The sequence below is a fragment of the Luteimonas sp. A534 genome (genome assembly GCF_054072805.1).
This window is the reverse complement of record NZ_JBSVRR010000003.1, coordinates 223,176-277,616: the sequence shown is the minus strand read 5'-3', so window position 1 is coordinate 277,616 and position 54,441 is coordinate 223,176. Positions and strand designations below refer to the sequence as shown.

The following is a 54,441-nucleotide window of genomic DNA, read 5'->3' as shown; positions in this document are numbered from 1 at the left end:
TGCCGCCAACGTCGAGACCGCGCGCGCCGCCGCGCCCGGCCCGCGCCCGGCACCCGCCGAGGCCATGCGCAGCATCGACACGCCCACTCAGAAGACCTGCGAGGCCGTGGCGGAGCTGATGGGGATCCCGCTGGCGCGCACGGTGAAGTCCGTGGCGGTGGTCGGCCACGACGCCGAAGGCCGCGAGCAGTTCGTGCTCGTGCTGGTGCGCGGCGACCACGAGGCCAACGAGGTGAAGCTGGCGAAGGTCGCCGGCCTTGGCGACTACCGCATGGCCACCGAAGCCGAGATCCTCGCCCACCTGGGCAGCGAGCCCGGCTTCCTCGGGCCGGTCGCGCCGGCGAAACCGATCCGCGTGGTCGCCGACGCCGAAGTGGCGGCGATGGCCGACTTCGTGGTCGGCGCCAACCGCCCGGACGAGCACATCGCCGGCGTCAACTGGGGCCGCGACCTGCCTGAACCCGACACCGTCGCCGATGTCCGCAGCGTGGTCGAGGGCGACCGCGCCGAGGATGGCGGCACGCTGCGCATCATGCGCGGCATCGAGGTCGGCCACATCTTCCAGCTCGGCGACACCTACGCACGCGCCATGGACTGCAAGGTGCTCGACGCGGGCGGCAAGGCCGCGATCCCGCTGATGGGCTGCTACGGCATCGGCGTCTCGCGCATCGTCGCGGCCGCCATCGAGCAGAACCACGACCAGGCCGGGATCATCTGGCCCGAAGCGATGGCCCCATGGACGGTGGCCGTGTGCGTGATCAACCCGAAGAGCGATCCCGCGGTGGTCGCGGCGGCCACCGCGCTGCACGACGAACTGGCGGCCCGCGGCGTCGACGTGGTGCTCGACGACCGCGGCCTGCGCCCGGGCCCGATGTTCGCCGACATGGAGCTGATCGGCGTTCCGCACCGCGTCGTGGTCTCCGCACGCGGCTTGGAAGCCGGCAGCTTCGAATACCGCGCGCGCAGCGCCGCGGAATCTGAAAACCTGGATCGGGACGCGCTGCTGGCACGCCTGTCGGGCTGACGGATTACCATCACGACGTCGCCGGGACTCCCGGCACCCTTCTGCAAATACCCGGAGACACCATGGCAATCGACCTCAACGCCCTTTCGGCCAAGGAACTCGACTCGCTGATCAACAAGGCGAAGAAGCGCAAGACCACGCTCAAGAAGCGCAAGCCGATCACCACCGTGCGCGCGCGCCTGAAGTCCGCGGCCGCCGCCGAGGGCTACACGATCGAAGAACTGTTCGGCACCGCCGCCGGCACCGCGACCCGCGCCGCCAAGCCGGCCAAGGCGCCGCGCAAGACCGGCATCAAGGTGGCACCGAAGTACCGCAATCCCGCCAAGCCTGAAGAAACCTGGACCGGCCGTGGCCGCCAGCCGCGCTGGATGGCCGAGCAGGTGGCGCAGGGCAAGACCCCGCAGGACTTCCTGATCGTCTGAGCGCCCACCGAAGGCCCGACAATCCTGTGGGAGCGGCTATAGCCGCTCCTATAGGCTCCGCCGCGCGGGCAGCAGCAGGTTGCCGAAGATCAGCCCGGCGACGATGGCGATCAGGATGTTGATCACCGCCATCGCGGCCGACTGGCCCACGTCCAGGTCCTGCTGCTGCACCGAGGTGATCAGGGTTCGGACGCTGGCGCTACCCGGCACCATCAGGATGATGCCCGGCACCCTGATGATCGCGCCCGGACGCCAGGCCCAGCGCGCATAGCCGTTGCCCGCGGCGGTGATCACCAGCGCCGACAGGAAGATCCCGAACTCGCTTCCCCAGGCCTGCCCGGCCAGACGCGACACCAGGTAACCGGTGGCAGCGGCCGCGGCCACCAGCCAGTAGTCGCGAAGCTTCGCGCGGAACAGCACCGCGAACGCGAACGAGGTCAGTGCCAACGCGCTCCATTCCACCCACTCGGGCTGCGGACGCAGGGCGCGGACCTGCGGTTCGATGCCGGCCATCTCGGCGGCCACCATCGCCACCATGGTGCCCACGGTGAGCATGATCATCGTCGCCACGGCGCCGGCGAAGCGCGCGGTGCCCGACATCAGGTGCTGGCTTGTGAGCTCGTTGATGGCGTTGGTGAGCATCAGTCCCGGCATCAGCACGATCAGCGCGGAAATGATCACGGTATTGAGGTTGATCGGCGCGACGTAGGCCGCGACCAGGATCGCGATGGCCGCGGCGATCATCGCGCTCACGGCATCGCCGGCCTCGCGCAGCCGCGGCCGGCTGCGCGCCGCCACGTACAGGAAGCCGATCACCAGCCCGATCGCGCTCGCAGTGGCGATGTCCAGCCAGGGCAGCCGCAGGAGCCCGCCGACGCCGGCAGCCACGAGGCCGAATGCAAGGGCCTGCATCAGGTTCTGGCGCCGGGTCGGCGGCCGGTCCAGGGCGCGCAGCGCGGCATGGCCTTCGGCCAAGCCGATGCGTCCGGCCAAAACATCCTCGGCGATGCGGTCGACGTCGGAGAGGCGGCCGAGGTCGTTGTCGCCCGGCGACATCCGGATCACGCGGGTGGTGTCGCTGTCGCCGGGAGGTCGCATCGGATCGCTGAAGGACAGGACCATCCCGGTGGGATTGGTCCAGGCCTCGCACTCCAGGGCAAGCTTCTGCGCCACCATCTCCAGCGCGGCTTCCAGGCGCGGGCAGGTAGTGCCATAGGCGTGCAGATGCTCCGCCAGCTCGACCATGAAGGCGATGCGGGCGGCGTAGGCTTCCTGGGGAAACGGGCGTGACATGCGTAAAGCATGGCACGCGCAGCACACCCGGTGTTCGGTATCCTCGCCCGATGCCCGCAGACCCCGCCAGTCCACCCGCGCTCTCACTCGACGGTGCCACGCTGCGCCTGTCGGGCAGCTGGACGCTGGACCATGCCGGTGCGGTCGCGGCGGCATTGGCCGACGCACCGGATGGCGCCGCGCACGTGGATGCGAACGACGTCAGCCGCCTCGACACGATGGGTGTGCTGCAGCTGCTGCGCTTCGCCCACCGCCGCGGCCTGGATGACGGCGCGCTGGATTTCCGCGAGGACCACCTCGCACTGGTGTCCGCGATCGAAGACGTGGCCGACGACCGCCCGAAGAAGCGGCGCGAATACGGCGTCGCAGCCGCCCTCGCCCGGCTCGGCCGCGCAATGCACGAGAACAGCCGCGAGATCGTGGCGCTGGTGAGCTTCCTCGGCGAGAGCCTGGCCAAGACCACACGGATCGCGCGCCAGCCGCGGCGCCTGCGCCTCACCTCCACCGTGCACCACATGGAACAGGTGGGCCTGGACGCGATGCCGCTGGTGGCGCTGCTGTCCTTCATGGTCGGCGCGGTGATCGCGTTCCTCGGCTCCACCATCCTCGCCGAGTTCGGCGCGACGCTGTTCGTGGTGGAACTGGTCAGCTTCGCCTTCCTGCGCGAGTTCGGCGTGCTGCTCACCGCGATCCTGCTCGCCGGACGCACCGCGAGCGCGTTCACCGCGCAGATCGGAATCATGGTCACGCGCGAAGAGGTCGATGCGATCCGCACCCTGGGCCTGGACCCGATCGAACTGCTGGTGATCCCGCGGCTGCTGGCGCTGCTGGTGATGCTGCCGCTGCTGACCTTCATCGCCATGATCTCCGGCCTGCTGGGCGGCATGGCCGTGGGCGCGTTCGAACTCGGGATCCCGCCGCAGGCCTTCCTCGCCCGCCTGAACGACACCGTCGAACTGCGGCACTTCTTCGTCGGCATGTCCAAGGCACCGGTGTTCGCGCTGGTGATCGGCCTGATCGGCTGCCTCGAGGGCCTGCAGGTTCAGGGCACGGCGCAGTCGCTGGGCGAGCGCACCACCTCGAGCGTGGTGCAGACGATCTCGCTGGTGATCATCCTCGACGCGTTCGCGGCGATCTGGTTCATGCAGGTGGGCTGGTGAGCGGCAGGCAGGCGGGTGACACGCCGCCCATCGTCCACGTGCGCGGGCTGGCCAATCGCTTCGGCAGCCAAGTGGTGCACGAGGGGCTGGACCTCGACGTGCGCACGGGCGAGATCCTGGGCGTGGTCGGCGGGTCGGGCAGCGGCAAGTCGGTGCTGATGCGCTCGATCATCGGCCTGCGCACGCCCAACGAGGGCAGCATCGAAGTCCTGGGCGTCGACGCCCGTTCCTCCGAGCCGGCGAACCGGCAGCACATCGAACGCAATACCGGCGTGCTGTTCCAGGACGGCGCGCTGTTCTCGTCGCTCACCGTTGGCGAGAACGTCGAGCTGCCCCTGAAGGAACACCACCCCGGCCTGTCCGACGGCCTGCGCCGTGAACTGGCCCTGCTGAAGGTGAAGCTCGCGGGCCTGCCGGCCGATGCGATCAACAAGCTGCCGTCGCAGCTCTCGGGCGGCATGCGCAAGCGCGCCGGGCTCGCGCGTGCGCTGGCCCTGGACCCGCCACTGCTGTTCCTCGACGAGCCGACGGCAGGCCTGGATCCGATCGGCGCCGCGGCATTCGACAACCTCATCCTGACCCTGCGCCAGGCCTTGGGACTGACGGTCTTCATCATCACCCACGACCTGGACACCCTGTACGCTATCTGCGACCGCATCGCGGTGATCGCCGACCGCAAGGTGGTGGCGACCGGCCCGGTGGACGAGATCGAACGTCTCGACCACCCCTGGGTGCAGGAATACTTCAATGGCCCGCGTGGCCGTGCGGCACGAGAGGCGGGCGAACGCGCCGCCGTGGAGCCCTGAGCAATGGAAACCAAGGCCAATTACGTCCTCATCGGTGCCTTCACCCTGCTCGTGGCGGTGGCCATGCTGCTGTTCGGCCTGTGGGCGGCGAAGTATTCCAGCGACCGCAACTGGCAGATCTACCACGTGGTCTTCGACGAGCCGGTGACCGGCCTGACCGAAGGCGGCACGGTGCAGTACAACGGCATCGCGGTCGGCACCATCGATTCGCTTGCGCTCGCGCCGCAGGATCCACGGCGCGTGGTGGCCCGGATCCGCGTGCTGGCCGATGTGCCGGTGAAGGTGGACACCCGCGCCAAGCTGTCGATGGCCGGCCTCACCGGCTCGCCCTTCATCCAGCTCACCGGCGGCAGCCCCGACGCGCCGCGGTTGGCCGCGCGCGACAGCGATGCGATCCCGGTGATCCTCACCGAAGCCTCCGCGCTGCAGAACATCGCCGACACCGCCAATCGCCTGGTGGCGCGGCTGGACGAGGTGCTCAGCGACGAGAACGTCCAGCGCATCGCCAACACGCTCGAGCACATCGAAGGCATGACCGGCGCCGTGGCCGGGCAGCGCGAAGACCTCGCCGTGTTCATCACCAATGCGCGCGTGGCCAGCGAGAAGCTGATCGAGACGGTGGAGACATCCAACCGCGCCATGGAAGGCATCGACCGCGAACTGGTGCAGAAGCTGCCCGGCATGGTGGAGCGCCTGGAGTCCACGCTGGCGCGGATCGACTCCGCCGCCGGCAGCGCCGACGCGATCCTTGGCGAGAACCGCAACGCCATCAACAGCTTCGCCAACGACGGCCTGGCGCAGCTGGGCCCGACGCTTGCCGAACTGCGTTCGCTGGTGCGCGACCTGCGCCGCATCAGCGACCGTTTCGATTCCAACCCCGCGCGTTACCTGCTCGGCCGCGACGCACCCAAGGAGTTCGAACCCGAATGAAGCCGATCAACCTCTTCGGGCGCGGTGCGCTGGCCGCCGCCGTGCTGGCCCTGGGCGCCTGCTCGCTGCTTGGCGGTGCAGGCGAACGCGAGCGCGGCACGATCTATTCGCCCAGCCCGCAGGTGCAGGCCGATCCCGCCTGGCCGCGCGTGGACTGGCAGCTCTCGGTGAATCCGCCAACCGCGGGGCGCACCGTGGACACGTTCCGCATCGCCGTGCGTCCGGTCCCGGGCGAGCTCCAGGTCTACGGCGGCGCAACCTGGGCGCGCTCGCCCTCGGACATGGTCGAAGAGGTGGTGCTGCGCACGCTCGAGGACTCCGGCCACGTCCCCGGCGTGGCCCGCCGCGGCAGCGGCATCGCGCCCGACTACCGGCTGCTGCTGGACCTGCGCCGCTTCGAGGCCGATTACGCCGGGAGCGCCGTTCCCTCCGCGACCATCGAACTGCACGCCAAGCTGCTGCACGCGCGCGAGCAGGGCATCGTCGCGGCGCGCACCTTCCTGATCGCCGAACCGGCGGCCGCCACCGACGTGGGCAGCGTCGCCGTGGCCTACGAGCGCGCGCTGGAATCGCTGGGACGGGACGTGGCCGCCTGGACCCTCACCGCGGGCGACGCGCACGCGCGCAGCACGATCGACTGACGCGGTGCCGCCGCATCGCGGCGCGCGGTACGGCCGCGGTTTGCCGCGCGCGTGCACAGCCGCGACAATCGCCGCATCGCCACACGGGCCGCCAGCATGAACCAGCAAGCCGATCCCAGCACCACCGTCGAGGTTCCCCAGCCCGCGCGCGACGTCATGGAGTACGACGTCGTCACCGTCGGCGCCGGCCCCGCGGGCCTGGCGTTCGCGATCCGGCTCAAGCAGATCAATCCGGACATCTCGGTCTGCGTGATCGAGAAGTCGAGCACCATCGGCGCGCACATCCTGTCGGGTGCGGTGATCGAACCGGGTCCGCTGGATGCGCTGCTCCCCGGCTGGCGCGACAACCCGCCACCGGTCTGCGTGGCCGCGACCGAAGACGAACTCTGGTACCTGACGAAGGATGGCGGCCGCAAATTCCCGATCGTGCCGCCGGGCATGCGCAACCACGGCAACTTCATCGTCAGCCTCGGCGCGATGTGCGCCTGGCTGGCGCCGCAGGCGGAAGCCCTGGGCGTGGAGATCTATCCGGGCTTCGCCGCCGCGCAGACCCTGCACGCCGAAGACGGCCGCGTCACCGGCGTGCGCATCGGCGACATGGGCATCGCCCGCGACGGCTCCGAGAAGCCGGGCTACACCGCCGGCATCGACATCCACGCCAAGGTCACCGTGCTTGCCGAGGGCGCGCGCGGGCACCTCACCAAGCGGCTGGTGAAGCGCTTCAAGCTGGACGCCGACAGCGACCCGCAGGCCTATTCGATCGGCATCAAGGAGCTGTGGCAGCTGCCCGCCGGACGCGCCACGCCCGGAAAGATCGTGCACTCACTTGGCTGGCCGGCCGACAACAACACCTACGGTGGCAGCTTCCTGTACCACCTGGAAAACGACCAGGTGGCGCTGGGCTACGTCAGCGGCCTCGATTACAGCGACCCGGACTTCAAGCCCTGGGAGGCCTTCCAGCAGTGGAAGAACCATCCGACGGTGAAGCCGCTGCTCGAGGGCGGGAACATCCTCTCCGCCGGTGCGCGTGCCATCGTGACCGGCGGCTGGCAGTCGCTGCCGAAGGTGGAGATGCCGGGTGCGCTCCTGATCGGCGACACCGCCGGACTGCTCAACGTGCCCAAGATCAAGGGCACGCACCAGGCGATCCGCTCCGGCATGCTCGCCGCCGAACACCTGGCCGCGGGCGACCTCGTGCCCGAAGGGTTCGATGCGAAGCTGCGCGACTCCGACGCCATGCGCGAGCTGCGCGCGGTGCGCAACATCAAGCCGGGCTTCAAGAAGGGGCTGTGGTTCGGGCTGCTCAATGGCGCCTGGGAAACCGCGGTCGGCGGGCACTCGCCGTGGACGCTCAAGGTCACCCCGGACTGGTCGTCACTCGACAAGCTGGGCACGCGCACGCAGCCCGAGCGCGACTGGGGACAGCGCGAGCTGGCACCGCGCGACCGTCTGGCCGGCGTCTACTTTGCCGCCACCGAGCACGACGAAGACCAGCCCGTGCACCTGCTGGTGCACGACACCGAGGTCTGCGTCACCCGCTGCGCCGAGGAATACGGCAATCCCTGCACCCGCTTCTGCCCCGCCGGCGTGTATGAAATCGTCGACGATCCCGATGGCCCCGCGGGCACCGGCAAGCGGCTGCAGATCAACGCCGCCAACTGCGTGCACTGCAAGACCTGCGACATCAAGGATCCTTACGAGATCATCACCTGGGTCACGCCGGAGGGTGGTTCGGGTCCGAACTACCAGAACCTCTGAACACTGCCGCGGAGGACACATGCGCGTCGGCATGATCCAGTCGAACTACATCCCGTGGCGCGGATATTTCGACTTCATCGACGACTGCGACCTGTTCGTTTTCTATGACGACGTGCAGTACACGCACAAGGGCTGGCGCAACCGCAACCGGATCAAGACCGCCAACGGTCCGGCGTGGCTGTCAGTGCCGGTGCTGCACGACCGCGATACCACCATCGAAGCGGCACGCATCGCCTACGACAGCCGCTGGATCGACAAGCACGTGCGCAGCCTCGAACTGGCCTATGCGAAAGCGCCCCACTTCGAGCAGCTTTCCGGCGGCTTCTTCGACATCCTGCGCAGCCGCCCGGGAACGATTTCCGAGCTCAATGTCCGCGCCTGCCAGTGGGCGATGGCGGCGCTGGGCATCACGACCCGCACGATGATGTCGCGCGAGGTCGGCGTCACCGGCGACAGGTCGACGCGGCCGCTGGACATGCTGCGCGAGCTCGGCGCCACCGACTACCTGACCGGCCCGACGGCGCTGGACTACACGCCCGCCGACGCCTTCCGCGATGCCGGCATCGGGCTCGAGGCCAAGTCCTACGAATATGTAGACTATCCGCAGCTGCACGGCGCCTTCCTGGGCGAAGTGACCATCCTCGACCTGCTGTTCAACCTCGGCGGCGACGCGCGCCCGGCGCTGAAGAGCACCGCGCCCAACCGGCGCATCGCCTGATCGTGGACACACCGGGGATATCGCCGTGAACGCCCAACCGACAACCTTTCCGGACCAGGCCCGCGCCGCCGCTTCGTCGCCGCGGCTGTCGGTCGTGGCCACCCTGTACCAGTCGGCCGCCTATATCGACGAGTTCCTGGCCCGCGCCGCCGCCGCCGCGCGTGCGGTCGCGGGTGACGATTACGAGATCGTGCTCGTCAACGATGGCTCGCCGGATGACAGCCTGGCGCGCGCGGTGGCCTGGTGCGAACGCGAGCCGCGGCTGACCGTGGTCGACCTGTCGCGCAACTTCGGCCACCACAAGGCGATGATGACCGGCATGGCGCATGCGCGCGGCGAGCGGGTGTTCCTGATCGACAGCGACCTCGAGGAAGATCCCGAATGGCTCCAGGCCTTCGCGAAGCAGTACGACCGCGACGGCTGCGACGTGGTCTACGGCGTGCAGCGTTCGCGCAAGGGCGGTTTCCTCGAGCGCGCCAGCGGGCGGCTGTTCTACCGCTACTTCCACGCCCTTACCGGCATCGACCTGCCCGAAAACGTGGTGACCGCGCGACTGATGTCGCGCGCCTACGTGCAGGCGCTGGTCAGCCACGACGAACGCGAGCTCGACATCGGCGGCCTGCAGGTGATCACCGGCTTCGACCAGCGCCCGCAGGTCGTCGACAAGCACGCCACCAGCGCCACCACCTACACCCTCGCGCGCAAGGTCTCGCTGCTGGTGAACTCGGTGACGTCGTTCAGCAGCAAGCCGCTGGTGGCGATCTTCTACACCGGGCTTGCGATCTCGCTGGGCGCCGCGGCCAACATCGCCTATCTGCTGCTGCTGAAGCTGTTCGTCGCCGCGCCGCTCAGCGGCTGGACCTCGGTGATGGCTTCGATCTGGCTTCTTGGCGGACTCATGATCCTGTTCCTCGGCATCATCGGCATCTACCTGTCGAAGATGTTCTTGGAGATCAAACGGCGGCCCTATACCATCGTACGTCGCATCCACGGAGCGCAGGGCGATGGCCGCTGACCTTGACACCATCCATGCCGACCTGGCGAGCTTCCACAGCGAGAAGCTCGCCGAACACGGCGTCAACCCCAGGGGTGCCGGCTGGAACGGCGAGCCGGCCCAGGCGACCCGCTTCGAACAGTTGGCGAAGATCATCCGCCACGACACCGGGTTTTCGCTCAACGACCTCGGTTGCGGCTATGGCGCGCTGCTCGACTACCTGCGTCCGCGCCACGGCGCGTTCGACTACGCCGGCTACGACGTCTCCGACGCCATGATCGAGGCGGCAGGCGCGCGCCACGCCAGCGACGACCGCGCGCGCTTCGTGCTGTCCAGTGAACTGCAGCCGGCGGACTACAGCATCGCCAGCGGCATCTTCAGCCTGCGCGTCGGCCGCAGCGACGAGGAATGGCTGGCCTATGTCGAATCGGTCCTCGACGGCCTGGATCGCAACAGCCGCCACGGCTTCGCGTTCAACTCGCTGACGATCTATTCCGACGCCGACAAGATGCGCGACGAGCTCTTCTACGCCGACCCCTGCGTGCTGTTCGATCTCTGCAAGCGCCGCTACTCGCGCAACGTGGCGCTGCTGCACGACTACGAGCTGTACGACTTCACCATCCTGGTGAGGAAGTCGCCGTGACCCGTGCACCGCGGCCGGACTGAGGCCAGCGATGACCAGGGGCATGGCCTGGGTCTGCGTGCTGTTGACGATCGCGATGACCGTCTACGGCCAGTTCGTGATCAAGTGGCAGGTCAATCTGGCCGGCCCGCTGCCGGACGGCACCGCCGCCCGCGCCTGCTTCGTGTTCCGGCTGCTGCTCAACCCCTGGGTGATCAGCGCGTTCGTCGCGGCCTTTGGCGCTTCGCTGACCTGGATCCTGGCGATGACGCGGCTGCCGCTCAGCGAAGCCTATCCGCTGACCGCACTGGTGTTCGCGTGCGTGGTGTTCGGTGGCGCGCTGGTATTTTCCGAGCCGCTCAGCACCGGTCGCGTGGTCGGGGTGGGATTGATCATGGCCGGACTGGTGGTCGGGAGCCGCTGGTGATCCTGTGTCCGGCCTGCGGCGCCGGACACGCGGACGCCGACTTCAACTGCCCCCACTGCGCTTACCGGCCGACGGTGCAGGACGGCGTACCGCTGCTCGCCCCCGCGCTGGCCGCCGAGGTCGAAGGCTTCGATGACCGTGCGATCGCGAGCCTTGCCGCGAGCGAAGCGGGGCACTTCTGGTTCGAGGCCCGCAACCGGCTCATCGTCGATCGCTTCCGCGCCGTGTTTGCCGGGGCCCGGGACTATCTCGAGGTGGGCGCCGGCACCGGGTTCGTACTGTCCGCGATCGCCAAGGCGTTCCCGGCGATGGCACTCACGGCAAGCGAGGTGCTGGCCTCGGGCCTCGCCCACGCGGTGCCCCGGGTGCCACGCGCGCGCATGCTGCAGCTCGACGCGCGCGCGCTGCCGTTCGAGGCCGCGTTCGACGTCATCGGAGCCTTCGACGTGCTCGAACACATCGAAGAGGACGAAGCGGTGCTGGCGCGGTTCCATCGCGCCCTGCGCCCCGGTGGCGGCGTGATCCTCACCGTGCCGCAGCACCGGTGGCTGTGGAGCGCCGAGGACGACGTCGGCGGGCACGTCCGCCGCTACCGCCGCGGCGAGCTGGAAGCCAAGCTGCGTGCCGGCGGCTTCCGGATCATCGACAGCACCTCGTTCACCAGTCTCCTGCTGCCGGCGATGTGGCTCTCGCGTCGCCTCGCCGGCGCGGATGCCGCCGGCGACAACCAGGCCGAGCTGGCGCCGCCGCGCCTCCTCGGCCGCGCCCTGGGCGCGGTGATGGCGCTGGAGCGCCGCGCCATCGCACTGGGCCTGCGGTTCCCCGTCGGTGGCAGCCGGCTCGTGCTCGCGCGCAGGCAGGAGGCGCGATGATCCCGTTCAACCAGCCCTGGATGACCGGCGCCGAGATCGACAACATCCGCCAGGCGCATCTCAACATGCACCTGTCCGGCGACGGCCCCTTCACCCGGCGCTGCCACGACGTGCTGCGTGCGATGACCGGCAGTCCCTGTGCCCTCCTCACCCACTCGTGCACCGCGGCGCTGGAGATGGCGGCGATACTGTCGGACTTCGGCGAGGGTGACGAGGTCATCCTGCCCTCCTACACCTTCGTGTCCACCGCCAATGCCTTCGTGCTCCGCGGCGGCATACCGGTGTTCGTCGACGTCCGCCCGGACACGCTCAACATCGACGAACGGCTGATCGAAGCGGCGATCACCCCGCGCACCCGCGCGATCTGCGTGGTGCACTACGCCGGCGTGCCCTGCGAGATGGACGTCATCCAGGACATCGCACGGCGCCATGGCCTGGTGGTGATCGAGGACGCGGCGCAGGCCATCATGTCGCGCTACCGCGGCCGGCCGGCCGGCAATCTCGGCGATCTCGGCGCGCTCAGCTTCCACGAGACCAAGAACGTGATCTGCGGCGAAGGCGGTGCGCTGCTGGTCAATGATCCCGCGCTGATCGAGCGTGCCGAGATCGTGCGCGAGAAAGGCACCGATCGCAGCCGCTTCTTCCGCGGCCAGGTCGACAAGTACACCTGGGTGTCGCGGGGGTCGTCCTACCTGCCGGGCGAGCTCACCGCCGCGTTCCTTGCGGCCCAGCTCGACGAGGCCGAAACGCTCACCCGGCGCCGACTCGCGATCTGGAACACCTACCACGCCTGGGCGGAGCCGCACGCGCGCGCCGGGCGCATCCGCCGACCGCACGTGCCCGAGGGTTGCGAGCACAACGGACACATGTATTGGCTGCTGCTGCCCTCGCTCGCGGCGCGCACGGCGATGATCGATGCGCTGCGCGAGGACGGGGTCAACGCGGTGTTCCACTACGTGCCGCTGCATTCCTCGCCCGCGGGCCGCCGCTTCGGCCGCAGCCACGGGGAACTGCCGGTGACCGATACCGCCGGTGATGGATTGTTGCGCCTGCCCCTGTGGATCGGGCTGGAAGGACACCTGCCGCGCGTGCTCGAGGCCGCGGACCGCGCGCTGCTCGCCCTGGACTAGTCCCCGGGCGGCGGTGGTGGTGGCAGCGGACCGGCCGCGGCCGCGAGTTCCGGGTGGCGTATGGCGAAGCGCGGCGAGAACACGCCCAGCTGGTGTCGCCAGAGCATGTCCAGGGCCCGCAGGCGCAGGTCCGGTCCAAGCCCGCAGACCGTGAGCTGGTCGACGCAGTCCCTGTCCGGTGCGGGATTGCGCGCGACTTCCCCGTACTGCGTGGCCATCACCAGGAAATAGTTGTGGATGCCGGTCAGCTGCGACCACGAGTGCAGCGACAGCGGCACCTGCACCAGCAGCAGCGCGGTCGCGGCCAGGATCGCGACGGGCTGCAACCGCGGTGCGCGCGGACGGTCGGTCAGGCGCGCCGCCACCATCATCAGCAGCGCCAGCACGCCCATCTGGTACAGGCTGACGTAGCGTCCCTGGTCGAAGTACGCCGCGCCCCGGACGAACACGCGCCCGTACAGCACGCCGGCGATGTAGCCGTAGAACAGCAGCATCAGGCAGATCGCGACGAAGCTCGCGGCACGCGGGCGGTCGCGCAGCGCGCGCCACCAGAACCAGCCGTGCGCGACCAGCAACAGCAGGCCGAGCACCACCTGCGCTGCCTGCCACTGGTCGCCGAAGGCCCACCTCAAGGCATTGCGCCAGGCGACGCCGGATGCGATCGGGCTGATCGCCCAGCGCCAGGCTTCGAGTCCCTGTCCCGCCAGGCCCGCAACGCGTTCGCCGAACGACGCGTCGAACACCGCCAGCGTCTCGCCGCGGATTTCGCCGAAGGCCGCATAGACGATCCGCGACGCGACCAGCGCCGCGACCACCACCGCGACCAGCGCGAAGGCGCGGCGCAGCTGTCCGAGTTTCCAGCCCGCGAACACCAGGGCCATCGACAGCGCCAGCCCGGTGATCGTGGCCGACGTGTCCGCACAGAACGCATAGAGCGCGATCCAGGCGACGAACGGCCAGCGGCGCCCGCCCTGCAGCGCCGTCCATGCGCCCGCGAACGCGAGGAAGGCCAGCAGGTAGTCGAGGAAGCCCAGGGCCACCATCGAGTAGAGCCAGGTGTAGAAGGCATTGAGCGACAGCTGCACCGCGGCCATCGCCGCGAGCACCAGGTACAGGGCGGGCGGCCGCGCAGAGGCCGGCGCATCCGACAGCGCCGCGCGGCACAGCACCCCCCAGCCGAGGAAGGCGAACACCGCACCGGCGATCGACTCGTACACGAAGTCGAGATCGAACCACCAGGCATTGAGCAGCATCATCAACTTGTAGTGCGGCAGCCCATGGTCGAACCCGGTGCGCTTGACCAGGAAATCGCCGATATCGCCGCCGCCATCGATCACGTGGCGCAGGAACGTGTCCACGAAGATCCAGTTGTCGGCCATGATCATCGGGTTGGCCACCGTGCGCGCGAACGCGAGCACGTTGGCGGTCGCCAGCGCGACCAGCGCCCACATCAGCCAGCGGGGCCAGGCCGGGGAACGCACGGGAACATCCGGGGATGGGGTCATGGAGGACGGTGACAGGGGCCATGGGCAGCGGCCCCGGCCCCGCGAGGGGCCTGGGCCGCGCGCCAACCTTAACAGCGTTCCCTCGCCGCGGGCGCGGCGTTCCCGCGGCCCGGCTCGCATGGGGAGCCCGCGCCAGCTAAAATCGGGGGTTTCCGCCCTACCCCCAAGGACGCACCGCAACGATGAAGATCCTCGTCGGCTACAAGCGAGTGGTGGACTACAACGTCCGCATCCAGGTCAAGCCGGACGGCTCCGGCGTGGTCACCGATGGCGTCAAGCTCTCGGCCAATCCCTTCGATGAGATCGCGCTGGAAGAGGCCCTTCGCCTGCGCGACAAGGGCATCGCCACCGAAGTCATCGTCGCCACCATCGCCCCCGCCGACGCCCAGGCGCACCTGCGCAACGGCCTGGCCATGGGCGCGAACCGCGCCATCCACGTGGTCACGGAGGCAGGCCAGGAGGTGCAGCCGCTGGCCGCGGCGCGCGCGCTGCTGAAGCTGGTGGAGAAGGAGTCGCCCGACCTGGTCATCCTGGGCAAGCAGGCGATCGACGACGACGCCAACCAGACCGGCCAGATGCTGGCCACGATCTGGGGCCGCCCGCAGGCGACCTTCGCCAGCAGGCTCGAGGTCGCCGACGGCAAGGCCACCGTCACCCGCGAAGTCGACGCCGGCCTGGAAACGCTCGAAGTCGACCTGCCGGCCGTGGTCACCACCGACCTGCGCCTCAACGAGCCGCGCTTCATCAAGCTGCCCGACATCATGAAGGCCAAATCCAAGCCGATGGAATCCATTGCCTGGGCCGACCTCGGCGTCGAAGCCGGTGCCGGCCTCAAGACCACGCACCATGCCGCGCCGGCAAAGCGCAGCAAGGGCGTGATGGTGAAGGACGCGGCCGAGCTCGTTGCCGCACTCAAGGACAAGGGGCTGCTCTGATGGCCAAGGTACTGATCGTCGCCGAACACCTGGACGGCAAGCTCAACGGCTCCACCGCCAAGTGCGTCACCGCCGCGCAGGCGCTGTCGCCGGAAGCCATCGATGTGGTGGTGCTCGCGGCCGACCCCGCCGCCGTGGCCGCCGAAGCCGCGCAGATCGCCGGCGTCTCCCGCGTGCTCACCGTGGCCAATGACGCCAACGCCAACCCGATCGCGCAGGTGCTGGCGCCGCAGGTGGCGAAGCTCGCGGAAGGCTACAGCCACGTGTTCGGCCCCAGCTCCACCTTCGGCAAGGACCTGATGCCGTGCGTGGCCGCGCTGCTCGACGCGCCGCAGGTCTCGGACCTGATGTCGGTCGAGGGCGAGCACACGTTCAAGCGCCCGATCTACGCCGGCAACGCCATCGTCACCGTCGAGGCACCGGCGGGCCAGACCGTGGTCGCCACCGTGCGCACCGCGTCGTGGAAGGAAGCCGGCAAGGGCGGCAGCGCCGCGGTTGAAGCCGCCAGCGTCGAAGCCGACGTGCCGGCCCACACCCGCTACATCGGCCTGGCCGCAGGCAGCTCCGACCGCCCCGACCTGCAGGGCGCGAAGCGCGTGGTCTCCGGCGGACGCGGCGTGGGGTCGAAGGAGAACTTCGACGTCATCTACAAGTTTGCCGACAAGCTCGGCGCCGCCGTGGGCGCCTCGCGTGCCGCGGTCGACGCCGGCTACTGCCCCAACGAGATGCAGGTCGGCCAGACCGGCAAGATCATCGCGCCGGAGCTCTACGTCGCGATCGGCATCAGCGGCGCGATCCAGCACCTGACCGGCATCAAGGATGCGGGCACCATCGTTGCCATCAACAAGGACGCGGATGCCGCGATCTTCGAGATCGCCGACATCGGCCTGGTGGGCGACCTGTTCCAGGTGCTGCAGGAGCTGGAAACCGCGCTTTGAGCGAATCCCCGCACGCGGCGCCCGGCATCCGCCGGGTGGTGCTCTGGGGGACGTGCGATACGGGCAAGCCGCGCGTGCGCATCCTGATCGAAGGGCTGCGCGCGCAGGGTGTCGAAGTGATCGAGGTCCGCGCCAATCCGTGGCGCGGGATCGAGGACAAGAGCCAGGTCAAGGGCATCGGCCGCTGGCTCGGATTGCTGGCGAGCGTGCTGCTTGCCTATCCGAAGCTCGCCTGGGGCTATATGCGAGCGCCAGCCCACGACTGGGTCCTGCTCGGGTACCCGGCAATGCCGGACATCTTCGTCATCCGCCTGCTGGCCTGGCTGCGCGGTACGCCCATCGCCATGGACTGGTTCCTGTCGGCCTACGACACCATCGTGTTGGACCGACGGCTGGTGACGCCCAGGCATCCGCTGGCATGGCTGGTCCATGCCATCGAATGGCTGGCGGTAAGACTCGCGGATGCGCCGTTCATGGACACCGCGACGCACGCACGACGCATGGAGCGGCTGTTCGGGCTGGCGCAGGGGCGTTGCGGCCATGTCTGGGTGGGCGTGGAACAGGGATTCCTGGGCAAGGCGGATACCACCCCCGCGCCGGCCCCACAAGCCGACGCGCCCACCCGCGTCCTCTTCTACGGGCAGTTCATCCCGCTCCACGGCATTCCCACGATCATCGAGGCCGCGCGGATCCTGCGCGACGAGCCCGTGCAGTGGCGAATCGTCGGCCGCGGGCAGGAATCCGGCCACATCCGCGCCATGCTTGAAGAGCAGCCGCTGGAACGGTTGGAGTGGGACGACTGGATTCCCTATGCAGAACTGGTGACTGCGATCGACGCCGCGGATATTTGCCTGGGCATCTTCGGCTCGTCGGACAAGGCGGCCAGCGTGATCCCCAACAAGGTCTTCCAGATCCTTGCCGCCGGCAGGCCGCTCATCAGCCGCGACTCACTGGCGATCCGGGAACTTCCCGTGGCGCATCTCGACGACGTCCGGCTGATCCCGCCCCACGACGCAGCAGCGCTCGCGGCCGCGGTCGCGGACTGGCATGCGATGCCTCCAGCGGCCGACCCGGCCCGTGCCGCCATCGCGGGTGCGACGCACCCGCCGGCGATCGGCGCGCAACTCCTCGCGCTGCTACGGGCCGGGCCTGCCAGCAAGTAGACTGGCGTCGCCCCCCTCCACGGCGCACAGCGATTTGGAAATGCAATGAAGACATACGGAAACCTTGGCCCGGCGGCTCCCGAAGCGGGTTGGGTCCCCGCCCCGCGCTACCTGCTCCGCCGTGCACGTATCCTGCGGCAGCTGGCGGGAATCGCGCCCTGCGAAACGCTGGAGATCGGCTGCGGTGCCGCGGTGCTTCTGCACGAGCTGACCGCGCGCGGATTCCGCTGCACCGCGCTCGAGAGCTCGCCCGAGGCGCGCGCGCTGGCACAACGCCTGGCCGCCGATGCCGGCATCGACATCCCGATCGTGGACGCTCCCGAATCGGACTGGGAAGGGCGGTTCCCGCTGCTGATGGCCTTCGAGGTGCTGGAACACATCGAGCACGACCGGCAGGCATTGGACGTCTGGCGTTCCTGGATGCCGGCCGGCGGCACGCTGCTGCTGTCGGTCCCCGCGCACATGGCCAAGTGGAATCCGTCGGACGTCTGGGCGGGCCATTTCCGGAGATACGAGCGCGACGCGCTTGCGGCACTCCTGCGCGATGCCGGCTTCGAACCGGAGGTCATCGAATGCTACGGGTTCCCATTGGCCACCGTGTCCGAAAAGCTCACCGCCGGGCGCTATGCGCGCGCCGTGAATCCGGGCGACGACGACACGGTCGAGGGCAAGCAGGCCAACTCGCACCGGAGCGGCATCGAGCGCGGGCACGTGATGAAGTGGTTCCCGCTGATCAACAACCCGCTGGGGAAGACCGCCATCGCCATGGCTGAGCTCGCGCAGCGACCGTTCCTCTCCACCGAACTCGGCAACGGCTACCTGGTGCTGGCCAAGGCGCGATGAAGCGGGCAGTACGCTGGTTGGGGTTCGCCGTGGCGATCCTGGCCGGGGCCTACTTCCTCCGCCACGCCGTGGCGGCGTTCGGTTCGGTGCGCGCTTCCGAGCTGTCGCCGGCGCGCATGGCGGCCGCGTTCGCGGTGATGCTGCCCGCCTACCTGCTGGCGGTGCCGCTCGCCGCCCTGATGTGGCGGCGCCTGCTGCGCGCGGTCGATGTCGCGTTCACGCCGGCGTGGGCCTACGGCATCGTCGCCTTCACGCAGTTCGGAAAATATCTTCCGGGAAACGTGGCCCACCACGTCGGGCGAGTGGTCGTTGCACGCCCCGTGGGCGGCGACCTTCCCCGCCTGTCGCTTTCGGTGGTGTACGAAAACCTGCTCAATGCCCTGGCGGCGGCGCATCTCACCGTGGTCCTGCTGGTCCTGCGGCCGGTCCCCGCGCTCGAGCAGTGGCTGCCCACCGCGTGGCGCCCGTGGCTGTTTCTTGCCGCAACCGTGGGCGCAGCCGCCGGCCTGGTGTTGTTGCGGCATCTGGTCTCCTGGGTACAGCGGCTTCGCGGCGCTCCCGCGGTGCCAGGCAGGGGCATCACGCCGGATGCCGGCACCCTGCTCGCCTGCTACTGCATTGCCCTGTGCAGCTTCCTCGTCGTCGGCCTCGGCTTCACGACGATGGCGCCGGTGATCGCGCCTGGCGTCGGCTTCCCGTACCTCGCGCTGTGCGGTGCATTCGCGGCCGCGTGGGTGATCGGCCTGCTGGTCCCCGGTGCCCCCGCGGGGCTCGGCGTCCGCGAGGGCGTGCTGTTCGCGCTGGTGGGTGACGTCATGCCGGCCGCCGATGCGGTCGTGATGATCGCGCTGCTGCGGGCGGTCACCACGTTGGGCGACCTCATCCATTTCGCCGCAGGCGGCGCATTGCTGCGCCGCCTGCGTGCCCGTTCCACTTCCCCCGAAGCCGCGTCACCCGGCGGCGCCGGATAACGCGCTGGCATCAGGGCACGATGTCCCAGGCCCGGTCCGCGACCGTGGCCAGGGACAGCGTGTTGTTCGGGTTCGCCGACAGCCAGATGGTGTTCTCGCCGGTGATCTTGCGCCACACCAGGTCGGCCCTGCCATCACCATTGAAGTCACCGCTGCCTTCGACCTTCCAGGCGCCGGCGACGTTGGGCATGGCCTGCTGCGTGGCCGAGTTCGCGTTCAGCCACAGCGCGTTGCGGCCGGCGGTCATATGCCTGAAGAACACGTCGGCCCGACCGTCGCCATTGAAGTCGTCGACCGCGACGACCTGCCAGTTGCCATCCGCGACCGTGGACATCGGGATCGTCGAGTTGCCGTTGCCGCTGCGCCAGACCACGTTGCGGCCACCCAGCGCATGGCGCCAGACAATGTCGTCCACACCGTCGCCGTCGACGTCACCCACGCCGGCGACCCGCCAACGGAGATCGGGAAGATCGATGATGGCCTGCTGCGTGGCGGAATTGCCCGCAAGCCAGATGGCATTGCGGCCATTCGCTGCGTCGCGCCACAGCAGGTCGGCCCGGCCGTCGCCGTTGAAGTCACCAACGCCCACCACTTGCCAGGAGCGGCTGGTCACCGTGGTCACGCTGATGGTGGAGTTGCCGTTGCCTCCACGCCAGATGGTGTTGCGGCCGCTGGCGTCGTGGCGCCAGACGATGTCGGTCAGGCCATCGGCGTCGAAGTCCCCGGCGCCAACCACGCGCCAGCTCCTGTCCGTCACCGCCAGGATCGATTGCTGCGTCGCCGAGTTGCCACCCAGCCAGATCGAGTTGCTGCCGTTGCTGGACTTGCGCCAGAGGAGGTCGGAGACGCCGTCGCCGTTGAAGTCCGAACGCGCGTTTCCATCGGACGTACCGGCCCGGAAGGCTGCGATCAGCGGTGCCGTCTGGCGCAGGCTGCGCGCGTTGTCGGCCTCGTTGGCGATGCCGCAGGCGCGACCGCCGCAGTAGGTCGACTGCGGGTTGGAAAAGATGCGATAGGCGGTCTGCCCGGTGTCGCCATAAGCCATCACCGTGTAGAAGTTGCCGTTCGCCGCGCTGGTCTTGTAGCCGAAGGAGTACGGATAGCGCCCGTAGCCGAGCTGGCCGTTGTCGTCCGTCGCCGATTCCCTGTCGTGCTGTGAACCCATGTTGTGCCCGAGCTCGTGCACCAGGGTCTCGTCCCGGCAGTAATGGCTGTTGTCCGGGGACTGCATGCCATTGGAGTCGCTGATCACCGAGTAGCCGAACTTCTCGTAGGGCTGCGTGATCGGGGCCTGGTCGCCACCGACCAGCCACGCGATGCCGCAACCTTCGTGGTCGGCGTCGCGGAAGCGTCGCACCAGCGCCACCAGGTCTGCGCCGTAGGTCTCGCGCGCATTGCGCAGCGGCTGCAGCGAGGCCGGGACCGTCACGTTCGACTGGCCGTTGCTGCCGGTGAGCTGCTCCAGCGCGGTCTTGTTGCTGCCGGTATCGGGATGGCTGACCTGCAGCGTGCCCACCAGGCGCAGGTTCACCGCGACATTGCTGTTGACGAAGGTCTGGTTGCCCACGGTAATGATGTGGTTGAGGCGGGTCTGCGCCTGCGACGCCCCGCCCATCATGGAGACGAAGCCCGCGGTGTAGCCCAGCAGCACGTCGATCGTGGTGCCTCCGGTGGCCGCCCGTGCCGGCGCACCCTCCGCGCGCACCCCGTGCGTTGCCGCGGAGGCCGTGGCCGCTGACACCAGCGCCGCCGCCGAAATGCCGTCGTCGTCGTCATCGGTGAGCTGCGGAATACGGAAGTCCGGCCCGGTGAGTCCGGCATCGATGCGCTGCTGCAGCGGCGACCGCACGCTGCGGTCCGTCGTTGCCATCCAGGTCTGGCCGGCCTGCGTGGTCAGGCGGAGGGTATCGCCCTCGCCATAGGGCACCACCCCGAACACGGCCTGCTCGCCGAACGTCAGGATGCCTTCCACGCCGTGCTCGTCGCGGCCGATCCAGCTCCAGTCGCCGCTGCGGTGCTCGACGTGGCGCTCGTACTTCAGTGCCACCCGGCGGTCGTCGGGACCGGTCAGCAACAGGGTGCCCGTGCCGATCGCTTCCAGCGCATGCGCCTCGCTCACCCGCACCGGGTAGAAGGTGTGCGCGCCGCGCTGCGTGGGCACGCGCACGCGGTCGTAGCCGACCAGGTCGCCGCGGTTGGGGTGGGCAGCGATCGCATCTGCGGTGCGGACCGCCGCCAGGTGCGACTGGAGACTGCCGGACTGCCGGCTGGCGGCGCCCCGCCGGGCATCGACGACGCCACCGGCTGCCGCAGCCGCGGCGGCATTGGCCGGGTGGGCCGCAGTGGTCGAGGATTCGGGAGCGCACGCGGCCAGCAAGGCGGTCGCCAGGGCCGTGGCTAACAAGGGGGTCGGACGTCGCGTCATGGGTCGGATCCGGGCTACAGGGCCCTCAAGAGTACCCGTGCCGGGGCTTCGATGCAGTGCTCCGTCCCGCCGGGCGGCGGCCGGGTTCGTCTGTCACGGGACGGGCGCCCGGGTCCCCGCCGCAGGCCGCAGCCGGCCCGTTCAGCCGATCGTGATGGGGACGCCCGTGCGTTCGCGCAGCAGCGCCTCGTCCACGCCCTCGGCGGTTTCCACGAGCACCAGCCCACCGGGCGTCACGTCGAACACCGCCAGGTCGGTGATGATCCTGCTGACCACGCCCACCCCCGTCAGCGGCAGCGTGCACTCGGGCAGGATCTTCGGCTCGCCGCCCTTGGTGCAATGCTCCATCAGCACGACCACGCGCTTCACGCCGGCGACCAGGTCCATCGCACCGCCCATGCCCTTGACCATCTTGCCCGGCACCATCCAGTTCGCGAGGTCGCCCTTGTCGGTGACTTCCATGGCGCCAAGGATGGCCAGGTCGATGTGGCCGCCGCGGATCATCGCGAAGGAATCGTGGCTGCCGAAGTAGCTGGCGCCAGCGCGCGCGGTCACGGTCTGCTTGCCAGCGTTGATCAGGTCGGCGTCGAGTTCGTCCTCGGTCGGGAAGGGGCCGATGCCCAGCAGGCCGTTCTCCGACTGCAGCCACACGTCCACGCCCTCGGGGATGTGGTTGGCCACCATCGTCGGCAGGCCGATGCCGAGGTTGACGTACATGCCATCGGCAAGCTCACGCGCGGCGCGCTGTGCCATCTGGTCGCGGGTCCAGGCCATTACTTGCCTCCTTCGCGCACGGTGCGCTGCTCGATGCGCTTCTCGGGCGAAGCGTTGACCACGATGCGGTCGACGTAGATGCCGGGCAGATGGACCTGGTCGGGTTCGAGGTCGCCCACCTCCACCAGTTCCTCGACCTCGACGACGCACACATTGCCGGCCATGGCGCAGGCCGGGTTGAAGTTGCGCGCGGTCTTGCGGAAGACCAGGTTGCCGGCCTTGTCCGCCTTCCACGCCTTGACCAGCGCCACGTCGGCGACCAGCGCGGTCTCCATGACGTAATGCTTGCCGTCGAATTCGCGGGTTTCCTTGCCTTCCGCCACCACCGTGCCGTAGCCGGTGGCGGTGAAGAAGGCCGGGATCCCGGCGCCGCCGGCGCGCAGGCGCTCGGCCAGGGTGCCCTGCGGATTGAACTCGAGCTCGAGCTCGCCGCCCAGGAACTGGCGCTCGAACTCCTTGTTCTCGCCCACGTAGGACGAAATCATCTTGCGGATCTGCCGGGTCTCCAGCAGCTGGCCGAGTCCGAAGCCGTCGACGCCGGCGTTGTTGGAAATCACGGTAAGCCCCGACACCCCCGAGTCGCGCAGGGCCGCGATCAGGGCCTCGGGGATGCCGCACAGGCCGAACCCGCCGACCGCGAGCGTCTGCCCGTCGGCGACGATGTCCGCCAGGGCGGCGACCGCGTCGGGCCGGACCTTTCCGGCGGAATGCTGGGAACTGGCTGCAACCATGGTGGATCCTCGGGGTGACCGGACACCACATTCTAGCCACGCCCGGGACGGTGCCCCATCGCCCCTTCGGACAATGCCGCGGTTCGACTTGATCCTGGCTTCCCGGCATCCTTGCCGCTCCGTTTCCGAGTCACCACCCTGATGAACCCGATCCGCGACACGTCCGGCGGACGCTGGCCCGCCTGGTGGGTGGCCCTGCCCGCGCTGTTCATCCTGATGCAGGCCTGGGTCCTGCTGCAGGCCACGCCGCCGGGGATCCCACCCGATGAGCTGGCGCACCTCTCTTACGTGCGGGACGCCGCCCAGGCGGGCCTGCCCGATTACGCGGAGGGCCGCATCCGCGATTCGTCGCAGGCCAACTACCTGACGCACCCGCCGCTGTACTACACCGCCCTTGGCGCAGTGGCGGCGATGGCCGGCCTCGACCCCTTTACCGACCTTGTGCCCCTGCGCGCGGTCAGCGCCGTGTTCGCGGCGTGCGCGTTCGCGCTGTGGCTGCTGCTCGGCCGCGAACTGGGCCTGGGCCGCGGCGCGCCCTGGCTGCTGGCGCTGGCCACGGCGGCGGTACCGATGTACGGGTTCCTGGCCGGCAGCGTGAACAACGACACCCTGGCGGCCGTGGGTCCGCCGCTGTTCCTGCTCGGGGCTGCGCGCGAGTTCGTGTCGGGGCGCCCCGGCCGGGGTGCGCACGTGGCAATGGCCGCGGGACTGGTAGTCACCATGCTCACGAAGGCGACGGTGGCCGCGTTCCTCGTGATGTTCGTCGCCGCCAGCCTGGCGCCGTTCTGGCGGCAGTTGCCCGCGCTGCTCCGCCGCCACGCCGCTTGCGTGGCGTGGCTGGGCCTGGCGGGCGCGGTGTGCGTGGCCTGGTACGCCTACGCCTGGTTCGTGCACGGCACGTTCCTGCCGGCCCCGGGCACCCTGTACACGGATGCCGTGCCCCCGGCGGACCCGATGGTTCCGGCGCGCTTCGCGCAGCGCTACGCGCAGATCATGTTCGACCGCCTGCCCCTGGTGATGTCGCACGCGCCGTTCAAGCCGTTCACGCCCGCCGGCGAGCACGTGCTCCAGCTGATGTTCGTGCTGCCCCTCCTGGCCTGGCTTGTGGCCCGTCCACGCGCGGCGCGGCGTGGCGTGGCACCGGCGGTGGCGCGCGCCACCGATGCATTCGGCCTCGCAATCATCGGGATGGCCGCCGTGCACTGGTACACGACCTACATCGGGTACCGGGCCACCGGTCTCCTGGCCGGTCTGCAGCCGCGCTACTTCCTGTTCCTGCTGCCGGGGCTGTGGATGCCCGCCTTCCTGCTGGAGACCCGGCGCCGGCCGCGACGGCTGCTCGCTGTTGCATTCACCGTGTCGGCCATCGTCGCCTTCTGGGCGTCGGTGCCGCGCCTCCTGGTGGACCAGGTCGGGGCAGTCGCCGAGGCCGCGGCGGCGGCAGCCGCGGCACCGGCACCGCCTCCTGCGGACAGGCTGCGGGGCAGTCTCGACGAGGCCGGGATCACCGGCGACCGCGCGCGCCTGCGCGGCTGGGCCTTCGACACGCGCTGCATGTGCGACGTCGACGCGCTGGTGGTGATGGCCGGGGGCGAAGCGCTGGGACGCTTCGCGACCGGAATGGCGCGACCCGACGTGGCTGCCGCCCTGGGCAGCGACAACGCCGGTACCTCGGGCTTCGAGATCGAAGTGCCGGATGTGCCCGCCGGCACCTCCACCTGCCAGCTCTCGCTGGTGGTGGAAGCCGCCGGCGGCGGCGATCTCATCCTGTCGCCGGCCGGTTGCGAGTGATCAGCTACCATATCGGCCCCTTTGGAACCGGGTCTCCCGCACGATGAAGCTCATCATCCAGATGCCGTGCCTCAACGAAGCAGGCACGCTGGCGATCGCCATCGGCGCCCTGCCCCGCGAAGTGCCTGGATTCGACAGCGTGGAGTGGCTGCTGATCGACGACGGTTCGGTCGACGGCACCGCCGAGCTCGCCGTGGAACTCGGCGTGGACCACGTGGTGCGCCATCCCGTGAACCGGGGCTTGGCGGCGGCGTTCATGACCGGCCTCGAGGCCGGCCTGGCACTGGGTGCCGATGTCATCGTCAATACCGATGCCGACAACCAGTACGAAGCGCGCGATATCCCCAAGCTCACCGCGCCGATCCTGGCCGGTAGCGCGGACATGGTGGTGGGTGCGCGCCCGATCGCGGATACCGAGCACTTCTCCTGGATCAAGAAGAAGCTCCAGCACCTCGGCAGCTGGGCGGTGCGCCAGGCCAGCATGACCGACGTCCGCGACGCGCCCAGCGGATTCCGCGCCATCTCGCGCGAGACCGCCATGCGCCTCAACGTCTTCAACCCCTACACCTACACCCTGGAGACGATCATCCAGGCGGGGCAGAGCAACATGCGGGTGGTCTCGGTGCCGATCCGCACCAACGAGGACCTGCGCCCGTCGCGGCTGGTCAAGAGCATCTCCAGCTACGTGCGCCGCTCGCTGGTGACCATCCTCAGGATCTTCGTGATCTACCGGCCGGTGACGTTCTTCATGCTGCCCGGCTTCGCGCTGATGCTGGGCGGCCTGCTGCTGGCCTGCCGCTTCCTGTACTACTACGCCACCGGCTCGGGTGGCGGCCACGTGCAGTCGCTGATCTTCGGCGCGGTGATGCTGATCCTGGGCGCGCTGATGGTCATGATCGCGCTGATCGCCGACATGATCACGGTGAACCGCAAGCTGCTCGAGCGCATCGACCTGAGGATGCAGCGCCTCGAGTACTCCGCAGGCGGTGCCGCCGCGGCGCCGGCACCGCGGCGCGACGGGGGTCCGACCCCGGCCTGAGCCGGGGCGTCGCGCTCAGCCCGCCGGATCCACGGCCAGGCGCGCGCCGGTGGCGCAGAGCGAATGGCGGCCGTCGCCATGCGCGACCAGAAGCTCGATGGTGTATTCGCCCGCGGGCACCTGCGCCAGCGAGCCGCTGACTCCGAAGCCTGACATGGCGAGGTCGGGGGATCCCAGCACCGAAGCGACGTCCTCGCGTGCAACCTTGGCCTCGCTCCGGACGGCATAGGTGCCGGTGCCGGTGAGCACCACGGAGAACTCGGCCGGAACCTTCAGCGCGGCGTCGGCGACCCAGCCTTCGACCAGCACCGTGGTGCCGGTGGCCGCATGCGGTCCCTGCTGCTTCGGCTGCCCGCCCACCTTGTCGATGGAACAGCGCGCGACCGCGGTGGGGTCGAGCGCCGGCAGCGTCGTTGCGACGAAGGCCGTGTCCGCCACTCCTGCAATGGACGGCGACGGGTTCGGGGTGGCCGTTCCTTCATCCTGGCGCCCGCAGCCTGCAAGCAGGACGAGTGCGAGCGGGGCCAGCCAGGCTGCGGTGGTGTAGGTGCTCATGCGGCGATCCTGTCGTGGGGGTCCAGGCCGTAAACGCGGGCCCGGGGCGCCGATTCTAACCGACCGGCCCATCGTGCCGTCGGCGCCCCGCGGCCTCCACCGCGGCCAGGCGAGCGGCGACGTCGGCATGCCCGGCACCATCGACCACCGGCGACAGCGCACGCCATACCGCGTCGACCGAAAAGTTCCGGGCGAGGAAATCGAGCCCGCCACGCGCAGCATCCATCCACGCGGCATCGTCATCGATGAGGTCACCGACCAGCGTGGCAAACGTCGCCGGATCGTCGGCCACCCGCAGGCAATCGGCAGCGCCCAGTCCCTGCGCGCCGACGCCGGTGGTGACGCAGGGAACGCCGTGGCGCATCGCTTCGAGCACCTTGCCCTTGACGCCCGCGCCGAAGCGCAGCGGTGCCACCACGAGCCTGGCGCTGCGGTAATAGTTCACCAGTTCGTGTTCGGGAACATGTCCCGTCACCAGCACGTCCGAGCGGGAAAGAGCAGCGACGGTGTCCGGCGGATCGGACCCGACCAGGCAGAGCCGGTAGCCGGGATGTCCTCGCTGGATCAACGGCCAGACATACCGCACGAACCAGATCGCACCGTCTTCGTTGGGTGCGTGCCCGAAGCCGCCGACGAACAGGATGTTCCGCCGCGCGGCGAGATCCTCGCCCACCTCGTCGGGCAAGCCCTCGTAGGCGAACAGGGGCACCGTCACCGTCTGGCCCGGCGCGTCGTGCTGGCGCATCCACTGGCCGGCGTGCCTGCTTTCCTCGTCCGACGGATAGGCCACCAGGTCGGCGCTGCGCCACAGGGCTTCCTCGACCTCGCGTGCATGGTGGGCGTGGCCGGCGAGGTCGGGGTCCGGATCCACGCGCATCTGGCTGATGTAGCGCAGATGGTGGATATCGTGGCCATAGAACAGGATCTTCGCGGCGCTGTGACTGCGCACCGCATCAAGGTGGCGATGCGCGACCAGCGGACGGCTGAGCACCACGAGGTCGAGGTAGGCGCCGTTGGCCGCCATCCATTCCCCGAAGCCGGCGCCGGTGCCCGATGCCAGTTCGATGCCGTGCGCGGCGAGGCTCGCGGCGTAGACACCGTCGGCATCGGCTTCCTCGGCCCAGAACTTGACCAGCATGCCGTGCAGGCCGAGCACCCGCATCAGCTGCCAGATCGCGCGCGATCCCGCGTCCCGGTCGGGGCGCGGGGGCGTCCGGTCCACCACCAGCACGACCGGCTTGCGTTGGGCGCGCTCGCGGGCCAGGAACAGGTGCGCGCCGGGCGGCAACTGGTCCCGCGCAAGCACGTCCTTCCAGCGCGCGGCGAAGGTGGCGCGGTTGGCTTCCTGTCCCGCCTTGCCGCCCGCATCGACGTCGGTGCCGTGGGACGCGCCCTCGACGTGGCGCACCACCGAAGCCGGCTGGTAGTAGACCCGGAAGCCGCCGTCCTCGCGGATGCGGAAGGCCAGGTCGGTATCTTCGTAGTACGCGGGTGCGTAGCGCTCGTCGAAGCCACCCAGGTGCCTGAACAGACCGCTGCGCACCAGCATCGCGGCACCGGAGACATAGTCGACCTCGCGCACGAAGGCATGGTCCGGGCCTGCGGGATCGCCGTCGCGGCCGTAGTTGAGCGCGCGACCGTCGTTCCAGACCACGCCGCCCGCCTCCTGCAGGCGGCCATCGGGATAGACGAGCCGCGATCCGGCGAGGCCGCAATCGTGGAAGCGCGCGAACGTCTGCAGCAATGCGTCAAGCCAGCCGGCGCCGACGATCGTGTCGTTGTTGAGGAAGTGGATGTACTCGCCGCGCGCGAGCACCAGGGCCTGGTTGGCCGAGCGCAGGAACCCGAGGTTCGCGGGATTCTCGACGTAGCGCAGCCCGGGCACGCTGCGGAAGCGCTCCATCTCCGCTTCGCCCGAGGCGTCCTCGATCAGCAGCACTTCCACCACGATGTCGCCGGCATGGCGACGGATCGACCGCAGGCAGGCCAGGGTCATGGCGAAGCCGCCGTGGGCGGTCACGACGATGCTGACCAGCGGGGCATCGTGGGTGGCGAACTGGAGGCCGTGGATCGGAAGGCCGGCGCGCCGGGGCTCCGCGAGGTCGATCGGTGCGGGAAGCGCCACCGGGAGCGCCGGGTTTCCGTCGTCCTCCGCGGGACGGCCGAGCTTCGTGGCCAGCCAGCGCAGCGGCCGGGTGACCCGCCACGAGCGCGACCCACGAAGCGCCGACACCGTCTGCTGCCATGCCTGCAGCAGCCGTGACTGCTCGCGCACCGCGCCCTGCAGCGCATCGACCCCGCTGCGCAGGCGCACGGCTTCGGCTTCGAGCAACTTGACCCATTCGGCGTCCGACAGCGCGTCCGCCTCGAGGCACTGCAGGCGGAATTCCTTCTCTTCCTCGCGGTGCAGGACCTGGACGAGGTGGGCCTGGGCTGCGGCGTGGGCCTCGCTGGCCAGGGCCAACCGCCCTCCCATCGCGGACAGGCGCGCGTCGCGGTCGGCCACGACCGCATCGACCGCCCCGCGCTGCTGCTCCGTGGCCACGAGTTCGGCATTCACCTCCGCCAGCGCGGACCTGCGCAGCGCGTCGACATCACCGTCGACGATCACGATGTCGTAGACCTCGTCCGCCGGAAGCTCGACCGAACCCAGCACCTCGAGCGTCAGCCGGTCCAGGACCACGATGCGCGCGCGCGCCAGCGCAGGGTCCGGCGCGTTGCGGCTGCGGCTCAGGCCCACGTAGATCCGGTCACGGCCGAAGGCCAGTCCGCGCGCATACCCGTCGAGCCCCTGCGCCTGCAGCGGCTGGTCCGGACCCCGCCAGGCGACGATGCGTCGCGCCTCGGAATCGCACAGCCAGAGCACACCGTCCTGCGATGCCAGCGAATGCGGCTGCGACAGGCCCGCGACCAGCACCTCGCCGGTCTCGACGTCGAACACCTCGCCGGCGCCGGCGGTGGCGCCCTTGTAGCCGCGATGGGTGTCGAACTGCCCGAACCTCGACGCAAGCAGGCGGCCGTCGTGGAAGCAGATCGAATTCAGGTGCGCGCTGTCGCGTTCGCCGCGCAGCGCCCAGCGCCGCGTCTCGCGCATGTCGGCGTCAAGCTGGAGCACCGCGTTGCGCGCGGTGGCAACCACGCAGGCCTGCCCGCCATGCCAGGCAACGTCATGCAGGTCGAGGACATCCTCGGCCAGCATGGTGGTGGAGAACCCGCCGTCGACCGCGCGGCGCAGCACGTTGCTGTCGCCCGACTGGCGCGCCCACAGGAAGCCGCCGGGCACTGCGCAGATGCCGGTGGTCTGGATCGGGGACAGGCGCTCCACCTCCATGCCGTCCAGCAGCAGCAGGCCGCCATTGGCGTTGGGGCACGACACCAGCAGCCGGTCCTGGAATGATCCCGTCATCGCATGATCCCGATCGCGCCGGCGCCGGCCGCGGACATCGATATCCCGGCCTCGAGGTCGGTCACGCCCTCCGCATGCGTGTCCGGGCCGGTCACCGTGAGGACGATCGCATCCACGCGCCGGTCGAGCGCGACGTACTCGTTGCCCGACGGGTCGTAGCGCGACACGCCGACCGTCAGGAAATAGTGGCCGCGCAGCAGCGAACAGCGCATGTCGAACGCCGCCACCGCGACCGTGCCCGCCTCGGCGCGATACAGGCAGCCGCTGGAAACCATCGTGTTGCAGCTGTACAGCACGGTGCCGCTGATGGTGCACAGGCGGACGCCGAAGACCAGATTGTCGAGCGCGGTCGGCAACAGGTAGCGCACGCGCACGGTGAACGGCTCGCGCGCGGCGACCACCGGCCCGTGTCCATGGCTGCCGGTGACCAGGTAGTCGCAGGTGATCGCTTCCCCGTTGCCCACGCGGGTCTCGTCGCGGTTGTAGCCGGCACGCTTCGCGAAGTGGTCGCGTCCGCCGCCGCGGAGGAACACGGCCAGTTCGTCGTCGGCTTCATCCGCGCCGTCACTGTCGCCGCCACCGGCGAGGGCCTGTGCGGGCACCGGTTCGTCCCCGCCGCCGGTGCTGTTGTCGCCGAATACCAGGCGCAGGTATTCCTTGACCGCCTGGCCGACCTCGCCGTCGTACAGCACCCGTCCGGCATCGATCACGACGCCGCGATCGCACAGCCGCAGCAGCGAGTCGATCGCATGGGTCACGAACAGCAGCGTGCAGCCTTGCTGGCGCAGCTCCTCGATCCGGCGGTGGCACTTGCGCTGGAAGTAGATGTCGCCGACAGACAGCGCCTCGTCGACGATCAGCACGTCGGGATCGGTGTGCACCGCGACCGCGAAGGCCAGGCGGACGAACATGCCGCTGGAGTAGGTCTTGACCTGCTGGTCGACATGCTCGCCTATCTCGGCGAAGCCGATGATCGCGTCCATGCGCTCGTCGATCTGGCGCGCGTCCAGGCCAAGCAGGCTGGCGTTGAGGCGGATGTTCTCGCGGCCGGTGAACTCGGGATTGAAGCCGGCGCCCAGTTCCAGCAGCGCCGCGATCCGCGCAGACACCTTCAGTGTGCCGGTGCCCGGCTGCAGGATCCCGGCGATCACCTGCAGCAGCGTGGACTTGCCCGAGCCGTTGCGGCCGATGATGCCCACGGCCTCCCCGCGCCGCACCTCCAGGTCGACGTCGCGCAGCGCATGGAATTCGCCGCCTCGCGCCAGGCCGGGCAGCAGCACCTGCGCCAGGCGCTTGTAGGGCTTGTCGGCGACGGGGAACGACTTGCCGATCCCGCGCAGGCTGATCACCACCTCAGAGGACATCGGCGAACCCCTTGCTGGTGACACGGAACCACGCGTGGGCAACGTAGGCGGCCAGCACGCTGCCCAGCGCGTAGCGCGACAGCCCGGCCCAGTCGGGGTAGCGGCCCCAGAGCGCGACTTCGCGCACTTCGTCGATGAAGAAGGTCAGCGGATTGAGCGAGAACACGAACTGGTACTTCGGCGGCAGCGTGTCGACGGGCACGATCGCCGAGGAGAGGAACAGCAGCGCGGTGACCACCACCGGCACGGCCTGGCTGATGTCACGGATGTACACACCAAGCGAGGACACCAGCCAGCAGGTGGCCACGGTCAGCAGTACCAGCGGCGCCAGCACCACCGGCAGCAACCAGATGGTGGGCGAGAATCCGCCGAAGAACAGCCAGTTCAGCACCGCGAACACCATCAGGTTCATCACCATGTGGAACAGCGCCGAAAGCACCACCGACCAGGCCAGGATGTCGAGCGGGAACACCACGCGCTTGACGTAGTTGGCGTTGTCCATCATCAACCGCGGCGAACGCGCGAAGCACTCCGCGAAAAAGCCGTGCACGATGATGCCCAGGAACAGCACGATACCGAACGCGGCCGTGTCGCCCGAGGCCTGGTTCCAGCGGCTGCCCAGGACCTCGCCGAAGGCGATGGTGTAGATCGCCAACAGCATCAGCGGCCCGATCAGGGACCAGAGCATGCCGAAGTTGGCACCGCGGTAGCGCCCGAGCACGTCGCGCCGCACGAGCTCCTTCGTCAGGTCGCGATAGCGGCCAAAGGCGCCCCAGGGCGCCAGCGGCCAGGGCAGCGGACGTACCGCCCCCATCTCAGCCCCCCGCCTGGCGCAGGCTCGACATGTCGACGCCGCGGCGCAGCGCGGGATCGGGCCGGACGCAGGCGGCGACGCTGCCGCGCAACGCCTGTTTCAACGGCAGTCGCGGCGGGATCGCCAGCGGGAAATCGTGTCCTTCCAGCCCCAGGTTCGGGTTGTATGCCGGATCCCAGCGCAGTGCCTTGCCCCAGCGCGCGACCATGGCGTTCACCTCGCGCGAAAAGCGCGCCTTTTTCTCGGGACTGTCCTCGTAGCCGCGCGACGCCGATTCGTGGTGGTACAGCTCGGCCCAGGGCGTCCAGACGTTGTAGTAACCGCGTTCCGCAACCCGCAGGCAGAAGTCCACGTCGTTGAACGCGACTTCCAGGGATTCGTCCAGGCCATCGACCTCGTCGAAGACCTCGCGTCGCACCAGCAGGCACGCGGCAGTCACCGCCGTCATGTTCTGCGCGAGCAGGCCACGGTTCTGCTGGCCGGGGTAGCCGCGCGGCAGCCCGACGTAGGCGTGGCCGGCGACGCCGCCCAGCCCGATGACCACGCCCGCATGCTGGATGCGGTCGTCCGGGTAATAGAGCATCGCGCCGACCGTGCCGGTGCCCGGCCGGACGGCATGTCCGACCATCTCTTCGAGCCAGCCGGGATGGATCGCCTCGATGTCGTTGTTGACCAGGCCCACGATGGCACCGTCGCTCGCGCGCACCGCGGCGTTGTTGATGCGCGAGTAGTTGAACGGCTGGTCGTCGCGCAGCACGCGGACCAGCCCGTTGCCGTCGATCGCACGCAGGTACTCCAGCGTCTCGGGGTCGCTGGACTGGTTGTCGACGATGAGCAGGTTGTAGTCCGGGTACCGGGTCAGGCGGGTGATGCTTTCGACGCAGGTGCGCATCAGGTCCACCCGGTCGCGGGTCGGGATCACCAGGCTGACCCGTGGCGCCGGGGCCGGGACTGCATAGTGCACGCGGTACCCACCGGTGACGCATTCCACGCGCGCACCCCGGTCGCCGGTGGCTTCCAGATGCTCCTCGATCGCCTTGCGGCCTGCGGCCTCCGTGTACTCCTTGGCGCTGCCCGACAGTGCGGTCGATCCTTCGATGGCCCGCCAGTGGTACAGCACGTGCGGCACGTGCCCGATCTCGGCCGGAGACAGGCGCGCGGCGCAGCGCAGGGCGAGGTCGTGGTCCTGGCTGCCCTCGAAGCCGCGGCGGAAGCCGCCCACGGCGCGCACGAGCGCGGCGTCGTAGACCCCCAGGTGGCACAGGTAGTTCTGGCTGCGCAGCAGTTCCGGGTTCCAGTCCGGCTTGAAGTACGGGTCGAAGCGGATCCCGTTCGCGTCGAGCTTGTCTTCGTCGGAATACAGCAGCTTGAGCCCTGGCTGTTCGTTGATCGCCTTCACGATCAGGTACAGCGCGTGCGGGGCGATCTCGTCATCGTGGTCAAGCAGCGCCACGTATTCCCCGCGGGCGACTTCCAGGGCGGTGTTGGAGGCTTCGGAGATATGTCCGTTGCGCTCGCGGTGGACCACGCGGATGCGCGGATCCAGCGCCGCGTACTCGGCCAGCACTTCGGCCACGCGCGGATCGGGCGAGGCGTCGTCGGCCAGGCACAGCTCCCAGTGCGGATAGAACTGCGCGCGGACGCTTTCGATGCAGCGCCGAAGGTAGGCTTCGGATGTGTTGTAGACCGGCACCAGCACCGACACCAGGGGACGCCTGGCCAGGCGCTCGCACCGCTGCCGCACCAGGTTCACATCCGAGTCCGACAGCCGGTCGAAGCGCTCGATCCATGCGCCGTAGTCGAGCGATACCACGCCACCACGCGCGCGCTCCTCGTGCATCAGGTAAAGCCAGTCGCCGAAGCCGCCGAGGCCGCCTTCCCGGAAGCTGTCGAAGGCCTCGCGCGCGGCGAACGACCACAGTGACCGGTCGCGGTTGAGCCGTGTCCACAGCTTCGCGAGCATGCGTGCCGCCGCGGTGACCGTGCCCATCGGCACCAGCGCCGCGCGGCGGATGGTGAAGCTGCACGGTGCGGTCGAGGGATCGAAGCGCAGCGAGACGACGTCATGGTCCAGGCGGACCACCGCGCGCAGCGGCCTGCCGCCCTGCACCGTCGGCGCGAAATTGATGCGGCTGCCGTCGCCGGCACCCGCGCCATAGTCGGGGTAGAAACAGGGGTTGTCGAAGTAGCCGTCGGCGACTTCGATATCGAGCTCCAGCAGGTACCAGCCGGCGGCGAAGCGCTCACCGCCGCCGTGGCGGACGAGGAACTGCGGATCGACGCCCACTGCGGCCCATGCCTGCCCCCCGCCCTCGTCCTGAATCGCCTCGAGGTGGTGCGTCGGCTCCAGCAGGAGTTCGATCGCACCGCTGCCGACCGCTCGCTTCATGCGAGCGCTTCGTCGAGGTCGCGACACAGGTCCGCGACGTCCTCCACGCCCACGCTCAGGCGGACCAGGTCGTCGCCGATGCCCAGCGCCTCGCGACGCTCCGCGGGAACGGACGCGTGCGTCATCACCGCGGGATGGTTGACGAGGCTTTCCACGCCGCCGAGCGACTCGGCCAGGGTGAACAGCTTGAGCCGCTCGCAGAAACGCTTCGCGCCTTCGTAGCCGCCCTTCACGCGCACCGAAATGATGCCGCCACCGCCGTCCATCTGCCGCATCGCCAGCGCATGCTGCGGGTGCGATGGCAGGCCGGGATAGATGACGTCGGCGACCGCGGCATGGTCCTGGAGGAACTTCGCCAGCGCCAGCGCGTTGTCGCAGTGCGCACGCATGCGCAGGTGCAGCGTCTTCAGGCCACGCAGCGCGAGGAAGCTGTCGAACGGCCCCTGCACCGCGCCCACCGAGTTCTGCAGGTAGGCAAGCCGTTCGGCAAGTTCGGTGTTGTCGCCCACCACCGCCATGCCGCCGACCATGTCGGAATGGCCGTTGAGGTACTTGGTGGCCGAATGCAGCACGAGGTCGGCGCCGTGTTCGAGTGGACGCTGCAGGATCGGCGAGGCGAAGGTGTTGTCGACCACGACCAGCAGCCCGTGCTTGCGTGCAACGGCCGAGACCGCCTGGATGTCCACGATCTTGAGCGTCGGGTTGGTCGGCGTCTCGATCCACACCATGCGGGTCTTCGGCGTGATCGCGGCCTCGAAGGCCGCGGCGTCGGACAGGTCGACGAAGCTGAAGTCCAGCCCCGCGCTGCGGCGGCGCACGCCCTCGAACAGCCGGTAGCTGCCGCCGTAGAGGTCATCCATGGCGACCACGTGGTCGCCGCTGTCCAGGAGCTCGAGCACCGTCGAGGACGCCGCCAGGCCCGACGCGAAGGCGAAGCCGCGGCTGCCGCGCTCAAGCCCGGCCACGCAGCGCTCGTAGGCGAAGCGGGTCGGGTTGTGCGTGCGCGAATACTCGAAACCCTGGTGCACGCCGGGGCTGGACTGCGCGTACGTGGAGGTCGCGTAAATCGGCACCATCACCGCCCCGGTCGACGGATCCGGCGACTGCCCGGCATGGATCGCCCTGGTGCCGTGGCCCCACTCGGAGGAGTCCGCGCCATCCCGGCCGTGATCGTCATGCATGGCTGTATTTCCGCTGTAAAAGACCCTGAATTGTAGCACCGCCCCCTGCCGCCCCCGCCCCTCCGGCGCCCGCAAACTGACCCTCAGCTGACCCGTCGACGCAACCAGTTCAGCAGGTCGATCCGGGTGATCAGGCCCAGGAAATGGTCCCCGTCCATCACGATCGCGACCTTGCCGCCGTCGAACACGGGCAGCAGCGCCTCGACCGGGGATTTCACGTCCAGCACTTCGAGCTTGCTGACCATGGCCGTTGACACCGGGTCGCGGAACCGGGCCTCGTCACCGTAGACGTGAAGCAGCACGTCGGACTCGTCGAGGATGCCGGCCAGGCGCTCGCCATCCATCACCGGCAGCTGCGAGATCTCGTAGAGCTTCATGCGCTGGTAGGCGGTCACCAGCAGGTCGTTGGGGCCGACCACCACGGTGTCGCGCTGGGAAAACGGGCGCAGGATCAGGTCGCGCAGGTCGCCGTGCTGCTCGCGCTCGATGAAGCCGTTGTCGAGCATCCAGTAGTCGTTGTACATCTTCGACAGGTACTTGTTGCCGGTGTCGCAGACGAACACCAGCACCTTCTTCGGCTCCGTCTGTTCGCGGCAGTACTTCAGCGCCGCCGCCAGCAGGGTGCCGGTGGAGGAGCCGCCGAGGATGCCTTCCTTCGCCAGCAGCTCGCGCCCGGCCAGGAAGCTCTCCTTGTCGCTGATCGCGTAGGCCTTCTTGACGCGGGAAAAGTCGGAAATCGACGGCAGGAAGTCCTCGCCGATGCCCTCGACCATCCAGCTCCCCGACTTCTCGGACAGGGTGCCTTCGTTGATGTACTCGGCCAGGATCGAACCCACGGGGTCGGCCAGCACCATCTCGACATCCGGCGCGTGCTCGGCGAAGCAGCGCGAGAGGCCGCTCATCGTGCCCGAGCTGCCACAGCCGAAGACCACGGCATCAACGCCGCCGACCTCGGCCATCTGGCGCAGGATCTCCGGACCGGTGCCGAATTGGTGCGCGGCCGGGTTGTCGGGGTTGCCGAACTGGTTGATGAAGTAGGCGCCCGGGGTCTCGCGGGCGATGCGCTCGGCGAGGTCCTGGTAGTAATCGGGGTGGCCCTTGGCGACGTCGGACCGCGTCAGCACGACTTCCGCGCCCATCGCCTTGAGGTTGAAGATCTTCTCCCGGCTCATCTTGTCCGGGACCACCAGGATGAGCTTGTAGCCCTTCTGCTGGGCGACCAGCGCCAGGCCGATGCCGGTGTTGCCGGCGGTGCCCTCGACCAGGGTGTCGCCGGGCTTGATGTCGCCGCGCTTCTCGGCCGCCTGGATCATGCTCAGGCCGATGCGGTCCTTGATGGAACCGCCGGGATTCTGGCTCTCGAGCTTGAAATAGATCTCGCAGCGGCCGGCATCGAGGCCTCGGGCCTTGACGATGGGCGTGTCGGCGATGAGCCCGAGGACGGAATCGTGGATCGGCATGCGTGGCAGCCTGTCGTGCGGTGGGGCGCCGATTATCGCATCGCCTGCCGGCCGGGGCAGGCCCGGGGCCAGCACTCCGGCGCGGGCGGCGGCCTCCGACGAGGAAGGTCACCGCCGCCCGCGACAGTCCGGGCTTCTTACGTGGGGGACGCAGGAATCAGTGGGTGAGGGTCTGGTACATCACGGACAGCTTGTCCTTGGCGGCGAGCTTCTCGCGCTTCATCCGCGAGAGCGTGGTGTCGTCGATCGGCAGCACGCCGAGCTCGGCATCGAGCACTTTCTTGTCCAGCTCCTTGTGGTGGTGGTAGAGCTGCCGGAACTCGGGGTTGTCCTTGAACAGCGCGTCGAGTTCCGCCTGGGGTTGCCCTTCGAACATGGAGACCTCCTTCAGCCAGGGCCCGCGCCTGCATCGGGCACGGGCATGCAAAAACGCCCCGGGCCTTGCGGCACGGGGCGTATCGGGGGGAGGGGACGCTGCAGGCTCCAGACACCCTCCCTCGGGAGCATCCGCGGGGGCTTGCCCGCGGCGACATTCCCGTTGGAGTCGCTGGATTCCGTCACAGAGTCACCCTTCAGCGAGGCGGTTCCGCCGGAGGGTGGAATCCGCCTCTGGGACCGACCCTACTCCTCCCCGGGAAGGGCGGCAAGGGTCGCCCGGGGGATCCGTTCAAGGAGCGTCCAGCGGCGCCTGGGAAGCCGGAATCCGCTGCCGAAACGCCCCGCGACGCGCCTCAGCGCGGGGTGTCTTCCAGGGATTTCAGCAGCTCCGCTTCCTGGCGCTTGAGCTCGGCCTCGCGCTCGCGCGCGGCCCGCAGGCGCGCGGCCTGGGTGCTGGCGACGTCGTCGAGCACGCCTTCGGCACGCTGGCGGGCACCGGTCTCGATCTCCGCCTCCAGGCGCAGGCGTTCGGCCTCCTCGGCCTGGATCCGGGCCTGGATGCGCAGGCGCTCGGCTTCGGCGCGGGCGCGGGCGGCGTCCTGGCGGCTGGCCTCGACCAGGAGTTCGCTGCGCTCGCGGTCGAGACGGTCGATCTCGCGCCGGGCCAGCTCCGTGGCAGCGACGGCTTCGACGATGTCCACGCGCCACTCGGCGACGTTGCGGGCGTCGGCCTTGGCCTGGGCACCGCGCGCGGCCACCAGTGCGTCGATGGCCTGGCGCGCGCGCAGGCGTTCATAGGCCGCCAGCGAGGCACGCTCCGGATCGGAATCGAGCGTGCGCAGACGCGATTCAAGGGCGGCGCTGCCGTCGTCGGTGGCGGCGCGCGGCTGCTGGGCCATCGCGAAGCCGGGGAGCATCAGCAGGGCCGCGAGTGCGGCGGCGGTCAGGCGCTTCATCGCGGGTTCTCCATGCCAAGGCGCTGGCGGAGTGAAGCCACCTCGGCGCGGCGCTGCGCCACGGCGGCCTCGGCCTGGGCCCGAGCACTGCGGGCGCTGGCGAGATCGGCGGACGCCTCGGACAGCCCGGCCAGGGCGCGGGCATCGCGCTCCTTGCCTTCGGCCATCGCGGCCTGGGCGCGACTGAGCGCCGTTCGGGCGCGATCGAGGTCCTGTGGCGCGTACTGCTGGGCGTCGGCCGCATCGGCCCGGGCGACGGCCTGGCCCGCTGCGTAAAGCTCGGCGGTCGGCGGCGGCAGGCTGGCGCAGCCGGCCATGGCAAGGGCCAGAACGAGACACGCGCCATGCAGGGGTCTCGGGAATTGTGCGAAGCTTGTGCGCATAGGGGGCCGCCGCGGATTGGGGAAAACGCCCGGCCATTGTCAACAGCATCCGCCCGGATCGCAATCGTCCGGCGGCGCGACACGGGGAATCCCACAAAATGGACATCGGCTACTTCCTGAAGCTGATGACGGAGAAGAACGCCTCCGACATGTTCCTGACCACCGGCGCGCCGGTATATATCAAGGTCGAGGGCAAGCTTTACCCGCTCGGCAACACGGGCCTGCCTCCGGGCATGGTCAAGAAGATCGCGTATTCGCTGATGGACGAAGGCCAGGTGCCGCAGTTCGAACGCGACCTGGAGCTGAACATGGCGCTGTCGCTGGCCGAGTCCGGCCGCTTCCGCGTGAACGTGTTCAAGCAGCGCGGCGAAGTCGGCATGGTGATCCGTGCGATCCGCAGCACCATTCCCTCGATCGAGGAGCTGCAGCTGCCGCAGGTGCTGAAGGAGATCATCATGGCCCCGCGCGGGCTGGTGCTGATCGTCGGCTCCACGGGCTCGGGCAAGTCCACCACGCTGGCGTCGATGATCGACCACCGCAACAGCACCACGTCCGGGCACATCCTCACCATCGAGGACCCGATCGAATACCTGCACCGGCACAAGAAGTCGATCGTGAACCAGCGCGAGGTCGGCCTGGACACCCACGCCTTCCACAACGCGCTGAAGAACGCGATGCGCGAGGCGCCGGACGTCATCCTGATCGGCGAGATCCTGGATGCGACCACGATGGAGGCCGCGATCGCCTTCGCCGAAACCGGGCACCTGTGCCTGGCGACGCTGCACTCCAACAACGCCGACCAGACCATCGAGCGCATCCTCAACTTCTTCCCCGAGGCCGCGCACAAGAACGTGCTGATGAACCTGGCGCTCAACCTGCGCGCGGTGGTCAGCCAGCGCCTGGTGGTGGGCACCGACGGCCGCCGCATGCCGGCGACCGAGGTCCTGATCAACACCCCGATGATCCGCGACCTGCTGCGCCGCGGCCAGGTGCACGAGATCAAGCAGGCGATGGAGGAGTCGCTGGAAGAGGGCATCGAGAGCTTCGACCAGTGCCTGTTCCGGCTGTACAAGGAAGGCCGGATCGAGCGCGAAACCGCGCTGCGCGCCTCCGACTCGCGCGATGGCCTGGACCTGAAGTTCCGCCTTTCCGAGGGCGGCGACGGCGAGCACGACCCCTACGCCGAGATGTTCGACATCGGCCAGTCCTCGCACTGACGCCGGCAGGCGCGCCTCTCAGGCGGGAGGCGCGTCCGGCTGCCGTTCCGGGCGTGCGGCATCGAAGGCCGGCACGGCCAGGCAGCGCTGCTCGATGCGCGTGATCACCGGATAGGCGGCCATGTCCACGCCGAAGCGGCGGGCGTTGTAGACCTGCGGCACCAGGCAGCAGTCGGCGATGGTTGGCTGGTTGCCATCGCAGAATTCACCGGTCGAGGGATTGTCGGCCAGCAGCGATTCGAGCGCGCGGAAGCCGCCGTTGATCCAGTGCTTCACCCACACTTCGCGCTCGGGCTGGGGCACGCCCCAGTCGTGTTCGAGGTACTGCAGCACGCGCAGGTTGTTGAGCGGGTGGATCTCGCAGGCCACCACCTGCGCGAGGGCGCGCACGCGCGCGCGATCGCGCGCCGTGGCGGGAAGCAGCGAGGGCTCCGGCCACATCTCGTCCAGGTATTCCAGGATCGCCAGCGACTGGCGCAGGTTGCGGTGGCCATGCTGCAGCACCGGCACCAGCTCCTGCGGATTGAGCTCGGCGAAGCCAGGGGCATGCTGCTCACCGCCGCCGCGCACCAGGTGCACGGGCGCGATGTCGTACTTCAGGCCCTTGAGGTTGAGCCCGATGCGCACGCGGTACGCAGCGCTCGACCGCCAGTACGAATGCAGGCACAGCGCGCCGTTGCCGGTGCTGCCGCCCGCGACCACCTCCCCTGCTGCCGCCATGCATCCCCCTCCCCGTGATGCCGCCCCAAGGCCCAGCCGCGCTCAGGGCGCGGGCTGGTGTTCGATCAACTGCTCGATGGCACCGAAGATCGTCGCACCGCCGGCATCGAACATCTCGATGCGCACGCGGTCGCCGAACGACATGAACGGCGTCTTCGGCGCCCCGTGCTCCAGCGCCTCGACGGTCCGCTTTTCGGCGAAGCATGACGCCCCCAACGAGGTGTCCTGGTTCGCGATCGTCCCCGAACCAACGATGGTTCCGGCCGAAAGCGGCCGCGTCTTCGCCGCGTGCGCGACCAGCTGTCCGAAATCGAACTGCATGTCGACACCGGCCTCCGGCGCGCCGAACCATTCCCCGTTGATGTGGGTCACCAGCGGCCGGTGCAGCTTGCTGCCGCGCCAGGCGTCGCCCAGCTCGTCGGGGGTCACGAACACCGGCGACAGCGCCGAGCGCGGCTTGGACTGCAGGAAGCCGAAGCCCTTGGCGAGTTCGCCCGGGATCAGGTTGCGCAGCGAGACGTCGTTGACCAGCCCGATGAGCTGGATGTGGCCGGCAGCCTGCTCCGGCGTGACCGCCATCGGCACGTCATCGGTGATGACGACGATCTCGGCCTCGAGGTCGATGCCGTAGTCCTCGCTCATCACCCGCACCGGGTCGCGCGGACCAAGGAAGCCGGCGCTCGTGGCCTGGTACATCAGCGGATCGGTGTAAAAGCTTTCGGGCACCTCGGCGCCACGGGCGCGGCGCACGCGCTCGACGTGTGGCAGGTAGGCGCTGCCGTCGACGAATTCGTAGGCGCGCGGCAGCGGCGCGGCCAACTGCGTCGGCTCCAGGTCGAAGGCACCGTCGGCGCTGCCGTCGTTGAGCGCATCCGACAGCGCGACCAGGCGCGGCGCGATGTTGGACCAGTCCTCGAGCGCCTGCTGCAGCGTCGTGGCGATCCCGGTGGCGCGCACCGCGCTCGACAGGTCACGCGAGACCACGACCAGGGTGCCGTCCCGCCCGCCTTCCTTCAGGGAACCAAGCTTCATCACCACTCCGCAAAAGTCACAATCCCCTGATTGTAGCGGGGCGGTGGGTGGCGTGCGGGGAGAGCATTTTTTGCCACGGATTTGCGCGGATAAACGCGGATAGGGCGAAAAGCCCACCGATGGATGGATCAATACAAGCTTGCGGTGTGCTCGCGGACACCGGGATGCTGTTGGTCAAGCCCGCTTCTGCCTTATCCGCCCTTTACCCTATCCGCGCAAATCCGTGGCTGAAAAAGCGTTTGGCTTATCCGTGCAAATCCGCCCTCATCCGCGTAGATCCGTGGCAAAGGCTCCTCAATCCTCCCCTTGGAACGCGCCCGAACGGTAGGTCAGGACCAGGGTGTCGCGATGGCCGTGGCCGTCGGGGTCGAGGGGCTGGATCGGGGTGGACTCGTGGATCACGCGGGTGTCGTCCAGGAGCAGCAGCGACCACGGCTCTTCCAGGGTGAAGCGGTGGCCGTCGGGGCCGGCGGCGTCGAAGACGCGGGTTTCGCCGCCCTTGATGCCCTTGCGACCGACCATGAAGACGGCCACGAAATCGACGCCGTCGCGGTGCGCGCCTTCCGGCGTCGGCCGGCCGATGCCGTCGCTGGTGTCGATGCGGAACTGGTGGGCTTCGACGTACCAGGGGCCGGTGGCACGCACGTCGCTGCACACCGCGCCCAGCGCCGAGAGCAGGCGCGACCACGCCGGCTGCGACGCAAGTCCGCTCGACAGCGGCTGGTACATGCGCTCCATCCCGCCGTGCAGGGCGTTGTAGTCCTGCGACTGCCAGTGCGCCCGGTGCGGCGCCAGTCGCGCCTGGCCATCGTCGACCACGAAGCAGGAGTGGCGGCGGTGGCGATAGCGGCCACCGTCGCGCAGGTATTCGTCCGGGGGCAACTCGTCCCAGCCGACGTCCAAGCCGGCGATCTCCGACGGCGCCAGTCCGGTGGCGCCGGCCACGGCCGCGGGCGACAGCACTGCGTAGCCGTCGTCGCGAAGCGCGGTGCGCTCCGCACCTTCGGGCGTGTACGGCGGCGGAAAGATGATGGCCATGGCGATATCCCTGGCGGCCGCGGCGACGGGTCCGGCCGCCGCCGCCGGGCACCCGGACCCGGAAAGGACGAAGCCCGCACGTGGCGGGCTTCGGGCTTTCTGGCGATGTGGCAGCCCCGGAAGGATTCGAACCTCCGAATGCCTGAGTCAGAGTCAGGTGCCTTACCGCTTGGCGACGGGGCTATGCAGCAATTGTAGCGCAGGATCGCAAAAAGCGACCCTGAATACCGCGATCAGCGCTTCGAGAACTGGGTCGCGCGGCGGGCCTTGTGGAGACCGACCTTCTTGCGCTCGACCTCGCGGGCATCGCGGGTCATGAAGCCCGCCTTGCGCAGCTCGGACTTCAGGGTCTCGTCGTACTCCACCAGCGCGCGGGCGATGCCCAGGCGGATGGCGCCGGCCTGGCCGGTGGTGCCGCCGCCGTGGGTCGTGACCTTGATATCGAAGCTTTCGGTGTTCTTGGTCAGCTCGAGCGGCTGGCGCACGATCATGCGCGCGGTCTCGCGGCCGAAGAACTCGTCGAGCGGACGGTCGTTGACGGTGATGTTGCCGGTACCGCGGCGCAGGAACACGCGGGCGGTGGAGGACTTGCGACGGCCGGTGCCGTAATTCTGGGTGATTGCCATGACTTAGATATCCAGGACTTGCGGCTGCTGGGCGGCGTGCGGGTGCTCGGAACCCTTGTAGACCTTGAGCTTGCGATACATCGCACGGCCCAGGGTGTTCTTCGGGAGCATGCCCTTGACCGAATGCTCGATGACGCGCTCGGGGTGGCGCTCAAGCGCCTGCCCCAGGGTCTCGGACTTCAGGTTGCCGATGTACCCGGTGAAGCGGTAGTACATCTTGTCGGCGAGCTTGTTGCCGGTGACGTGGATCTTCTCGGCGTTGATCACGATGATGTAATCACCGGTGTCGACGTGAGGGGTGTAGACGGGCTTGTGCTTGCCACGGAGGCGACGCGCGATCTCGGTGCTCAGGCGGCCGAGGGTCTTGCCGGCGGCGTCGACCACGAACCAGTCGCGCTGGACGGTCTCGTTCTTGGCGGTAAAGGTCTTCATCAGGAAACTCTCAGGGGTGACTGGTCGGGCTGGTTGCGCTGGCCATCGCCGGCGGAACTTCGCCTCGCGTTTTCACGTTCCGGGAACGCAAGAGGCGGAATTGTACCGGCCTGCGGCGGGCACTGCAACTTGCCTGGCTTGGCGGGGGCCAGGGGTTGCCGGGTCCTCCGCCGGCTGACCACGTGGTGGTCTTTGTGCCGGCTGCGGACCCGACAACCCCTGGCTGCAACCGCCGTCGCGGGGTTGAGCACACGCGACGCCGCGCGGCCCCGGACACCCCCCTCCCGGCGGTGCGGGCAGTTGCTCTTCCCCACGCCGCGGGACGGGTGCGCGGGCGGGGCGTACAGGTGCGCGGCGGACATAAAGACCACCACGTGGTCAGTCCGCGGAGTGCCTGTACGCCCCGCCCTCCCCGGCCCACAATGCGCGAATGGCTACCCGCACCCTTTCCCCCCTCGACCGTCTGCTGGCGGATGCGCAGAACGCGCTGGAAACCGTGGCCGGGCGGCCGCGGGCCGAGCGCCCCAATCCCGGTGCCGGCGAGCCCGAAGTGGAGCTCGACGACGCCGAGCGGCGGCACGCCGCGGGACTGATGCGGATCAACCACGTCGGTGAGGTCTGCGCGCAGGCGTTGTATGTCGGGCAGGCCACCGTGGCGCGTGATCCGGCGACGCGGGCGCACCTGCTCGAGGCGGCGCAGGAGGAAACCGACCACCTCGCCTGGTGCGACGACCGCCTGAGGGAGCTCGACAGCCGGCCGAGCATCTTCAACCCGCTCTGGTATGCAGGCAGCTATGCGATCGGGCTGCTGGCCGGGCTGCGCGGCGATGGCTGGAACCTGGGCTTCGTGGTCGAGACCGAACGCCAGGTGGAAGCCCATCTCGAGGAGCATCTGCAGACGCTGCCCGGGGCCGACCTGCGCAGCCGCGCCATCCTCGAGACGATGAAGGCCGACGAGGCGCGCCACGCCGACAACGCGGAAGCCGCTGGTGCCCGTGTGCTGCCGCAGCCGATTCCGATGCTGATGGCCACGGCGTCGAAGGTCATGAAGACCGTCGCCTACCGCCTGTAGGAGCGGCTACAGCCGCGATCATGCGCAGCGGCACTGCGCGGGGGTCGCCGCCCCGGTGCTCCACTGACCATCGCTCAGCCCGACACGAGCTTCAGCCCGACCACCCCGCCCACGATCATGGCGATGCACGCCAGCCGCGCGGGCGACGCGCTCTCGCCGAACACCAGGATGCCGAAGGCCGCCACGCCGACCGCGCCAATGCCGGTCCAGATCGCGTAGCCGGTACCGATCGGGATCACCCTGAGTGCCTGCGACAGGCACCAGAAGCTCACCACCATCGCCCCGACGGTGCCGACGCTCGGCCAAAGCCGGGTCCAGCCTTCGGTGTACTTCAGCCCGAGCGCCCAGACCACCTCGAACAGGCCCGCCACCACTAGATAGATCCACGCCATGTCTCTGTCTCCCGTCGCTGGCCGGGGGTCCGGCAGCAGCGTCGCAAAAAAAAGCGGCCCGGAGCCTTCGCTCCGGACCGCCGTCGGTCTCCGTTCCGCGGACCGTGTCCGCGCGCGGGCCGTCCCGCTGGTTCTTTCGTGGCGGGATCATCCTCCCACCAGCCCGCTCAACGCCGCCTGACCCGCGGCGGCGGGATCACTCCACCAGGTTGCGGCCGTGGAACAGCTCTTCGATCTCGCGCTTGAGCAGCGCCTCGATCTTCATGCGCTCCTTGAACGACAGGTTCCGGGCCTTTTCCTCGAACAGGTACTGGTCGAGGTCGAAGTCCTTCAGGTGCATCTTCGTGTGGAAGATATTCTCCTGGTAGACGTTGACGTCGAACATCTCGTAACGCGCCTTGATGTTCTTCGCCAGGAAGTCCTGGATCGAATTGATCTTGTGGTCGATGTAATGCTTCTTGCCCTTGATGTCGCGGGTGAAGCCGCGCACGCGGTAGTCGGCGATCACGATGTCCGACTCGAAGCTCTCGATCAGGTAGTTCAGCGCCTTCAGCGGCGAGATCACGCCGCAGGTCGCCACGTCGATGTCGGCGCGGAAGGTCGCGATGCCCGCCTGCGGATGTGTTTCCGGATAGGTGTGGACGGTGATGTGGCTCTTGTCCAGGTGCGCGACCACGGCGTCGGAGATCACGCCCTTCGCGTCCGCCTTGTCGATCACCGGCTGCTCGGAGATCAGGATCGTCACCGACGCACCCTGGGGATCGTAGTCCTGGCGCGCGATGTTGAGGATGTTGGCGCCGATGATCTCGGCGACATCCGTCAGGATCTGCGTCAGCCGGTCGGCGTTGTACTCCTCGTCGATGTACTCGATGTAGCGCTGGCGCTCGTCCTTGGAGACGGCGTAGCACACGTCGTAGATGTTGAAGCTCAGGGCCTTGGTGAGGTTGTTGAATCCCTGCAGCTTCAGGCGAGGCAGCGGTTTGACCACGTCATGCGATCCCGGTTCGGGCGGAAAGTGCGCGATTATGCGACAAAGGGGCCGGTACCGCGAGCGAAGCGGGACTTGAGTCGCCCTACGAAGGATCAACGGTTTGCCGGATGGTGCCGGACGGCCTACTCTTGCTTCATCCCCCGTTTAACTTCCTTATGACAACGAGCCCTGTGGCCATCATCAGCACACACCGACGCCCCCAGCATCCACTCATGCCGACACCGGCGACGATCGAGCGCTTCCTGGCTCACTGCCATCGGCGCCGTTACCCGCCCCGCACCGAGGTCTTCCGCCCCGGCGACCAGGCCGGGACCATGTACTACGTGGTCAGCGGCTCGGTCAGCATCATCACCGAGGAGGACGACGGTCGCGAACTGATCCTGGGCTACTTCGGCCCCGGTGAATTCGTCGGCGAGATGGGTCTCTTCATCGAATCGGACATCCGCGAAGTGGTCCTGCGCACCCGCGTGCAGACCGAGCTCGCCGAGATCAGCTACGAGCGGCTGTACCAGCTGTTCGAAGGCTCGCTCTCCGGGGACGCCACCCAGATCGTGTACTCGATCGGTGCCCAGCTGTCGCGACGCCTGCTCGACACCAGCCGCAAGGCCGGCCGCCTGGCCTTCCTCGACGTCACCGACCGCATCACCCGCACCCTGCATGACCTCACGCGTGAGCCGGAGGCCATGACCCATCCAGACGGCACCCAGCTGCGGGTGTCGCGCCAGGAGCTGGCACGGCTGGTCGGCTGCTCGCGCGAGATGGCCGGGCGCGTGCTGAAGAAGCTCCAGATCGATGGCAAGCTGCACGCCCGCGGCAAGACCATCGTCCTGTTCGGCACCCGCTGAGGGCGATGGCGGCGTTCGAGCCCAGGGGCCTGCTGCCGGACGCGGACCTGCGCAGCGCGTCGTCGATCGACGCCGACGACGTCGCCGCCCTGCTCAGCGCGCTGGGTTATCCCTGCGATACCACGGACGCCACGCGCCGCATCGCCGCGATCACCGCCAACGACCGCCAGGCCCTGGTGGTCGCCCGCTGCGGCGGCATGGTCAGCGGGCTGATCGCGCTGGACTTCATGTACTACCTGCCGCTGGACACCACCACCTGCAGGATCACCGCCCTGGTGGTGTCGCCCGACGCACAGGGTCGCGGCCTGGGCCGCCAGCTGCTGCGCGAGGCCGAACGCCGCGCCCGCGCGGCCGGCGCCGCCCGGATCGAGTTGACCAGCGGCTCGCAGCGCAGCGAGGCCCACGCGTTCTATAAAGCCTGCGGCTACGGCGACGGCACCCTGCGCTTCGTCAAGCGCCTGGGCGACGCTTGATCCAGCGCACTGCGCGCTGACACCCGCGCGCATACCCTGCCGGCCTGGGACGCCCCGCCGGCGTCAGGATCGAACCGCATGGACCTGCTCGGAAGCCATTTCCTCGTCTTCGTGGCCATCGGCCTGTGCGCACAGCTCATCGACGGCGCGCTGGGCATGGCCTATGGCCTGGTGTCGTCCTCGATCCTGCTGGCCATGGGCATGCCGCCGGCTGCGGTCAGTGCCAGCGTGCACACCGCGGAAGTGTTCACCACCGGAGTGTCCGGCGCGGCCCACGGCATGCTCGGCAACGTCGACCGCCGGCTGATGCTGCGCCTGGCGCTGCCTGGCGTGGTGGGCGGCGTGATCGGCGCCACCGTGCTCAGCCAGATCGACGGTGATGCCATCAAGCCCTGGATCCATGCCTACCTGTTCGTGCTCGCGCTGCTGATCCTGCTGCGCGCGGCGGGGCGCCGGGTGCCGCGGGGCGAAGTACGTCGCGTGGGCCTGCTCGGCTTCATCTCCGGTCTGCTTGATGCGATCGGCGGCGGTGGCTGGGGCCCGATGGCGACGTCCACCCTGCTCGCCAAGGGCGGCGAAGCACGCACCACCATCGGATCGGTGAGCGCGTCGGAATTCGCGGTCACGCTGGCGATCTCGATCACCTTCCTGCTCACCATCGGACTCGAGCACTGGCGGGTGATCGCGGGCCTGCTGGTCGGCGGCGTGATCGCGGCGCCGCTGGCGGCGCTGCTGGTGCGCCATGTGCGCGAACGCGTGGTGCTGTTCGCGGTCGGCGGGCTGGTGATGGCGATCGCCGGCGTCCAGATCGTCCGGGCGCTGGTCGCCTAGGCGCGGTCGCCGGGCAGCGGCGCACCGGCATCGATGCCGGCAGCCACGGGTTGGCCACCGCGCGCCGGGCAGCCCCAGTTGAGGATCGGCGTGCCGGCCGGCAGCTCGCGGCGGAAAAGTTCGATCGCGCCGTGCTTGGGATTGACCACCACCGGCGCACGCGCGGCGCGCAGCAGTGGCAGGTCGGCGCTTGAGTCGGAATAGGCGGCGTCGATATCGCCCCAGCCCAGTTCGCGCAGCATGCGCATCTTTTCTTCGTTGTGGCAGTGGCGGGCGGCCACCACCGCGCCCAGCCGCGGGCCGGCGATGGTGCCGACCACGGGCGCGTCCTCGTGGGCGACGAAGGCGAGGATGGCGCGTGCCAGTTCGGGCGGCGCGCCAGTGGCCACCACCACGCGGTCGCCACGCGCGCGGTGGGCGTGGAAGACCTCCAGCGCCACCGGCAGCAGCCGTGCGCGGATGTCGTCGACGTGGCCGGCGACATAGGCGTCGATCAACGCATCGAGTTCGCGCACGCGATGCAGGCCGACGGTGCCGGCCCAGACGAAGCCGGAAATGCCCACGCGCCGCGTCGGCAGGAAAGCCACCATCGGTCCGAACACCGGCGCGAGCAGCAGGGCCAGCAGGCGCCGCCACCAGCGGCGCTTGATCAGCCACGCGAAGAGGTGGCTGCCGGAATCGCCGTCGTACAGGGTGTGGTCAAAGTCGAAGACGACCAGCGGCGCGTCGTCGCGGGGCGGAGCGTATCGGGAGGCCTTCGAGGTCGCAGCTGTAGCTGCTCCTACAGGGGCGCCAGGGGCGGCCGGAGCGGCCGGAGCGGCCGGAGCATTTGTGGGAGCCGCTACAGCGGCGAACGGGTCGCCGCTCACGTCCCGAACATCCCGCGCAGCGCGATTCCCGGATCCTCCGCCCGCATGAAGGCTTCGCCGACCAGGAAGGCATCGATGCCGGCGCCGCGCAGCAGCGCCACGTCGTCCGGGGTCATGACGCCGCTCTCGGTCACCAGGCGGCGGCCCCTGGGCGTCTGGGCCTTCAGCGCCAGCGTCGTGTCCAGCAAGACATCGAAGCTGCGCAGGTCGCGGTTGTTCACGCCCAGCAGCGGCGCGCGACCATCGACCGCCGGCAGCCGCAGCGCGCGCTCAAACTCGCCGGCGTCGTGGACTTCCGCCAGCACGTCCATGCCCAGCGCCAGCGCCTGCGCCGACAGCGCGTGCAGGCGCGTATCGTCCAGGCCGGCAAGGATCAGCAGCACGCAGTCGGCGCCAAGCACGCGCGCCTCGTCGACCTGGTAGGCATCGACAATGAATTCCTTGCGCAGCACCGGCAGCGAACAGGCGGCGCGCGCCTGCTGCAGGTAGGCGTCGGAACCGTGGAAGAAGTCGACGTCGGTCAACACCGAAAGGCAGGCCGCGCCGCCCGCCTCGTAGCTGCGCGCAATGGCGGCGGGATCGAAATCGGCGCGGATCACGCCCTTCGACGGGCTGGCCTTCTTGACCTCGGCGATCACCGCGGCGTGGCCGGCGGCGATCTTCGCTTCGATCGCCGCCGCGAATCCGCGCGGCGCAGGCGCATCGGCCAGGCGCGCGGCCAGCTCGCGACGCGGCATGCGTGCGCTGCGTTCGGCGACCTCTTCGACCTTGCGGGCGAGGATGCGCGCGAGCACGTCCGGTGTCCTCGTCGCGCTCATGCCACGCTCCCGTCGGTGGCGAGCGCACGGGTCGCCGCCACGAATGCGTCCAGCTTCGCGCGCGCAGCGCCCGAGGCGATGGTTGCGCGCGCACGCTCGACGCCGCTGGCGATCGAATCCGCGACGCCGGCGACGTACAGCGCCGCGCCGGCGTTGAGCGCGACGATGCGGCCCGGCAGTCCGTCCGCATTGGTGATCGCCTCCAGCACCATCGCCTTGGATTCCGCGGCGCCGTCGACCCGCAGGTTGCGGCTGGCCGCCATCGGGATGCCGAAGTCTTCGGGATGGACTTCGTATTCGCGCACCTTCCCGTCGCGCAGTTCGCCGACGAGCGTTCCGGCGCCGAGCGAGATCTCGTCCATGCCGTCGCGGCCCCAGACCACCAGCGCGCGCTCGGCACCGAGCTCCTGCAGCACGCGCACCTGGATGCCGACCAGGTCCGGATGGAACACGCCCATCAGGATCGAGGGCGCGCCGGCCGGATTGGTCAGCGGCCCGAGGATGTTGAACAGCGTGCGTACGCCCATCTCGCGACGCACCGGGGCGACGACCTTCATCGCCGGGTGGTAGGCGGGCGCGTACATGAAGCCGATGCCCGTGCGCGCGATGGACTCGGCCACCGATTCGGGCGGAAGCTCGATCGCAACGCCCAGCGCTTCATACGCGTCCGCGCTGCCCGACGTCGACGACACGCTGCGCCCGCCGTGCTTGGCCACGCGCCCACCGGCGGCGGCGATCACGAAGCTCGAGGCGGTGGAAATGTTGAACGTGTTGGCGCCATCGCCGCCGGTGCCGACGATGTCGACCAGGTGCGTGCGGTCGGCCACCTCGACCTTGCGCGCGAGTTCGCGCATCGCGCGCGCGGCGCCGGTGATCTCGCCGACCGTCTCCTTCTTGACCCGCAGTCCGATGATGATCGCAGCCGTCATCAGCGGCGAAACCTCGCCACGCATCATCTGGCGCATGAGGTCGAACATCTCGTCCTCGAAGATCTCGCGGTGTTCGATGGCGCGCTGCAGGGCTTCCTGGGGGGTGATGGGCATCGTTTCGTTCTGGCTGCGTATCGGGGGAGGCTCAGGCCTCGAGGAAGTTCTTCAGCAGCGCGTGGCCGTGCTGGCTGAGGATCGACTCGGGGTGGAACTGCACGCCCTGCACGGGGTGCTCGCGGTGGCGCAGGCCCATGATCTCCTCGCGGCTGCCGTCGTCGTTCTCGGTCCAGGCCGTGACTTCGAGGCACCCGGGCAGGCCCGCCTGCTCCACCACCAGGGAATGGTAGCGCGTGGCCTCGAAGGCGTCTGGCAGCCCGGCGAACACACCGTTGCCGGAATGGCGGATGGGCGAGGTCTTGCCGTGCATGATGCGGCCCGCGCGCACCACGCGGCCGCCGTAGGCCTGGCCGATGGCCTGGTGGCCAAGGCAGACGCCGAGGATCGGCGTGGTCGCGCCGAGCCGCTCGATCACCTCCAGCGAGACGCCGGCCTCGTTGGGCGTGCACGGGCCGGGCGAGATCACGATATGGCTGGGCGCGCGGTGCGCGATGGCATCGACCGTCAGCGCATCGTTGCGCACCACCTCGACCTCGGCGCCGAGCACCTGCAGGTACTGCACGAGGTTGAAGGTGAAGCTGTCGTAGTTGTCGATCATCAGCAGCATGGCGGGCCTAACCATTTGATTTTGAAGGCCACCATCCTTGAAGTGGAGAAAAGTACCCCCTAACGTACCCCCATTCTCTGCGGATACGCCTCCTGATGGGCGCCAGTGACATCTAGCGTAGCGTTGCGACGCGCGCTTTGTCCCAACGAAAGCTCCTAGCGGGGAGCAGCCACAACCAAAACAGCGCGCGTTCGCGACGAGAGCCAGCCCATCCTTGACATCTACTCTCATATATGATAATTTCTTCCCACATATGACAGAAGTGCCGGCAGAAAACGACTGGAATGCAGAGGCGAGCCGGGTACTCAAATCCTTGCTAGCTCGGCATGGCTGGACTTATTCCGAGCTTGTCCGACGCCTCAACGCGGTCGGCGCTGATGAGTCCTACGCAAGTGTCGCGAACAAGATGAGCCGCGGCACCTTCAGTTTTGCCTTCTACCTCCAATGCATAGCCGCCATGGGCGACTCCACGCTAACCGTGGACGTCAAACCGGCTGGCACTCCGATAGGAAATAGCAAGTGAAGTCGAACACGGCACCTGTGACAAAGCGCAAATCCATTATTAAGGAGCGCGTCGCATCGACTGCGACCCGTTGCTCGGAAGGAGAGCGCCCCTATGTCAAGGAAGTCCGTGCCGACGCGCGAAGCATCCCATTGCCAGACGGCAGCGTTGACCTTGTTGTCACTTCTCCGCCCTATTGGCAAAAGCGTGACTATGGGTTCTCCGAACAGATTGGATTGGAAGCAACTCCTGAAGAATTTGTCGGACACCTAGTAACCGCGCTCAAGGAATGGCGTCGCTTGCTTACCCCACACGGGTCGGTTTTCCTCAATATCGGCGACAGCTACAACGGCGCTCGTTCTCTCGCGAGCGTACCGGGCCGACTAGAGATTGCGGCGTGCGATGACGGATGGAAACTCCGAAATCGCATCATTTGGTCGAAGGAAGGTGGAATGCCGGAGCCTGCCAAGAACAGGCTGGCGAACCGCCACGAATACATCCTTCACTTCACAAAGAATGTCGACTACTACTACGACTCTTTCGGATACTCGGAACGCTTCGGAAACGGTAGTACGCCGGGTGATGTCTGGTCCATTCCTCTTCGCAGGAACATGAGCAAGCACCTAGCCCCATTCCCTGAAGAGCTTGTAGAGCGCGCCGTTGTACTCGCATGTCCAGAGCAGGTCTGCATGTCCTGTGGGAAGGCTCGCCGTAGAATTGTCGAAAGGACAGCAGAACTAGACCCCTCGCGACCCCAAGCAAAGCGAGCGATGGAGCTAGCAAAGGAACACAAGCTGACATCGGCTCATATCACCGCGATTCAAGCGACCGGCATCTCTGATGCCGGCAAGGCGCTGCGCGTCCAAACGGGTACCGGCAAGAACGCGGCGAACGTAAGGCGCTTGGCGGATGAGGCCAAGAAGGCGCTTGGCGGGTACTTTCGGGAGTTCACTTTCGCTCGGAAGCGAAGCGCCGGATGGACGGACTGCGAGTGCAAGGGGCCTTACCGCCCCGGCGTGGTGCTCGACCCGTTCAAGGGGACCGGGACAACGCTTCGGGTTGCTCAATCCTTGGCGAGAAGCGCCATCGGTGTAGACTTCGCTCCAACAGACGACGAGCACGTTTGGGGAGCGAGCACCAGTCATGGGAAGCGAGGAAGGAAAGAGTGAGTTTTTCGTCACCGCGGAGGCGGCGAAATTGGCGATTGCCAAGCTGACTTCGACAAGGGTTCACCCGCATTTCTCAGGTTACTTGGCAGCAGTAGGCGCAGCCGCAGCAGAAAATCGTCGGGACAATCTTAGGGTTAATTTCCAACAGTTCTACAACGACTATTTGCTAGTAGCCGGTGCGCCTCCAGAGCGCCCGTACTTGCAGCCATTCTCCGACAAGGGTGTTGCGCAGCTTTTCAACAAGAATGTCGCAGGTTCGTACGCGCCGAGCTCGCTCCGCGCCGTTGCTCCAATCCAAGCGGTTATCGAGTTCAAGGGCAGTAGGCAGCAGGTTACGCACACTCTTAAGCCAGACCATGAGGAAATCGCCCTAGCGGCGCTCACAGGGGGTCAGCGACTTCCGGCTCACTCGCTCGCGACATTCCTCTTTCGCGACCACAAGATTCCGCGAAGCGATACGTCCGATATTCAGTCGGTTTTGCAGCTCTTTTGTGAAACGTTCGGCTATGACTTGACAGTTGAAGCAATCAAAGTGCGCTTCGACACGCTGTACCAGCTAGACCCAGATACTTTCATAGGCGTGCAATACGCCGACGCTTAGGGGCCGTATGGAAGCTAACATCCGCAAACCACGCCTCTCGCTGCAAGACTTGGGCGTTGCACATCCAGACCCAATCGCGCCGTCTGAAAGGTCGACAATGGTCTCCCTACCCGGGAAGGACCCAGTCTACGAGGCAGTAAGCAATGCCCTACTGGATGGGTACGCGGGAGTCATACTTCGAGGTCCGCCCGGAACAAGCAAGAGTTGGTACGCAAAAGAGATTGCAATGGCAATCGCGGGCGACGAGCCAAGTTCCGCATCATTTGTGCAATTTCATCCGTCATACCAGTACGAAGACTTCATCGAAGGGTGGGTGCCCAACTCTCTCGGCGGGTTTGAGTTACAACCAAAAACCTTCTTGA

Annotated in this window: 54 protein-coding genes, 1 tRNA gene and 1 pseudogene (2 of these 56 running past the window's edge); 29 read left to right on the top strand and 27 right to left on the bottom strand. The window is 68.6% G+C overall.

Going from position 1 to position 54,441, the window contains the following annotated elements; translation table 11 throughout:
* Positions 1 to 1,024, top strand: the 3' portion of a protein-coding gene (locus tag ACW5F0_RS09485) for a proline--tRNA ligase (protein ID WP_456999664.1). It extends 704 nt beyond the left edge of the window; the window shows 1,024 of its 1,728 coding nt (coding positions 705-1,728); its start codon lies off the left edge, out of view; the stop codon is at positions 1,022 to 1,024.
* A gap of 62 nt (positions 1,025 to 1,086) precedes the next feature.
* The gene (locus ACW5F0_RS09480; protein ID WP_456963690.1) at positions 1,087 to 1,446 is read left to right on the top strand and encodes an H-NS histone family protein; all 360 of its coding nucleotides are present in this window, start codon (positions 1,087 to 1,089) and stop codon (positions 1,444 to 1,446) included.
* A gap of 48 nt (positions 1,447 to 1,494) precedes the next feature.
* Here ACW5F0_RS09480 and ACW5F0_RS09475 read toward each other — a convergent pair whose 3' ends face one another.
* Complete coding sequence (locus ACW5F0_RS09475) at positions 1,495 to 2,739, bottom strand: threonine/serine ThrE exporter family protein (protein WP_456963689.1); 1,245 nt, start codon at positions 2,737 to 2,739, stop codon at positions 1,495 to 1,497.
* A 50-nt stretch (positions 2,740 to 2,789) separates the two neighbouring features.
* Here ACW5F0_RS09475 and ACW5F0_RS09470 point away from each other — a divergent pair, with 50 nt between their 5' ends.
* The 11 genes and pseudogenes from ACW5F0_RS09470 to rffA all read left to right on the top strand — a co-directional run bounded on the left by ACW5F0_RS09470 (position 2,790) and on the right by rffA (position 12,797).
* Positions 2,790 to 3,899 carry an MlaE family ABC transporter permease gene (locus ACW5F0_RS09470; protein ID WP_456963688.1) on the top strand — a complete coding sequence of 370 codons (1,110 nt, stop codon included), beginning with the start codon at positions 2,790 to 2,792 and terminating at the stop codon, positions 3,897 to 3,899.
* Between the two features lie 35 nt (positions 3,900 to 3,934).
* Positions 3,935 to 4,705, top strand: a pseudogene (locus ACW5F0_RS09465) (ABC transporter ATP-binding protein); the annotation flags it as partial.
* 3 nt (positions 4,706 to 4,708) lie between these two features.
* Complete coding sequence (locus ACW5F0_RS09460; protein WP_456963687.1) at positions 4,709 to 5,635, top strand: MlaD family protein; 927 nt, start codon at positions 4,709 to 4,711, stop codon at positions 5,633 to 5,635.
* Positions 5,632 to 6,276 (top strand): ABC-type transport auxiliary lipoprotein family protein, encoded by a 645-nt coding sequence (locus tag ACW5F0_RS09455; protein WP_456963686.1) that lies wholly within the window; start codon positions 5,632 to 5,634, stop codon positions 6,274 to 6,276. Before ACW5F0_RS09460 ends, ACW5F0_RS09455 begins: the two co-directional genes overlap by 4 nt.
* 96 nt (positions 6,277 to 6,372) lie before the next feature.
* Positions 6,373 to 8,034 (top strand): 4Fe-4S dicluster domain-containing protein, encoded by a 1,662-nt coding sequence (locus ACW5F0_RS09450; RefSeq protein ID WP_456963685.1) that lies wholly within the window; start codon positions 6,373 to 6,375, stop codon positions 8,032 to 8,034.
* Positions 8,035 to 8,053: 19 nt separating this feature from the next.
* Positions 8,054 to 8,752: a WbqC family protein gene (locus ACW5F0_RS09445; protein ID WP_456963684.1), complete on the top strand. Its 699-nt coding sequence runs from the start codon at positions 8,054 to 8,056 to the stop codon at positions 8,750 to 8,752.
* 25 nt (positions 8,753 to 8,777) lie between these two features.
* On the top strand, positions 8,778 to 9,767 hold the full coding sequence (locus tag ACW5F0_RS09440) for a glycosyltransferase family 2 protein (RefSeq protein ID WP_456963683.1): 990 nt from the start codon (positions 8,778 to 8,780) through the stop codon (positions 9,765 to 9,767).
* Positions 9,757 to 10,389, top strand: a complete 633-nt coding sequence (locus tag ACW5F0_RS09435) for a class I SAM-dependent methyltransferase (protein ID WP_456963682.1) — start codon at positions 9,757 to 9,759, stop codon at positions 10,387 to 10,389. The genes ACW5F0_RS09440 and ACW5F0_RS09435 overlap by 11 nt, the downstream gene beginning before the upstream one ends.
* Positions 10,390 to 10,420: 31 nt before the next feature.
* A complete protein-coding gene (locus tag ACW5F0_RS09430; RefSeq protein WP_456963681.1) occupies positions 10,421 to 10,795 on the top strand; it encodes a hypothetical protein in 375 nt (124 codons plus the stop codon).
* Positions 10,792 to 11,667 carry a class I SAM-dependent methyltransferase gene (locus ACW5F0_RS09425; RefSeq protein ID WP_456999621.1) on the top strand — a complete coding sequence of 292 codons (876 nt, stop codon included), beginning with the start codon at positions 10,792 to 10,794 and terminating at the stop codon, positions 11,665 to 11,667. Before ACW5F0_RS09430 ends, ACW5F0_RS09425 begins: the two co-directional genes overlap by 4 nt.
* A complete protein-coding gene (gene rffA, locus ACW5F0_RS09420) occupies positions 11,664 to 12,797 on the top strand; it encodes a dTDP-4-amino-4,6-dideoxygalactose transaminase (RefSeq protein WP_456963679.1) in 1,134 nt (377 codons plus the stop codon). The genes ACW5F0_RS09425 and rffA overlap by 4 nt, the downstream gene beginning before the upstream one ends.
* Here rffA and ACW5F0_RS09415 read toward each other — a convergent pair.
* Positions 12,794 to 14,302, bottom strand: a complete 1,509-nt coding sequence (locus ACW5F0_RS09415; RefSeq protein ID WP_456999620.1) for a hypothetical protein — start codon at positions 14,300 to 14,302, stop codon at positions 12,794 to 12,796. The genes rffA and ACW5F0_RS09415 overlap by 4 nt on opposite strands.
* A 182-nt stretch (positions 14,303 to 14,484) precedes the next feature.
* Between ACW5F0_RS09415 and ACW5F0_RS09410 the strand changes: the two genes are divergently transcribed.
* From ACW5F0_RS09410 to ACW5F0_RS09390, 5 genes are read left to right on the top strand one after another with little or no spacing between them, the layout of a single operon-like run.
* Positions 14,485 to 15,237, top strand: a complete 753-nt coding sequence (locus tag ACW5F0_RS09410) for an electron transfer flavoprotein subunit beta/FixA family protein (protein WP_456963677.1) — start codon at positions 14,485 to 14,487, stop codon at positions 15,235 to 15,237.
* The gene (locus tag ACW5F0_RS09405) at positions 15,237 to 16,175 is read left to right on the top strand and encodes an electron transfer flavoprotein subunit alpha/FixB family protein (RefSeq protein ID WP_456999619.1); all 939 of its coding nucleotides are present in this window, start codon (positions 15,237 to 15,239) and stop codon (positions 16,173 to 16,175) included. The genes ACW5F0_RS09410 and ACW5F0_RS09405 overlap by 1 nt, the downstream gene beginning before the upstream one ends.
* The gene (locus ACW5F0_RS09400; RefSeq protein WP_456999618.1) at positions 16,172 to 17,338 is read left to right on the top strand and encodes a glycosyltransferase; all 1,167 of its coding nucleotides are present in this window, start codon (positions 16,172 to 16,174) and stop codon (positions 17,336 to 17,338) included. Before ACW5F0_RS09405 ends, ACW5F0_RS09400 begins: the two co-directional genes overlap by 4 nt.
* 45 nt (positions 17,339 to 17,383) lie before the next feature.
* The gene (locus ACW5F0_RS09395; protein WP_456963674.1) at positions 17,384 to 18,181 is read left to right on the top strand and encodes a class I SAM-dependent methyltransferase; all 798 of its coding nucleotides are present in this window, start codon (positions 17,384 to 17,386) and stop codon (positions 18,179 to 18,181) included.
* Positions 18,178 to 19,152, top strand: coding sequence for a lysylphosphatidylglycerol synthase domain-containing protein (locus ACW5F0_RS09390; RefSeq protein WP_456963673.1), 975 nt, complete (start codon positions 18,178 to 18,180; stop codon positions 19,150 to 19,152). Before ACW5F0_RS09395 ends, ACW5F0_RS09390 begins: the two co-directional genes overlap by 4 nt.
* Positions 19,153 to 19,162: 10 nt before the next feature.
* On the opposite strand, the gene ACW5F0_RS09385 is transcribed toward ACW5F0_RS09390, so the two are convergent.
* From ACW5F0_RS09385 to ACW5F0_RS09375, 3 genes are all read right to left on the bottom strand, one after another.
* On the bottom strand, positions 19,163 to 21,577 hold the full coding sequence (locus ACW5F0_RS09385; protein WP_456999617.1) for an FG-GAP-like repeat-containing protein: 2,415 nt from the start codon (positions 21,575 to 21,577) through the stop codon (positions 19,163 to 19,165).
* Positions 21,578 to 21,718: 141 nt separating this feature from the next.
* Entirely contained in the window at positions 21,719 to 22,351 is a 633-nt protein-coding gene (locus ACW5F0_RS09380) for a CoA transferase subunit B (protein WP_456963671.1), read from the bottom strand.
* Positions 22,351 to 23,082: a CoA transferase subunit A gene (locus tag ACW5F0_RS09375; protein WP_456999616.1), complete on the bottom strand. Its 732-nt coding sequence runs from the start codon at positions 23,080 to 23,082 to the stop codon at positions 22,351 to 22,353. The genes ACW5F0_RS09380 and ACW5F0_RS09375 overlap by 1 nt, the downstream gene beginning before the upstream one ends.
* A 141-nt stretch (positions 23,083 to 23,223) precedes the next feature.
* Here ACW5F0_RS09375 and ACW5F0_RS09370 point away from each other — a divergent pair, with 141 nt between their 5' ends.
* Positions 23,224 to 24,873 carry a DUF2142 domain-containing protein gene (locus tag ACW5F0_RS09370; protein WP_456963669.1) on the top strand — a complete coding sequence of 550 codons (1,650 nt, stop codon included), beginning with the start codon at positions 23,224 to 23,226 and terminating at the stop codon, positions 24,871 to 24,873.
* A gap of 43 nt (positions 24,874 to 24,916) precedes the next feature.
* Positions 24,917 to 25,912 carry a glycosyltransferase family 2 protein gene (locus tag ACW5F0_RS09365; RefSeq protein WP_456963668.1) on the top strand — a complete coding sequence of 332 codons (996 nt, stop codon included), beginning with the start codon at positions 24,917 to 24,919 and terminating at the stop codon, positions 25,910 to 25,912.
* A gap of 15 nt (positions 25,913 to 25,927) precedes the next feature.
* Here ACW5F0_RS09365 and ACW5F0_RS09360 read toward each other — a convergent pair whose 3' ends face one another.
* The 10 genes from ACW5F0_RS09360 to ACW5F0_RS09315 all read right to left on the bottom strand — a co-directional run bounded on the left by ACW5F0_RS09360 (position 25,928) and on the right by ACW5F0_RS09315 (position 38,732).
* Positions 25,928 to 26,467: a hypothetical protein gene (locus ACW5F0_RS09360; RefSeq protein WP_456999615.1), complete on the bottom strand. Its 540-nt coding sequence runs from the start codon at positions 26,465 to 26,467 to the stop codon at positions 25,928 to 25,930.
* A 55-nt stretch (positions 26,468 to 26,522) separates the two neighbouring features.
* Positions 26,523 to 29,873, bottom strand: a complete 3,351-nt coding sequence (locus ACW5F0_RS09355; protein ID WP_456999614.1) for a glycosyltransferase — start codon at positions 29,871 to 29,873, stop codon at positions 26,523 to 26,525.
* Positions 29,870 to 31,237, bottom strand: a complete 1,368-nt coding sequence (locus ACW5F0_RS09350) for an ABC transporter ATP-binding protein (protein WP_456999613.1) — start codon at positions 31,235 to 31,237, stop codon at positions 29,870 to 29,872. Before ACW5F0_RS09350 ends, ACW5F0_RS09355 begins: the two co-directional genes overlap by 4 nt.
* Positions 31,227 to 32,051 carry an ABC transporter permease gene (locus ACW5F0_RS09345; RefSeq protein ID WP_456963664.1) on the bottom strand — a complete coding sequence of 275 codons (825 nt, stop codon included), beginning with the start codon at positions 32,049 to 32,051 and terminating at the stop codon, positions 31,227 to 31,229. The genes ACW5F0_RS09350 and ACW5F0_RS09345 overlap by 11 nt, the downstream gene beginning before the upstream one ends.
* Position 32,052: 1 nt before the next feature.
* Positions 32,053 to 34,440, bottom strand: coding sequence for a glycosyltransferase family 2 protein (locus ACW5F0_RS09340; protein WP_456999612.1), 2,388 nt, complete (start codon positions 34,438 to 34,440; stop codon positions 32,053 to 32,055).
* Complete coding sequence (locus ACW5F0_RS09335) at positions 34,437 to 35,621, bottom strand: cystathionine gamma-synthase (protein WP_456999611.1); 1,185 nt, start codon at positions 35,619 to 35,621, stop codon at positions 34,437 to 34,439. Before ACW5F0_RS09335 ends, ACW5F0_RS09340 begins: the two co-directional genes overlap by 4 nt.
* Positions 35,622 to 35,704: 83 nt before the next feature.
* Positions 35,705 to 37,081: a pyridoxal-phosphate dependent enzyme gene (locus ACW5F0_RS09330; RefSeq protein ID WP_456963661.1), complete on the bottom strand. Its 1,377-nt coding sequence runs from the start codon at positions 37,079 to 37,081 to the stop codon at positions 35,705 to 35,707.
* A 157-nt stretch (positions 37,082 to 37,238) separates the two neighbouring features.
* Positions 37,239 to 37,457: a YdcH family protein gene (locus ACW5F0_RS09325; protein WP_456963660.1), complete on the bottom strand. Its 219-nt coding sequence runs from the start codon at positions 37,455 to 37,457 to the stop codon at positions 37,239 to 37,241.
* A 355-nt stretch (positions 37,458 to 37,812) separates the two neighbouring features.
* Complete coding sequence (locus tag ACW5F0_RS09320; protein ID WP_456963659.1) at positions 37,813 to 38,415, bottom strand: hypothetical protein; 603 nt, start codon at positions 38,413 to 38,415, stop codon at positions 37,813 to 37,815.
* Positions 38,412 to 38,732: a DUF4398 domain-containing protein gene (locus tag ACW5F0_RS09315; protein ID WP_456963658.1), complete on the bottom strand. Its 321-nt coding sequence runs from the start codon at positions 38,730 to 38,732 to the stop codon at positions 38,412 to 38,414. Before ACW5F0_RS09315 ends, ACW5F0_RS09320 begins: the two co-directional genes overlap by 4 nt.
* A 164-nt stretch (positions 38,733 to 38,896) precedes the next feature.
* Between ACW5F0_RS09315 and ACW5F0_RS09310 the strand changes: the two genes are divergently transcribed.
* On the top strand, positions 38,897 to 40,015 hold the full coding sequence (locus ACW5F0_RS09310) for a PilT/PilU family type 4a pilus ATPase (protein ID WP_456963657.1): 1,119 nt from the start codon (positions 38,897 to 38,899) through the stop codon (positions 40,013 to 40,015).
* A gap of 18 nt (positions 40,016 to 40,033) precedes the next feature.
* Here the strand turns inward: ACW5F0_RS09310 and maiA are convergent, their stop codons facing one another.
* The 6 genes from maiA to rplM form a co-directional block, all read right to left on the bottom strand.
* On the bottom strand, positions 40,034 to 40,735 hold the full coding sequence (gene maiA / locus ACW5F0_RS09305) for a maleylacetoacetate isomerase (protein WP_456963656.1): 702 nt from the start codon (positions 40,733 to 40,735) through the stop codon (positions 40,034 to 40,036).
* 42 nt (positions 40,736 to 40,777) lie between these two features.
* A complete protein-coding gene (locus ACW5F0_RS09300; RefSeq protein ID WP_456963655.1) occupies positions 40,778 to 41,767 on the bottom strand; it encodes a fumarylacetoacetate hydrolase family protein in 990 nt (329 codons plus the stop codon).
* A gap of 294 nt (positions 41,768 to 42,061) precedes the next feature.
* Positions 42,062 to 42,805: a 2OG-Fe dioxygenase family protein gene (locus ACW5F0_RS09295; RefSeq protein ID WP_456963654.1), complete on the bottom strand. Its 744-nt coding sequence runs from the start codon at positions 42,803 to 42,805 to the stop codon at positions 42,062 to 42,064.
* A gap of 108 nt (positions 42,806 to 42,913) precedes the next feature.
* Positions 42,914 to 42,988, bottom strand: a tRNA-Gln gene (locus ACW5F0_RS09290).
* Between the two features lie 50 nt (positions 42,989 to 43,038).
* Positions 43,039 to 43,431, bottom strand: coding sequence for a 30S ribosomal protein S9 (gene rpsI / locus ACW5F0_RS09285; RefSeq protein WP_456963653.1), 393 nt, complete (start codon positions 43,429 to 43,431; stop codon positions 43,039 to 43,041).
* A gap of 3 nt (positions 43,432 to 43,434) precedes the next feature.
* Positions 43,435 to 43,863, bottom strand: a complete 429-nt coding sequence (gene rplM / locus ACW5F0_RS09280; protein ID WP_456963652.1) for a 50S ribosomal protein L13 — start codon at positions 43,861 to 43,863, stop codon at positions 43,435 to 43,437.
* A gap of 430 nt (positions 43,864 to 44,293) precedes the next feature.
* Between rplM and coq7 the strand changes: the two genes are divergently transcribed.
* Positions 44,294 to 44,935 carry a 2-polyprenyl-3-methyl-6-methoxy-1,4-benzoquinone monooxygenase gene (gene coq7 / locus ACW5F0_RS09275; RefSeq protein ID WP_456963651.1) on the top strand — a complete coding sequence of 214 codons (642 nt, stop codon included), beginning with the start codon at positions 44,294 to 44,296 and terminating at the stop codon, positions 44,933 to 44,935.
* A 74-nt stretch (positions 44,936 to 45,009) separates the two neighbouring features.
* Here the strand turns inward: coq7 and sugE are convergent, their stop codons facing one another.
* Together sugE and speD are read right to left on the bottom strand one after the other, a co-directional pair.
* Positions 45,010 to 45,327, bottom strand: a complete 318-nt coding sequence (gene sugE / locus ACW5F0_RS09270; protein ID WP_456963650.1) for a quaternary ammonium compound efflux SMR transporter SugE — start codon at positions 45,325 to 45,327, stop codon at positions 45,010 to 45,012.
* 196 nt (positions 45,328 to 45,523) lie between these two features.
* Positions 45,524 to 46,315, bottom strand: coding sequence for an adenosylmethionine decarboxylase (gene speD / locus ACW5F0_RS09265; protein WP_144891047.1), 792 nt, complete (start codon positions 46,313 to 46,315; stop codon positions 45,524 to 45,526).
* A gap of 215 nt (positions 46,316 to 46,530) precedes the next feature.
* Between speD and crp the strand changes: the two genes are divergently transcribed.
* The 3 genes from crp (at position 46,531) to ACW5F0_RS09250 (ending at position 48,467) form a co-directional block, all read left to right on the top strand.
* A complete protein-coding gene (gene crp, locus ACW5F0_RS09260) occupies positions 46,531 to 47,163 on the top strand; it encodes a cAMP-activated global transcriptional regulator CRP (protein WP_456963649.1) in 633 nt (210 codons plus the stop codon).
* Between the two features lie 5 nt (positions 47,164 to 47,168).
* Positions 47,169 to 47,636: a GNAT family N-acetyltransferase gene (locus ACW5F0_RS09255; protein ID WP_456963648.1), complete on the top strand. Its 468-nt coding sequence runs from the start codon at positions 47,169 to 47,171 to the stop codon at positions 47,634 to 47,636.
* A 78-nt stretch (positions 47,637 to 47,714) separates the two neighbouring features.
* Positions 47,715 to 48,467, top strand: coding sequence for a sulfite exporter TauE/SafE family protein (locus ACW5F0_RS09250; protein ID WP_456963647.1), 753 nt, complete (start codon positions 47,715 to 47,717; stop codon positions 48,465 to 48,467).
* On the opposite strand, the gene ACW5F0_RS09245 is transcribed toward ACW5F0_RS09250, so the two are convergent.
* The 4 genes from ACW5F0_RS09245 to ACW5F0_RS09230 all read right to left on the bottom strand — a co-directional run bounded on the left by ACW5F0_RS09245 (position 48,464) and on the right by ACW5F0_RS09230 (position 51,807).
* Positions 48,464 to 49,186 carry a haloacid dehalogenase-like hydrolase gene (locus tag ACW5F0_RS09245; protein ID WP_456999663.1) on the bottom strand — a complete coding sequence of 241 codons (723 nt, stop codon included), beginning with the start codon at positions 49,184 to 49,186 and terminating at the stop codon, positions 48,464 to 48,466. The two genes, ACW5F0_RS09250 and ACW5F0_RS09245, sit on opposite strands and share 4 nt — an antisense overlap.
* A 146-nt stretch (positions 49,187 to 49,332) precedes the next feature.
* Positions 49,333 to 50,154, bottom strand: coding sequence for an indole-3-glycerol phosphate synthase TrpC (gene trpC, locus ACW5F0_RS09240; protein ID WP_456999610.1), 822 nt, complete (start codon positions 50,152 to 50,154; stop codon positions 49,333 to 49,335).
* Positions 50,151 to 51,197 carry an anthranilate phosphoribosyltransferase gene (trpD, locus tag ACW5F0_RS09235; RefSeq protein WP_456999609.1) on the bottom strand — a complete coding sequence of 349 codons (1,047 nt, stop codon included), beginning with the start codon at positions 51,195 to 51,197 and terminating at the stop codon, positions 50,151 to 50,153. Before trpD ends, trpC begins: the two co-directional genes overlap by 4 nt.
* 31 nt (positions 51,198 to 51,228) lie before the next feature.
* Positions 51,229 to 51,807 (bottom strand): anthranilate synthase component II, encoded by a 579-nt coding sequence (locus ACW5F0_RS09230; RefSeq protein WP_456963644.1) that lies wholly within the window; start codon positions 51,805 to 51,807, stop codon positions 51,229 to 51,231.
* Positions 51,808 to 52,060: 253 nt separating this feature from the next.
* On the opposite strand from ACW5F0_RS09230, the gene ACW5F0_RS09225 reads away from it, so the two are divergent.
* The 4 genes in view from ACW5F0_RS09225 to ACW5F0_RS09210 are tightly spaced (at most 7 nt apart) and all read left to right on the top strand, a layout consistent with a single transcriptional unit that may run on beyond the window.
* The gene (locus ACW5F0_RS09225; protein WP_456999608.1) at positions 52,061 to 52,330 is read left to right on the top strand and encodes a DUF6471 domain-containing protein; all 270 of its coding nucleotides are present in this window, start codon (positions 52,061 to 52,063) and stop codon (positions 52,328 to 52,330) included.
* The gene (locus tag ACW5F0_RS09220; protein WP_456999607.1) at positions 52,327 to 53,478 is read left to right on the top strand and encodes a DNA methyltransferase; all 1,152 of its coding nucleotides are present in this window, start codon (positions 52,327 to 52,329) and stop codon (positions 53,476 to 53,478) included. The genes ACW5F0_RS09225 and ACW5F0_RS09220 overlap by 4 nt, the downstream gene beginning before the upstream one ends.
* Positions 53,453 to 54,079, top strand: coding sequence for a hypothetical protein (locus tag ACW5F0_RS09215; protein ID WP_456999606.1), 627 nt, complete (start codon positions 53,453 to 53,455; stop codon positions 54,077 to 54,079). Before ACW5F0_RS09220 ends, ACW5F0_RS09215 begins: the two co-directional genes overlap by 26 nt.
* A gap of 7 nt (positions 54,080 to 54,086) precedes the next feature.
* On the top strand, positions 54,087 to 54,441 hold the 5' portion of the coding sequence (locus ACW5F0_RS09210; protein ID WP_456999605.1) for an McrB family protein. It continues 626 nt past the right edge of the window; 355 of the gene's 981 nt are visible here — the first part of the coding sequence; its start codon is at positions 54,087 to 54,089; the stop codon falls past the right edge of the window.

Bases quoted from the DNA above. Each gene is read 5' to 3' on its own strand.
- ACW5F0_RS09480 (WP_456963690.1), top strand. From the start codon at position 1,087: ATGGCAATCGACCTCAACGCCCTTTCGGCCAAGGAACTCGACTCGCTG.
- ACW5F0_RS09475 (WP_456963689.1), bottom strand. From the start codon at position 2,739: ATGTCACGCCCGTTTCCCCAGGAAGCCTACGCCGCCCGCATCGCCTTC.
- ACW5F0_RS09470 (WP_456963688.1), top strand. From the start codon at position 2,790: ATGCCCGCAGACCCCGCCAGTCCACCCGCGCTCTCACTCGACGGTGCC.
- ACW5F0_RS09460 (WP_456963687.1), top strand. From the start codon at position 4,709: ATGGAAACCAAGGCCAATTACGTCCTCATCGGTGCCTTCACCCTGCTC.
- ACW5F0_RS09455 (WP_456963686.1), top strand. From the start codon at position 5,632: ATGAAGCCGATCAACCTCTTCGGGCGCGGTGCGCTGGCCGCCGCCGTG.
- ACW5F0_RS09450 (WP_456963685.1), top strand. From the start codon at position 6,373: ATGAACCAGCAAGCCGATCCCAGCACCACCGTCGAGGTTCCCCAGCCC.
- ACW5F0_RS09445 (WP_456963684.1), top strand. From the start codon at position 8,054: ATGCGCGTCGGCATGATCCAGTCGAACTACATCCCGTGGCGCGGATAT.
- ACW5F0_RS09435 (WP_456963682.1), top strand. From the start codon at position 9,757: ATGGCCGCTGACCTTGACACCATCCATGCCGACCTGGCGAGCTTCCAC.
- ACW5F0_RS09430 (WP_456963681.1), top strand. From the start codon at position 10,421: ATGACCAGGGGCATGGCCTGGGTCTGCGTGCTGTTGACGATCGCGATG.
- rffA (WP_456963679.1), top strand. From the start codon at position 11,664: ATGATCCCGTTCAACCAGCCCTGGATGACCGGCGCCGAGATCGACAAC.
- ACW5F0_RS09415 (WP_456999620.1), bottom strand. From the start codon at position 14,302: ATGACCCCATCCCCGGATGTTCCCGTGCGTTCCCCGGCCTGGCCCCGC.
- ACW5F0_RS09410 (WP_456963677.1), top strand. From the start codon at position 14,485: ATGAAGATCCTCGTCGGCTACAAGCGAGTGGTGGACTACAACGTCCGC.
- ACW5F0_RS09405 (WP_456999619.1), top strand. From the start codon at position 15,237: ATGGCCAAGGTACTGATCGTCGCCGAACACCTGGACGGCAAGCTCAAC.
- ACW5F0_RS09395 (WP_456963674.1), top strand. From the start codon at position 17,384: ATGAAGACATACGGAAACCTTGGCCCGGCGGCTCCCGAAGCGGGTTGG.
- ACW5F0_RS09390 (WP_456963673.1), top strand. From the start codon at position 18,178: ATGAAGCGGGCAGTACGCTGGTTGGGGTTCGCCGTGGCGATCCTGGCC.
- ACW5F0_RS09385 (WP_456999617.1), bottom strand. From the start codon at position 21,577: ATGACGCGACGTCCGACCCCCTTGTTAGCCACGGCCCTGGCGACCGCC.
- ACW5F0_RS09380 (WP_456963671.1), bottom strand. From the start codon at position 22,351: ATGGCCTGGACCCGCGACCAGATGGCACAGCGCGCCGCGCGTGAGCTT.
- ACW5F0_RS09375 (WP_456999616.1), bottom strand. From the start codon at position 23,082: ATGGTTGCAGCCAGTTCCCAGCATTCCGCCGGAAAGGTCCGGCCCGAC.
- ACW5F0_RS09370 (WP_456963669.1), top strand. From the start codon at position 23,224: ATGAACCCGATCCGCGACACGTCCGGCGGACGCTGGCCCGCCTGGTGG.
- ACW5F0_RS09365 (WP_456963668.1), top strand. From the start codon at position 24,917: ATGAAGCTCATCATCCAGATGCCGTGCCTCAACGAAGCAGGCACGCTG.
- ACW5F0_RS09360 (WP_456999615.1), bottom strand. From the start codon at position 26,467: ATGAGCACCTACACCACCGCAGCCTGGCTGGCCCCGCTCGCACTCGTC.
- ACW5F0_RS09355 (WP_456999614.1), bottom strand. From the start codon at position 29,873: ATGACGGGATCATTCCAGGACCGGCTGCTGGTGTCGTGCCCCAACGCC.
- ACW5F0_RS09350 (WP_456999613.1), bottom strand. From the start codon at position 31,237: ATGTCCTCTGAGGTGGTGATCAGCCTGCGCGGGATCGGCAAGTCGTTC.
- ACW5F0_RS09345 (WP_456963664.1), bottom strand. From the start codon at position 32,051: ATGGGGGCGGTACGTCCGCTGCCCTGGCCGCTGGCGCCCTGGGGCGCC.
- ACW5F0_RS09340 (WP_456999612.1), bottom strand. From the start codon at position 34,440: ATGAAGCGAGCGGTCGGCAGCGGTGCGATCGAACTCCTGCTGGAGCCG.
- ACW5F0_RS09335 (WP_456999611.1), bottom strand. From the start codon at position 35,621: ATGCATGACGATCACGGCCGGGATGGCGCGGACTCCTCCGAGTGGGGC.
- ACW5F0_RS09330 (WP_456963661.1), bottom strand. From the start codon at position 37,081: ATGCCGATCCACGATTCCGTCCTCGGGCTCATCGCCGACACGCCCATC.
- ACW5F0_RS09325 (WP_456963660.1), bottom strand. From the start codon at position 37,457: ATGTTCGAAGGGCAACCCCAGGCGGAACTCGACGCGCTGTTCAAGGAC.
- ACW5F0_RS09320 (WP_456963659.1), bottom strand. From the start codon at position 38,415: ATGAAGCGCCTGACCGCCGCCGCACTCGCGGCCCTGCTGATGCTCCCC.
- ACW5F0_RS09315 (WP_456963658.1), bottom strand. From the start codon at position 38,732: ATGGCCGGCTGCGCCAGCCTGCCGCCGCCGACCGCCGAGCTTTACGCA.
- ACW5F0_RS09310 (WP_456963657.1), top strand. From the start codon at position 38,897: ATGGACATCGGCTACTTCCTGAAGCTGATGACGGAGAAGAACGCCTCC.
- maiA (WP_456963656.1), bottom strand. From the start codon at position 40,735: ATGGCGGCAGCAGGGGAGGTGGTCGCGGGCGGCAGCACCGGCAACGGC.
- ACW5F0_RS09300 (WP_456963655.1), bottom strand. From the start codon at position 41,767: ATGAAGCTTGGTTCCCTGAAGGAAGGCGGGCGGGACGGCACCCTGGTC.
- ACW5F0_RS09295 (WP_456963654.1), bottom strand. From the start codon at position 42,805: ATGGCCATCATCTTTCCGCCGCCGTACACGCCCGAAGGTGCGGAGCGC.
- rpsI (WP_456963653.1), bottom strand. From the start codon at position 43,431: ATGGCAATCACCCAGAATTACGGCACCGGCCGTCGCAAGTCCTCCACC.
- rplM (WP_456963652.1), bottom strand. From the start codon at position 43,863: ATGAAGACCTTTACCGCCAAGAACGAGACCGTCCAGCGCGACTGGTTC.
- coq7 (WP_456963651.1), top strand. From the start codon at position 44,294: ATGGCTACCCGCACCCTTTCCCCCCTCGACCGTCTGCTGGCGGATGCG.
- sugE (WP_456963650.1), bottom strand. From the start codon at position 45,327: ATGGCGTGGATCTATCTAGTGGTGGCGGGCCTGTTCGAGGTGGTCTGG.
- crp (WP_456963649.1), top strand. From the start codon at position 46,531: ATGCCGACACCGGCGACGATCGAGCGCTTCCTGGCTCACTGCCATCGG.
- ACW5F0_RS09255 (WP_456963648.1), top strand. From the start codon at position 47,169: ATGGCGGCGTTCGAGCCCAGGGGCCTGCTGCCGGACGCGGACCTGCGC.
- ACW5F0_RS09250 (WP_456963647.1), top strand. From the start codon at position 47,715: ATGGACCTGCTCGGAAGCCATTTCCTCGTCTTCGTGGCCATCGGCCTG.
- trpC (WP_456999610.1), bottom strand. From the start codon at position 50,154: ATGAGCGCGACGAGGACACCGGACGTGCTCGCGCGCATCCTCGCCCGC.
- trpD (WP_456999609.1), bottom strand. From the start codon at position 51,197: ATGCCCATCACCCCCCAGGAAGCCCTGCAGCGCGCCATCGAACACCGC.
- ACW5F0_RS09230 (WP_456963644.1), bottom strand. From the start codon at position 51,807: ATGCTGCTGATGATCGACAACTACGACAGCTTCACCTTCAACCTCGTG.
- ACW5F0_RS09225 (WP_456999608.1), top strand. From the start codon at position 52,061: ATGACAGAAGTGCCGGCAGAAAACGACTGGAATGCAGAGGCGAGCCGG.
- ACW5F0_RS09215 (WP_456999606.1), top strand. From the start codon at position 53,453: ATGGGAAGCGAGGAAGGAAAGAGTGAGTTTTTCGTCACCGCGGAGGCG.